The organism is Baekduia sp. Peel2402 (assembly GCF_052567285.1).
Window position 1 is genome coordinate 280,720 of the sequence record NZ_CP199582.1, and the last position, 54,844, is coordinate 335,563.

The 54,844-nt window shown below is 70.4% G+C and carries 60 protein-coding genes and 1 riboswitch (2 of these 61 running past the window's edge); of the genes, 30 read left to right on the forward strand and 30 right to left on the reverse strand.

The window, feature by feature from the left end; genetic code table 11:
* A protein-coding gene (locus tag ACT01A_RS01415) for a sigma-70 family RNA polymerase sigma factor (protein ID WP_445150454.1) crosses the window boundary here: on the reverse strand, positions 1-629 show its 5' portion. The gene continues 430 nt to the left of window position 1, outside the view; the window shows 629 of its 1,059 coding nt (coding positions 1-629); the start codon lies at positions 627-629; its stop codon lies beyond the left edge, outside the window.
* A 42-nt stretch (positions 630-671) separates the two neighbouring features.
* Between ACT01A_RS01415 and ACT01A_RS01420 the strand changes: the two genes are divergently transcribed.
* From ACT01A_RS01420 to ACT01A_RS01435, 4 genes are all read left to right on the forward strand, one after another.
* Positions 672-1,652 carry an ATP-binding cassette domain-containing protein gene (locus tag ACT01A_RS01420; RefSeq protein WP_445150455.1) on the forward strand — a complete coding sequence of 327 codons (981 nt, stop codon included), beginning with the start codon at positions 672-674 and terminating at the stop codon, positions 1,650-1,652.
* On the forward strand, positions 1,653-2,432 hold the full coding sequence (locus ACT01A_RS01425; protein WP_445150456.1) for an ABC transporter permease: 780 nt from the start codon (positions 1,653-1,655) through the stop codon (positions 2,430-2,432).
* On the forward strand, positions 2,429-3,193 hold the full coding sequence (locus ACT01A_RS01430; protein WP_445150457.1) for an ABC transporter permease: 765 nt from the start codon (positions 2,429-2,431) through the stop codon (positions 3,191-3,193). Before ACT01A_RS01425 ends, ACT01A_RS01430 begins: the two co-directional genes overlap by 4 nt.
* Before the next feature lie 75 nt (positions 3,194-3,268).
* A riboswitch (cyclic di-AMP (ydaO/yuaA leader) is annotated at positions 3,269-3,401 on the forward strand.
* A 9-nt stretch (positions 3,402-3,410) separates the two neighbouring features.
* Positions 3,411-4,331 carry an NlpC/P60 family protein gene (locus ACT01A_RS01435; RefSeq protein WP_445150458.1) on the forward strand — a complete coding sequence of 307 codons (921 nt, stop codon included), beginning with the start codon at positions 3,411-3,413 and terminating at the stop codon, positions 4,329-4,331.
* A gap of 12 nt (positions 4,332-4,343) precedes the next feature.
* Here the strand turns inward: ACT01A_RS01435 and ACT01A_RS01440 are convergent, their stop codons facing one another.
* Positions 4,344-5,039, reverse strand: a complete 696-nt coding sequence (locus tag ACT01A_RS01440) for an SDR family NAD(P)-dependent oxidoreductase (protein WP_445150459.1) — start codon at positions 5,037-5,039, stop codon at positions 4,344-4,346.
* A gap of 103 nt (positions 5,040-5,142) precedes the next feature.
* Here ACT01A_RS01440 and ACT01A_RS01445 point away from each other — a divergent pair, with 103 nt between their 5' ends.
* The 3 genes from ACT01A_RS01445 to ACT01A_RS01455 are packed head-to-tail and all read left to right on the forward strand — an operon-like array spanning position 5,143 to position 6,839.
* On the forward strand, positions 5,143-6,033 hold the full coding sequence (locus ACT01A_RS01445) for a helix-turn-helix transcriptional regulator (protein WP_445150460.1): 891 nt from the start codon (positions 5,143-5,145) through the stop codon (positions 6,031-6,033).
* 10 nt (positions 6,034-6,043) lie between these two features.
* Positions 6,044-6,538: a hypothetical protein gene (locus ACT01A_RS01450; RefSeq protein WP_445150461.1), complete on the forward strand. Its 495-nt coding sequence runs from the start codon at positions 6,044-6,046 to the stop codon at positions 6,536-6,538.
* A 16-nt stretch (positions 6,539-6,554) separates the two neighbouring features.
* Entirely contained in the window at positions 6,555-6,839 is a 285-nt protein-coding gene (locus ACT01A_RS01455; RefSeq protein WP_445150462.1) for a DUF2277 domain-containing protein, read from the forward strand.
* A gap of 15 nt (positions 6,840-6,854) precedes the next feature.
* On the opposite strand, the gene ACT01A_RS01460 is transcribed toward ACT01A_RS01455, so the two are convergent.
* A complete protein-coding gene (locus ACT01A_RS01460; RefSeq protein WP_445150463.1) occupies positions 6,855-7,442 on the reverse strand; it encodes a CAP domain-containing protein in 588 nt (195 codons plus the stop codon).
* A gap of 124 nt (positions 7,443-7,566) precedes the next feature.
* Here ACT01A_RS01460 and ACT01A_RS01465 point away from each other — a divergent pair, with 124 nt between their 5' ends.
* Positions 7,567-8,505, forward strand: coding sequence for a hypothetical protein (locus ACT01A_RS01465; RefSeq protein WP_445150464.1), 939 nt, complete (start codon positions 7,567-7,569; stop codon positions 8,503-8,505).
* A 113-nt stretch (positions 8,506-8,618) separates the two neighbouring features.
* Here ACT01A_RS01465 and ACT01A_RS01470 read toward each other — a convergent pair whose 3' ends face one another.
* From ACT01A_RS01470 to ACT01A_RS01495, 6 genes are all read right to left on the reverse strand, one after another.
* A complete protein-coding gene (locus tag ACT01A_RS01470) occupies positions 8,619-9,014 on the reverse strand; it encodes a hypothetical protein (RefSeq protein WP_445150465.1) in 396 nt (131 codons plus the stop codon).
* Positions 9,015-9,146: 132 nt separating this feature from the next.
* A complete protein-coding gene (locus ACT01A_RS01475; RefSeq protein WP_445150466.1) occupies positions 9,147-9,767 on the reverse strand; it encodes a glyoxalase in 621 nt (206 codons plus the stop codon).
* Positions 9,764-11,518 carry an ABC transporter ATP-binding protein gene (locus ACT01A_RS01480; protein WP_445150467.1) on the reverse strand — a complete coding sequence of 585 codons (1,755 nt, stop codon included), beginning with the start codon at positions 11,516-11,518 and terminating at the stop codon, positions 9,764-9,766. Before ACT01A_RS01480 ends, ACT01A_RS01475 begins: the two co-directional genes overlap by 4 nt.
* Positions 11,515-12,849, reverse strand: a complete 1,335-nt coding sequence (locus ACT01A_RS01485; protein ID WP_445150468.1) for a glycosyltransferase family 4 protein — start codon at positions 12,847-12,849, stop codon at positions 11,515-11,517. Before ACT01A_RS01485 ends, ACT01A_RS01480 begins: the two co-directional genes overlap by 4 nt.
* 614 nt (positions 12,850-13,463) lie before the next feature.
* A complete protein-coding gene (locus tag ACT01A_RS01490; RefSeq protein WP_445150469.1) occupies positions 13,464-14,237 on the reverse strand; it encodes a phosphodiester glycosidase family protein in 774 nt (257 codons plus the stop codon).
* 130 nt (positions 14,238-14,367) lie between these two features.
* A complete protein-coding gene (locus ACT01A_RS01495) occupies positions 14,368-14,967 on the reverse strand; it encodes a CGNR zinc finger domain-containing protein (RefSeq protein ID WP_445150470.1) in 600 nt (199 codons plus the stop codon).
* Positions 14,968-15,019: 52 nt separating this feature from the next.
* Here ACT01A_RS01495 and ACT01A_RS01500 point away from each other — a divergent pair, with 52 nt between their 5' ends.
* Positions 15,020-15,814 carry a hypothetical protein gene (locus ACT01A_RS01500; RefSeq protein WP_445150471.1) on the forward strand — a complete coding sequence of 265 codons (795 nt, stop codon included), beginning with the start codon at positions 15,020-15,022 and terminating at the stop codon, positions 15,812-15,814.
* A 2-nt stretch (positions 15,815-15,816) separates the two neighbouring features.
* Here the strand turns inward: ACT01A_RS01500 and ACT01A_RS01505 are convergent, their stop codons facing one another.
* A complete protein-coding gene (locus ACT01A_RS01505) occupies positions 15,817-16,200 on the reverse strand; it encodes a hypothetical protein (protein ID WP_445150472.1) in 384 nt (127 codons plus the stop codon).
* 68 nt (positions 16,201-16,268) lie between these two features.
* On the opposite strand from ACT01A_RS01505, the gene ACT01A_RS01510 reads away from it, so the two are divergent.
* The 9 genes from ACT01A_RS01510 to ACT01A_RS01550 all read left to right on the forward strand — a co-directional run bounded on the left by ACT01A_RS01510 (position 16,269) and on the right by ACT01A_RS01550 (position 25,368).
* Positions 16,269-16,871, forward strand: a complete 603-nt coding sequence (locus tag ACT01A_RS01510) for a hypothetical protein (protein WP_445150473.1) — start codon at positions 16,269-16,271, stop codon at positions 16,869-16,871.
* Positions 16,872-16,877: 6 nt separating this feature from the next.
* On the forward strand, positions 16,878-17,630 hold the full coding sequence (locus ACT01A_RS01515) for an SOS response-associated peptidase (RefSeq protein WP_445150474.1): 753 nt from the start codon (positions 16,878-16,880) through the stop codon (positions 17,628-17,630).
* Between the two features lie 35 nt (positions 17,631-17,665).
* On the forward strand, positions 17,666-18,163 hold the full coding sequence (locus tag ACT01A_RS01520) for a GNAT family N-acetyltransferase (protein ID WP_445150475.1): 498 nt from the start codon (positions 17,666-17,668) through the stop codon (positions 18,161-18,163).
* Between the two features lie 14 nt (positions 18,164-18,177).
* On the forward strand, positions 18,178-18,975 hold the full coding sequence (locus ACT01A_RS01525; protein ID WP_445150476.1) for an HAD-IIA family hydrolase: 798 nt from the start codon (positions 18,178-18,180) through the stop codon (positions 18,973-18,975).
* A 65-nt stretch (positions 18,976-19,040) separates the two neighbouring features.
* Positions 19,041-19,949, forward strand: coding sequence for a diacylglycerol/lipid kinase family protein (locus tag ACT01A_RS01530; RefSeq protein ID WP_445150477.1), 909 nt, complete (start codon positions 19,041-19,043; stop codon positions 19,947-19,949).
* On the forward strand, positions 19,946-21,319 hold the full coding sequence (locus ACT01A_RS01535; protein WP_445150478.1) for a MurT ligase domain-containing protein: 1,374 nt from the start codon (positions 19,946-19,948) through the stop codon (positions 21,317-21,319). Before ACT01A_RS01530 ends, ACT01A_RS01535 begins: the two co-directional genes overlap by 4 nt.
* Positions 21,316-22,035, forward strand: a complete 720-nt coding sequence (locus ACT01A_RS01540) for a class I SAM-dependent methyltransferase (protein WP_445150479.1) — start codon at positions 21,316-21,318, stop codon at positions 22,033-22,035. The genes ACT01A_RS01535 and ACT01A_RS01540 overlap by 4 nt, the downstream gene beginning before the upstream one ends.
* Positions 22,028-22,771, forward strand: coding sequence for a type 1 glutamine amidotransferase (locus tag ACT01A_RS01545; RefSeq protein ID WP_445150480.1), 744 nt, complete (start codon positions 22,028-22,030; stop codon positions 22,769-22,771). Before ACT01A_RS01540 ends, ACT01A_RS01545 begins: the two co-directional genes overlap by 8 nt.
* 26 nt (positions 22,772-22,797) lie before the next feature.
* Positions 22,798-25,368 (forward strand): KAP family P-loop NTPase fold protein, encoded by a 2,571-nt coding sequence (locus ACT01A_RS01550; protein ID WP_445150481.1) that lies wholly within the window; start codon positions 22,798-22,800, stop codon positions 25,366-25,368.
* Here ACT01A_RS01550 and ACT01A_RS01555 read toward each other — a convergent pair.
* Complete coding sequence (locus ACT01A_RS01555; RefSeq protein WP_445150482.1) at positions 25,365-25,796, reverse strand: GFA family protein; 432 nt, start codon at positions 25,794-25,796, stop codon at positions 25,365-25,367. The genes ACT01A_RS01550 and ACT01A_RS01555 overlap by 4 nt on opposite strands.
* Before the next feature lie 219 nt (positions 25,797-26,015).
* On the opposite strand from ACT01A_RS01555, the gene ACT01A_RS01560 reads away from it, so the two are divergent.
* From ACT01A_RS01560 to ACT01A_RS01570, 3 genes are read left to right on the forward strand one after another with little or no spacing between them, the layout of a single operon-like run.
* The gene (locus ACT01A_RS01560; protein ID WP_445150483.1) at positions 26,016-26,813 is read left to right on the forward strand and encodes an ABC transporter ATP-binding protein; all 798 of its coding nucleotides are present in this window, start codon (positions 26,016-26,018) and stop codon (positions 26,811-26,813) included.
* Complete coding sequence (locus tag ACT01A_RS01565) at positions 26,810-27,526, forward strand: ABC transporter permease (protein WP_445150484.1); 717 nt, start codon at positions 26,810-26,812, stop codon at positions 27,524-27,526. Before ACT01A_RS01560 ends, ACT01A_RS01565 begins: the two co-directional genes overlap by 4 nt.
* The gene (locus ACT01A_RS01570) at positions 27,523-29,232 is read left to right on the forward strand and encodes a glycine betaine ABC transporter substrate-binding protein (protein ID WP_445150485.1); all 1,710 of its coding nucleotides are present in this window, start codon (positions 27,523-27,525) and stop codon (positions 29,230-29,232) included. Before ACT01A_RS01565 ends, ACT01A_RS01570 begins: the two co-directional genes overlap by 4 nt.
* Positions 29,233-29,262: 30 nt before the next feature.
* Here the strand turns inward: ACT01A_RS01570 and ACT01A_RS01575 are convergent, their stop codons facing one another.
* Entirely contained in the window at positions 29,263-29,961 is a 699-nt protein-coding gene (locus ACT01A_RS01575) for a DUF4097 family beta strand repeat-containing protein (protein ID WP_445150486.1), read from the reverse strand.
* 170 nt (positions 29,962-30,131) lie between these two features.
* Between ACT01A_RS01575 and ACT01A_RS01580 the strand changes: the two genes are divergently transcribed.
* Positions 30,132-30,548, forward strand: a complete 417-nt coding sequence (locus ACT01A_RS01580) for a VOC family protein (protein ID WP_445150487.1) — start codon at positions 30,132-30,134, stop codon at positions 30,546-30,548.
* A gap of 71 nt (positions 30,549-30,619) precedes the next feature.
* Here the strand turns inward: ACT01A_RS01580 and ACT01A_RS01585 are convergent, their stop codons facing one another.
* The 5 genes from ACT01A_RS01585 to ACT01A_RS01605 all read right to left on the reverse strand — a co-directional run bounded on the left by ACT01A_RS01585 (position 30,620) and on the right by ACT01A_RS01605 (position 35,212).
* On the reverse strand, positions 30,620-31,792 hold the full coding sequence (locus ACT01A_RS01585) for a hypothetical protein (RefSeq protein WP_445150488.1): 1,173 nt from the start codon (positions 31,790-31,792) through the stop codon (positions 30,620-30,622).
* A 122-nt stretch (positions 31,793-31,914) separates the two neighbouring features.
* The gene (locus ACT01A_RS01590) at positions 31,915-32,550 is read right to left on the reverse strand and encodes a hypothetical protein (protein WP_445150489.1); all 636 of its coding nucleotides are present in this window, start codon (positions 32,548-32,550) and stop codon (positions 31,915-31,917) included.
* Positions 32,551-32,790: 240 nt separating this feature from the next.
* Positions 32,791-34,224, reverse strand: coding sequence for a hypothetical protein (locus tag ACT01A_RS01595; protein WP_445150490.1), 1,434 nt, complete (start codon positions 34,222-34,224; stop codon positions 32,791-32,793).
* A 38-nt stretch (positions 34,225-34,262) separates the two neighbouring features.
* Entirely contained in the window at positions 34,263-34,934 is a 672-nt protein-coding gene (locus ACT01A_RS01600; RefSeq protein ID WP_445150491.1) for a hypothetical protein, read from the reverse strand.
* Between the two features lie 5 nt (positions 34,935-34,939).
* Positions 34,940-35,212, reverse strand: coding sequence for a hypothetical protein (locus ACT01A_RS01605; protein WP_445150492.1), 273 nt, complete (start codon positions 35,210-35,212; stop codon positions 34,940-34,942).
* A gap of 234 nt (positions 35,213-35,446) precedes the next feature.
* Between ACT01A_RS01605 and tcmP the strand changes: the two genes are divergently transcribed.
* Positions 35,447-36,532, forward strand: a complete 1,086-nt coding sequence (gene tcmP / locus ACT01A_RS01610; protein WP_445150493.1) for a three-Cys-motif partner protein TcmP — start codon at positions 35,447-35,449, stop codon at positions 36,530-36,532.
* Here tcmP and ACT01A_RS01615 read toward each other — a convergent pair whose 3' ends face one another.
* Both ACT01A_RS01615 and ACT01A_RS01620 read right to left on the reverse strand, forming a co-directional pair.
* A complete protein-coding gene (locus ACT01A_RS01615; RefSeq protein WP_445150494.1) occupies positions 36,533-37,261 on the reverse strand; it encodes a DUF5131 family protein in 729 nt (242 codons plus the stop codon).
* Between the two features lie 126 nt (positions 37,262-37,387).
* On the reverse strand, positions 37,388-38,005 hold the full coding sequence (locus ACT01A_RS01620) for a hypothetical protein (RefSeq protein WP_445150495.1): 618 nt from the start codon (positions 38,003-38,005) through the stop codon (positions 37,388-37,390).
* A 190-nt stretch (positions 38,006-38,195) separates the two neighbouring features.
* On the opposite strand from ACT01A_RS01620, the gene ACT01A_RS01625 reads away from it, so the two are divergent.
* On the forward strand, positions 38,196-39,005 hold the full coding sequence (locus ACT01A_RS01625; protein WP_445150496.1) for a DUF5677 domain-containing protein: 810 nt from the start codon (positions 38,196-38,198) through the stop codon (positions 39,003-39,005).
* A gap of 112 nt (positions 39,006-39,117) precedes the next feature.
* Here ACT01A_RS01625 and ACT01A_RS01630 read toward each other — a convergent pair whose 3' ends face one another.
* Positions 39,118-39,852 carry a hypothetical protein gene (locus ACT01A_RS01630; protein WP_445150497.1) on the reverse strand — a complete coding sequence of 245 codons (735 nt, stop codon included), beginning with the start codon at positions 39,850-39,852 and terminating at the stop codon, positions 39,118-39,120.
* A gap of 623 nt (positions 39,853-40,475) precedes the next feature.
* On the opposite strand from ACT01A_RS01630, the gene ACT01A_RS01635 reads away from it, so the two are divergent.
* Together ACT01A_RS01635 and ACT01A_RS01640 are read left to right on the forward strand one after the other, a co-directional pair.
* A complete protein-coding gene (locus ACT01A_RS01635; RefSeq protein ID WP_445150498.1) occupies positions 40,476-40,745 on the forward strand; it encodes a hypothetical protein in 270 nt (89 codons plus the stop codon).
* Between the two features lie 198 nt (positions 40,746-40,943).
* A complete protein-coding gene (locus tag ACT01A_RS01640; protein ID WP_445150499.1) occupies positions 40,944-41,189 on the forward strand; it encodes a hypothetical protein in 246 nt (81 codons plus the stop codon).
* On the opposite strand, the gene ACT01A_RS01645 is transcribed toward ACT01A_RS01640, so the two are convergent.
* The 4 genes from ACT01A_RS01645 to hflX all read right to left on the reverse strand — a co-directional run bounded on the left by ACT01A_RS01645 (position 41,186) and on the right by hflX (position 45,542).
* Positions 41,186-41,578 carry a hypothetical protein gene (locus ACT01A_RS01645; protein WP_445150500.1) on the reverse strand — a complete coding sequence of 131 codons (393 nt, stop codon included), beginning with the start codon at positions 41,576-41,578 and terminating at the stop codon, positions 41,186-41,188. The genes ACT01A_RS01640 and ACT01A_RS01645 overlap by 4 nt on opposite strands.
* A 567-nt stretch (positions 41,579-42,145) precedes the next feature.
* The gene (locus ACT01A_RS01650; RefSeq protein ID WP_445150501.1) at positions 42,146-42,763 is read right to left on the reverse strand and encodes a hypothetical protein; all 618 of its coding nucleotides are present in this window, start codon (positions 42,761-42,763) and stop codon (positions 42,146-42,148) included.
* A complete protein-coding gene (locus ACT01A_RS01655; RefSeq protein WP_445150502.1) occupies positions 42,760-44,223 on the reverse strand; it encodes a thymidylate synthase in 1,464 nt (487 codons plus the stop codon). The genes ACT01A_RS01650 and ACT01A_RS01655 overlap by 4 nt, the downstream gene beginning before the upstream one ends.
* Positions 44,224-44,234: 11 nt before the next feature.
* On the reverse strand, positions 44,235-45,542 hold the full coding sequence (gene hflX, locus ACT01A_RS01660) for a GTPase HflX (RefSeq protein ID WP_445150503.1): 1,308 nt from the start codon (positions 45,540-45,542) through the stop codon (positions 44,235-44,237).
* A gap of 186 nt (positions 45,543-45,728) precedes the next feature.
* On the opposite strand from hflX, the gene ACT01A_RS01665 reads away from it, so the two are divergent.
* Complete coding sequence (locus ACT01A_RS01665) at positions 45,729-46,130, forward strand: TOBE domain-containing protein (RefSeq protein WP_445150504.1); 402 nt, start codon at positions 45,729-45,731, stop codon at positions 46,128-46,130.
* Here the strand turns inward: ACT01A_RS01665 and ACT01A_RS01670 are convergent.
* A complete protein-coding gene (locus ACT01A_RS01670) occupies positions 46,096-46,932 on the reverse strand; it encodes a DUF429 domain-containing protein (RefSeq protein ID WP_445150505.1) in 837 nt (278 codons plus the stop codon). The genes ACT01A_RS01665 and ACT01A_RS01670 overlap by 35 nt on opposite strands.
* Positions 46,933-46,975: 43 nt before the next feature.
* Here ACT01A_RS01670 and dapE point away from each other — a divergent pair, with 43 nt between their 5' ends.
* Together dapE and ACT01A_RS01680 are read left to right on the forward strand one after the other, a co-directional pair.
* Positions 46,976-48,046, forward strand: a complete 1,071-nt coding sequence (gene dapE, locus ACT01A_RS01675; RefSeq protein ID WP_445150506.1) for a succinyl-diaminopimelate desuccinylase — start codon at positions 46,976-46,978, stop codon at positions 48,044-48,046.
* Positions 48,037-49,167: a pyridoxal phosphate-dependent aminotransferase gene (locus tag ACT01A_RS01680; RefSeq protein WP_445150507.1), complete on the forward strand. Its 1,131-nt coding sequence runs from the start codon at positions 48,037-48,039 to the stop codon at positions 49,165-49,167. The genes dapE and ACT01A_RS01680 overlap by 10 nt, the downstream gene beginning before the upstream one ends.
* A 22-nt stretch (positions 49,168-49,189) precedes the next feature.
* Here ACT01A_RS01680 and dapD read toward each other — a convergent pair whose 3' ends face one another.
* The 3 genes from dapD to miaA are packed head-to-tail and all read right to left on the reverse strand — an operon-like array spanning position 49,190 to position 51,983.
* The gene (dapD, locus tag ACT01A_RS01685; protein WP_445150508.1) at positions 49,190-50,197 is read right to left on the reverse strand and encodes a 2,3,4,5-tetrahydropyridine-2,6-dicarboxylate N-succinyltransferase; all 1,008 of its coding nucleotides are present in this window, start codon (positions 50,195-50,197) and stop codon (positions 49,190-49,192) included.
* A gap of 16 nt (positions 50,198-50,213) precedes the next feature.
* Entirely contained in the window at positions 50,214-51,068 is an 855-nt protein-coding gene (dapF, locus tag ACT01A_RS01690; protein ID WP_445150509.1) for a diaminopimelate epimerase, read from the reverse strand.
* Between the two features lie 12 nt (positions 51,069-51,080).
* Positions 51,081-51,983, reverse strand: a complete 903-nt coding sequence (gene miaA, locus ACT01A_RS01695; protein ID WP_445150510.1) for a tRNA (adenosine(37)-N6)-dimethylallyltransferase MiaA — start codon at positions 51,981-51,983, stop codon at positions 51,081-51,083.
* A 134-nt stretch (positions 51,984-52,117) separates the two neighbouring features.
* On the opposite strand from miaA, the gene ACT01A_RS01700 reads away from it, so the two are divergent.
* Complete coding sequence (locus ACT01A_RS01700; RefSeq protein WP_445150511.1) at positions 52,118-52,909, forward strand: SDR family NAD(P)-dependent oxidoreductase; 792 nt, start codon at positions 52,118-52,120, stop codon at positions 52,907-52,909.
* A gap of 60 nt (positions 52,910-52,969) precedes the next feature.
* On the opposite strand, the gene ACT01A_RS01705 is transcribed toward ACT01A_RS01700, so the two are convergent.
* Together ACT01A_RS01705 and ACT01A_RS01710 are read right to left on the reverse strand one after the other, a co-directional pair.
* Entirely contained in the window at positions 52,970-53,803 is an 834-nt protein-coding gene (locus tag ACT01A_RS01705) for a mechanosensitive ion channel family protein (protein ID WP_445150512.1), read from the reverse strand.
* A gap of 253 nt (positions 53,804-54,056) precedes the next feature.
* A protein-coding gene (locus ACT01A_RS01710) for a hypothetical protein (protein ID WP_445150513.1) crosses the window boundary here: on the reverse strand, positions 54,057-54,844 show its 3' portion. 472 nt of this gene lie beyond the right edge of the window; the window shows 788 of its 1,260 coding nt (coding positions 473-1,260); the start codon falls outside the window, past its right edge; the stop codon is at positions 54,057-54,059.

The following is a 54,844-nucleotide window of genomic DNA, read 5'->3' on the forward strand; positions in this document are numbered from 1 at the left end:
TCCTTCTCGGCACGCGCGGCCTTGCGCTCGCGCTGGAGCACGTTGGTGGGGATGCGGATCGTGCGCTCCTTGTTCTCCATGCCGCGCTGGATCGCCTGGCGGATCCAGTAGGTCGCGTAGGTGGAGAACTTGAAGCCGCGACGCCAGTCGAACTTCTCGGCCGCGCGGATCAGGCCGAAGATGCCCTCTTGGATCAGGTCGAGCAAGGTCATGCCGTCGGTCGGGTAGCGCTTGGCGATCGAGACCACCAACGCCAAGTTGGAGGTGATCATCCGCTCCTTGGCGGCCTCGTCCCCGTTCTCGATCCGCTTGGCGAGGTCGATCTCCTCGGCGGCGGTCAGCAGCGGGTGGCGGCGGACCTCCTGTAGGAACAGCGACAGCGCGTCGGTGGTCGTGCTCGCCAGGTCGCCGTTGAGGTAGTGCGTGGCCGGGATCTCGGCACGCCCGCAGTCGTCGCTGAGCGCGATCCCGCGGCTGCGCGCCTCGTCCTCGATCTGGCCTTGGGCCTCATCGTCGAGGTCCAGTCGGGCCACGGTCTGGGCGATGTCCGCAAAGCACAGCGACCCGGCCTCCTCGGCCTGGTCGAGCAGGGCGGTCACCGCGGTGTGCTGCGTCGCGTCCAGCTGCATTGCCTCAGACCTACCCGTCCAGCCTCGTAGGATGCGCAGCCAATGCCAGGGTCAGCCGTCGAAGTCGTAGGTCTTGAGCGCACGTTCGGCGACTTCCGGGCGGTGGACGGCATCGACCTCGCGGTCGCGCCGGGCGAGGTGTACGGGTTCCTCGGGCCCAACGGCGCCGGCAAGACCACCACCGTGCGCATGTTGGTGACCTTGCTGCGGCCGACCGGCGGCCACGCGCGGATCGCGGGCTTCGATGTCGCTTCGCAGCCCGGCGAGGTGCGCCAGCGAATCGGCGTCGCGCTCCAGGAGGCGGCGCTGGACCTGCTGATGACCGGCCGCGAACTGATGGAGCTCCAGGCGACCCTGCACGGGATCCCGCGCCGCAGCGTGGCCGCGCGCGCCGCGGACCTGATCGATCGCGTCGGGCTCTCGGAGGCGGCCGAGCGCCGCGTCGGCACCTACTCCGGCGGCATGCGGCGCCGGCTGGACCTCGCGATGGCGTTGATCCACGCCCCCGAGGTCCTGTTCCTGGACGAGCCGACGACCGGCCTTGACCCGACGTCGCGCTCGACGCTGTGGGACGAGGTCCGCCGGCTGCGCGACGAGGGCACGACGGTCTTCCTGACCACGCAGTACCTGGAGGAAGCCGATCAGCTCGCCGATCGCGTCGGGATCATCGACCACGGGCGGATCGTGGCCGAGGGCACGCCGGCGGCGCTGAAGGCCGAGGTCGGGCGGCCGCACCTGGACATCACGTTGTCGCGCAACGGCGGCGACATCGAGCCAGACGCGGAGGCCGCGGGGCGCGCCGTGGCGCCCTACGGCGATCTCTGCTCGGCGGCGCCTGGCGTCCACGTGTCGTTGCGCGTCGAGTCCGGCGCTGCGGCGATGGCGCCGGTCGTGCGCGCGCTCGACGAGGCCGGCTTCACGGTCGAGGGCATCGAGCTCGTCCGCCCCACGCTGGACGACGTCTTCGCGGAGAAGACCGGGCACCGGATCGAGGGCGCCGCGCCGGCGCCGGCGGCCGTCTAAGTGCTCACCGGGATCGCCTCTCCGTCGTGGGCGCTCGCGGCGCGGACGCTGCGCAACATCCTGCGCCGCCCGCAGTTCCTGGCGCCGCTGGTGCTGATGCCGACGCTGTTCCTGGCGATCAACACCGGCGGGCTGCACCGGTCGACCGACCTGCCGGGCTTCCCTGAAGTCGACGGCTTCCTGGACTTCCAGCTGGCCGGCGCGATGACCCAGTCGCTGCTGCTCGGCGGCGTCATGCAGGGCATCGGGACCGCGCTGGAGATCGAAGGCGGCTTCTTCGATCGGCTGGTCGCCTCGCCGATCCCGCGCGTGTCCATCGTGCTCGGCCGGATCCTGGCCGGGACCGCGATCGCCGCCGCGCAGGTCGTCTGGTTCCTGATCCTCGGCGCGGTCTTCGGCGTGTCGTTTCACGGCGGCGTGCTCGGCGTCTTGTTGGTGATCTTGATCGGGGCGATCGCCGGGACCGGCTTCGCCGCGCTCGGCGTGCTGATCGCGTTGCGGGCGCGCAACGCCTCGACCGTCCAGGGGATCTTCCCGCTGGTCTTCGTCGTGCTGTTCGTCTCCAGCGCGTTCTTCCCACGCGCGCTGCTGGAGGCGCCGGCCGACTGGTTCGCCGACATCAACCCCTTGTCCTACGTCGCCGACGGGATGCGCGACCCCATCATCTCGGGGATCTCGGCTGCGCCTGTTCTTGAAGGCCTTGCGGCGGCGGTCGGGCTGGTGCTCGTGTTCGCCGCGCTTGCGGTGCTCGCGCTGCGCGGAAGGCTGCGCAACGCATGAGGCGCTCGCTGGCGGTCATCGGCGCGCTCGTGCGGCGGGCGCTGAACGAGCTGACGCGCGTGCCGGGCGCGGCGCTGCCGGGCGTCCTGGCGCCGTCGATCTTCTTGGTGGGGTTGAGCGGCGTGTTCGGCGAGGCGGCCCAGCTGCCGGGCTTCGACGCCACCGACTTCCGCACGTTCATCGTTCCTGTAGGCCTTTTGCAAGGAGCGGCGTTCACGGGCGCGGCGACCGGCGTGAACCTCGCGCGCGACATCGAGCGCGGCTGGTTCGATCGGCTGATGGTCTGCCCCGCGCCGCGCGTGACGATCCTCGCGGGGCTGGTGGCGAGCGCGGCGCTGCGCGCGTTGCTGCCCGCGACGTTCCTGCTGATCGTGGCCTTCGCGCTGGGCGTCGACTGGCCGGGCGCCGGCGCGCTGGCGATCGACGCGCTGCTGGTGATGGGCCTGGCGACCGCGATGGCGCTGTACGCGGTCCTGGTCGCGTTGAAGTTCAAGACCCAGCAGGCGGCACCGCTGATGCAGACCGTCGGCTTCATGGCCGTGCTGTTCACCACCGCCTACGCGCCGATGGACCTGCTGGCCGGCTGGATGCAGGCGATCGCCACCGTCAACCCGGTCACGCAGGTGCTGGATGGCGTCCGGCAGGGCTTCGTCGCGCACGTGACGTGGGCCGAGACGTGGCCGGCGCTGCTGGCCACCGTCGGCCTGGTGGGCGCGCTCGGGGCGCTCGCCGTGCGCTCGATGCGTCGCGTCGGCGTCTAGCACGGCGCTTTGCGGTTATGGATCCTGCAAGGGATCTTGCGCTTTGCAGGGATTTCGACTGGTAGAACGACGGCGTGCCGAGCCGTTCGGAGACGAACGGACGGGGGACCCACTGCGACCGCATCCCGGTCGCCGGGGCGAATCACGGTCCGGATGACCGCGTAGCGCCGTCTGTACGGCGCGAGCCCGACAGCTCACCTCGTAGGCGCAGCCCCCTATGCCTGTTCCCAGATCCCGCCACGCACTGGTCCCGCTCCTCGCGGCGGCCGCCATCTCGCTTCCGGCTGCCTCAGCGGCTGACGCCAAGCCGCTGAAGAAGGGCAGCCACGGCGTGCGCGTCAAGGTCCTGCAGCGCGACCTCGGCCTCTCCCCCGCCGACGGCATCTTCGGCAAGGGCACCTACAAGGCCGTGCGCCGGTTCCAGCGCAAGCACGGGTTGTCGGTCGACGGCATCGTCGGCACGGTCACCTGGCGCTTGGTCCACCAGTCCGGCAAGGCGCGCGCCGCGTCGCGCGCCGGCGGGACGTCGCGCGCTTCGCGTGGCGGCGGGTCGTCCTCCCGTGGCGGCTCGGTGCGGCTCCTGCAGCGCAAGCTCGGCATCGCCGCCGACGGCGTCTTCGGACCCGGCACCGCGAGCGCCGTCAAGACCTTTCAGCGCGCCCACGGGCTGACCGCCGACGGCGTCGTTGGCCCCGGCACATGGTCGGCGCTCGGCGTGACCGGCACGCACCCGGTGCTCAAGCGCTCCGGCATCGGCGGCGTCCGGGTGGTCCCCCGCCACGTGATCCTCCTGCGCCGCGCCGTCGCGGCCGCCAACCGCATCCAGTTCAAGCCCTACATCTACGGCGGCGGCCACGGCTCCTTCACGGCGGCCGGCTACGACTGCTCGGGCACCGTGTCCTACGTCTTGCACGGCATGGGCCGCCTGGGTCGCCCGATGGACTCGGGCGAGTTGATGTCCTACGGCAAGCCGGGTCGTGGCAAGTACGTCACGATCTACGCCAACAGCGGCCACGCGTTCATGGTCATCAACGGCCGCCGCTACGACACCAGCGGCCGCTCCGCCAGCGGCTCGCGCTGGGGCCCGGGGATGCGCTCGACGGCGGGCTACGTCGCGCGGCACCCGTCGGGCCTGTAGGCGCGACGCCCGCTACCAGGGCACCAGCCCGTCGCGGTCCTGGAAGGTCTGCGTCGGGCCGTCCTTGCCGACCTGCGCCATCGCCACGATCGCGTCGGTCCCCTCGGTCACCGTCTGGTGGCCGGAATGGCCGTTGAGGTCGGTGGCGGTGTAGCCGGGGTCGACGACGTTGACGCGGAAGCTCGGCAGCGCGCGAGCGTACATGTCGCTCAGCGCGACGACGGCGGTCTTCGACGTCGGGTAGCCGAGGCTGATGATGGTGTTCTCGACGCGCGACGTGTCGTTGTTGACCGCGAGCGATCCGAGGCCGCTTGCGACGTTGACGATCACAGGGTTCTCCGACTCCTCCAACAACGGCACGAACGCCTGGGTGACGCGCACGACGCCGAAGACGTTGGTCTCGTAGGTCTTGGCGACGTCGTCGGCGGTCGTGTCGCGCAGCGCGGCCATCGGGCCGACGATGCCCGCGTTGTTGATGAGGACGTCGAGGCCGGTGCCCGCGTCGCGGATCGTCTGGACGGCGGCGGCGACCGAGGCGTCGTCGGTGACGTCGAGCTGCACGAAGCGCGCGCCGAGCTTGTCGGCGGCGTCCTGGCCCGCGGTGGCGTCGCGGGCGCCGACCCAGACGTCGTGCCCGGCGTCGATCAGACGGCGGGCGGACTCGTGGCCGAGGCCCTTGTTGGCCCCGGTGATCAAGGTGGTGGTCATGCCTCCAGGGTGCGCCTTGGACCGTCGCGGCAAAAGAGGACGCCGGTTCCCTGGGACTGGCAGGGCGACGATAGGCGCGCCGGAGTGCGCGACAATGGAGCGCATGGAGACGCCTCCGCAGTGCCTGGGAGAACCAGCCGCGCCAGGGGCGCGACCGTGCTCCGAGCTCGCCGCCTGCCTGCGCACATGGCGCGACCGCCTCTCCCCCGCCGACGTCGGGCTGCCGAGCGGCGGCCGGCGCCGCGCGCCCGGGCTGCGGCGCGAGGAGCTGGCGCAGCTGGCGGGCGTGTCGGTGGACTACCTGGCGCGCCTGGAGCAGGGCCGGGCCGCGCACCCGTCGCCGTCCGTGCTGGCGCCGCTGGCCCGTGCGCTGCGGCTCAGCGACGACGAGCGCGCGCACCTCTTCCGCGTCGCTGGGCAGGCCGAGCCGCTGGCCGGGACGATCAACCGCCACCTGACGCCGTCGGTGCAGCGCGTGATCGACCGGCTCGGCGACGTGCCGGTGATGGTCATCGACGCGGCCTACGAGGTGGTGGCCGCCAACGCGCTGGCGATCGCGCTGGTCGGCGACAAGCGCGACCTGGGCCCGCGCGAGCGCAACATCGCCTGGAGCCAGTTCACGGGCGCGACGACGCGGTTCGTGCGCAGCTCGGAGGAGTCCCGCAGCATGGACTGCGAGGTCGTCGCCGATCTGCGCGAGGCGCGCGGGCGCTACCCGGAGGACGTCGTCCTGCGAGAGCTGATCGAGGATCTCCTGAAGGCCTCGCCGAAGTTCGCGGAGCTCTGGGAGCAGGCGCCGGTCGCGCCGCGCACGTCATCGCGCAAGTCGGTCGACCATCCCGAGGTCGGGCGGATCACGATCGACTGCGACATCCTCCAGGTCCGCGGCAGCGATCTGCGGCTGATCGTCTACACCGCGCCTCCGGGCTCGCCCGACGCCCAGGCGCTCCAGCTGCTGGCAGCGATCGGGACGCAGTCGTTCAGCGCCTCGTAGTCTCGGAGGCGTGAGCACCTACCGCGCCGAGGTCGACGCGATCCTGGCGGGCGCGCGGGCTGAGCGGGCCGCGCTGCTGGCGGCGGTCTCCGAGGAGCTGCGCGCGTCGCTGCCGGTCGACGCGACCGGGATCACGCAGGCGATCGAGCACCTGGCGGGCGCCGTGGCGCTGCGCGACGAGCTGGCCGCCGAGCAGGCGCTCGGACACCGCGCGAACCCGGCGGTCCTGCACGGACGCGTCTTCGGCCGGACACCGCTGTCGCCGGACACGGTCCTGGCGGCGTTCGCCGACGGCGCGCGCGTCCGCGAGGGCGTGCTCGCGCACCTGGCCGAGGCGATCGGCGGCGGCGAGCTGGCGCTGCGCGTGCGCGCGGCGCTGGCGTTGCATCCACCGCCCGAGGTCGTGGCCGATGAGGGCGCCACGGCGGCGCTGCGCGAGGCGTATGCGGCTCAGGAGCGGGTGGTCGCCGACCTGGCGACCGAGCTGGACGCCCAGGCGGCGTAGTCCTACGCTTGGGTGCATGTGCCGCAACATCCGCACCCTGTACAACTTCGCGCCGCCGGCGTCCGAGGACGAGGTCCGGGCCGCGGCGCTGCAATACGTGAGGAAGGTCAGCGGCTTCACGAAGCCGTCGCAGGCCAACGAAGAGGCGTTCGACCACGCGGTCGCCGCGATTACGGCGGCCACCGAGGAGCTGCTGGGGTCGTTGGTGACCAACGCGGCGCCGAAGGACCGCGAGGTCGAGGCCGACAAGGCGCGCAAGCGCGCGCAGGCGCGCTACACGCTGGTCGCGAAGGCGAGCTGAGGGCGCGGCGCCGCGCTAGCGGTGCTTCGAGGCGCGGCGGGCGCGCTTGGCGGCGCGCTTCTTGGTGCCGCCGCCGGTGAAGTCGTTGACGTAGGTCCCGGCCTCGCCGCGGATGCCGTCCTGCGGCGCGCCGTCGGCGATCCCGATCCCGATCTGGGTGAACGCGCCGTTGAGGATGTTGGCGCGGTGACCGGGGCTGTGCATCCAGCCGTCGACGATCGACTCCGGCGTGGCCAGCGAGCCCGAGCCCCAGGCGATGTTCTCGCCCGCGGTCCAGGAGCCCGACGGCAGCCAGCCGGCGGCCTTGATGCGGTCCATGAACGTCCCACCGCCCGGCGAGACGTGGTCGAAGAACTCGCGCTCGACCATGTCGGCGGCGAACTTGTCCGCGGCCTTGTCCAGCACCGCCGACCGCGTCAGCGCGCCCAGCCCACGGCTCGTGCGCTCCTTGTTGAGGAGGCAGAGCGTCGCGTCGGCCGCGGCCGGATTGCTGGCCGAGACGTCCGTGTTCGCGCACGCGGCAGCCGATGCGGACGGGACTCCGACCGCCAACGCGGCGGTCAGCGCAACCAGCGGGGCGAGGATGTGACGCAGTCGAGGCACTGCGGTGTCTATCGATCGCCTTTCGGCCGCGCGCGAGCAGAGTGCGCCTCGCATGGACGTCTGTTCGGTCCGGCAAACGACACATCGGCGTGGCGGATCGCGGTCCGGCGTCGTTGGGGAGGCGATGGCCGCCGCCGAGCACCCTGTCGCGCAGGCCCACGCGCCCGGCCCGATTCACTCCTACGGCGGCTGGGCGGCGTGGCAGGACACGACCGCGGACGGCAAGCGCTACGTGATCCGCGTCCGCGCGCCCGGCGGCAGGGTCACCACACGGCCGGAGCGCGCTCGCGTCCAAGAGGGCGACAGCCCGATCCCCGTCGGCATCCCGTTCGACCTCGGCCCCGACGCGGTCGGCCGGCCGTCGATCGTCGTCTCGGTCTGCGAGCCGGCCGGAGCGAAGTGCCGGATCCGGATCGGGCGGCTGCCGTTGATGCCCTCGCGCCTGGTCGGCCAGACGTCGCAGGCCGCGCGTCCTGCGACGTCGGTGACGCTCTGGCGCGGGCGCCTGGCGTGGACCGATCGCGAGGATGACGACGACGCGGTCGCGATGCGCTTCGGCCCCGGGCTGCGCCCGCGGATCCTGCACCCGTGGCGTGGCCGGATCCCAGCGCGGCAGCCCAAGTCCTACCCGAGCATGCGCGAGCTGGAGCTGCGCGGTGCGCGGCTCGTCTCGGTGATCCAGTACGTCGACTCGCGGGTCGGCGGCAACGACGCGCAGAAGGTGGGCGTTCAGAACGTCGCGACCGGGCGGCGGCGGACGCTGGCGACCGTCGGCGCCGGCGAGGGCGGACAGTCGATCCTCGCGCCGCAGTTCTTCGACGGGCGCACGCTGGGCTGGCTGACGACGTGCCTCGGTGACTCGAGCGGCTGCTCCGGGCCGAAGTGGGGCTTCGTCCGACGCGACCTGCGCACGGCCGCGACGCGGATCGTGCCCGACCACCACGCCCACCACGGCTGGGCGCCGATCGGGCCGCGAGCGGTCCTGACGGGCCCGGAGACCTGCGGTGGCGATGTCACCCCGTACTGGGAGTGCGTGATCAAGGAGCGCGCGCTGGGTCTTTAAGGGTGGCGGCGTCCCCGGCTGTGCGGAGCCGGGGACGCACGCCGTTGGCCGCCATTGTCCGGTCCAGCGGAGAGACGGCGACCAAGGTCCGTAAGTACGAAGGTGCTACGTGCTCACCCGATCATGAGCGACGTCCGGTCGCTCGGATCGACACGGACCGGGACCGTCGCGCCAGGCTGGAACGAGGGGATCGCGATCCGGGAGATCGTCTGGCGGTGCGTGACCGCGTAAGGCTCGGTGCCGTTGAGGGAGACCGCCAGGTCGAGCTCCACGGTCGGGTTGTCGTTGATGGTCATGCCCGTGTCGCGGACGGCGGTGATCGTCGCGGAGGCAACCTGGCCGTTGGCCATCAAGTGCTGGGCCTTCTGGCCTTCGGCCTGCATGCTGCCGAGCATCTCGTTGGCCTGCGCGACGCCGTCGCGCATCTGGCGGAAGCCGCCCATCACGCCGCGGTGCTCCGGCGGCGTCATGGCCTCGGCCTGCTTCTGCAGGTTTTTGATGTCCTTCAAGAACCCCATGTTGATCGTAAGCTCCTGGTGTGTCGGGGAGGGAGAGGGTGTCTGCCCTCCCAAACCGCCGTCCGGTGCGGCGCTTACGCGAACCTATGGGGCGATCGGGCGCGCGTCAGTATCGATGCGGTCTCACGCGCGCGGGGTCATCAGCGCGACCCGCGCGCCGAGGCCGGCGGCGCGGTCGAAGACCGCGATCTCCCGGCCTGGCTGGACGGCGGGGCGTGGCGCGGAGAGGTGCGGGCCGAAGGCGGGCGCGCTGAGGTCGGGCGCGACGAGCGTGATGCCCCAGATGGAGGCCGCGCCGCCGTCGGGCGGCGGCTCGGGCGGACCGACGACCTCGAGCACGCACTCCTCGAAGAGGAAGAAGCCCTGGCGCAGGGTGTCGCTGGCGTCGCGGATCCGGCGCAGGGTGAAGCCGGAGGCTTCGAGCGCCTCGAAGGTGCGGGTGGTGTCGGGCGTGGCGAGGACGACGTGGTCGATCGCGGTGACGCCGTTGGCGTGGGTTGCGGCCGCCGCTTGGCCTGGAGGCGCGGCGACCGTCGTGGGCACGCCTTCGAGCGTTCCGTCGCCGTCGGGCACGGCGCCGGAGAGGGTCCAGCTGAAGAAGCCGTCGCCTTCGTCCCGCAGCCGCACCTCGGTCGCGCCGATCCCGACGACGTTCCTCTCACCGATCGCGAACCCGGCCTCGCCCCACGCGACGGGCGAAGCGGCGAGGTCGAGGGCGAGCAGCCGCGGTCGCGCGTCGCTCACGCCCGCGTCTCCTGTGCCTCGTGCAGCGCCGCGTAGCGCCCGCCGCGCTCCAGCAGCTCCTCGTGCGTCCCGGTCTCGACGATCCGGCCGCCGTCGAGCACCACGATCTGGTCGGCGTCGCGCACGGTCGACAGCCTATGGGCGATCGCGATCGTCGTGCGCCCGGCCGCGAGGTGGTCCAGCGCGTCCTGCACGGCGCGCTCGGTCTCGTTGTCCAGCGCGCTGGTCGCCTCGTCCAGAACCAAGATCGGCGGGTTGCGCAGCACGACCCGCGCGATCGCGATCCGCTGCTTCTCGCCGCCGCTGAAGCGGTAGCCGCGCTCGCCGACGGTCGTCTCATAGCCCTCCGGCAGCGACGCGATCAGCTCGTGGATCTGCGCCGCGCGCGCCGCGGCTTCGAGCTCGGCGTCGGTCGCGTTCGGCCGCGCGAAGCGCAGGTTCTCGCGCACGGTCGCGTGGAACAGGTAGGTGTCCTGCGAGACCAACCCCACCGTCTCGGCCAGCGACGCGAACGAGACATCGCGCACGTCGGTGCCGTCGATCGCCACGCGGCCCGCGCCGACGTCGTACAGCCGCGCGACCAAGTACCCCAACGTGGTCTTACCGCTGCCGGTCTCCCCCACGATCGCCGTGAACGACCCGGCCGGGACGGTCAAGTCAATGCCATCAAGTGTCGGCGGCCCATCGGGGTCGTAGCCGAACGTGACGGACTCGAACGCGACCTCCCCGCGGACGTCGTGGAGGGTGCGCGGGTGATCGGCCTCCGCGAGGTCCACCGGCAAGTCGAGGTACTCGAAGATCCGGTGGAAGAGCGCCAGCGAGGACTGAAGGTCGACCGACACCGACAACAACGATCCGATCGGGAACAGCAGCCGCGTCTGGAGCGTTGTAAAGGCCACCAACGTGCCCACCGAGATCGCCGACGTCTGGCCGGCGAACCAGTAGACCAACGCGGGCATGATCGCGAACGACATCTGCACGGACGCCATCCGCCAACGCCCCGCCATGCGCGAGCGCACTTCCAACGTCGCCAGCTCGCGGGACTCGGCGGAGAAGCGGTCGGCCAGCTCCTCCCCGCGGCCCATCGTCCGGCCGAGCAGGATCCCGGAGACGCTCAGCGACTCCTCGACCAAGGACGACATGTCGGCCACGCGCCCCTGCCGCTGGGCGGTGATCTTGCGCCGCTCGCCGCCGACGCGCCGCGTCATCCACACGAAGAACGGCAGGACGGCGAGGCTGAACGCCGCCAGCCGCCAGTCCAGCGCGAACATCGCGGCGATCGTGGCCAGGACCGTCGTGACGTTGGAGACGATCGACGTCGCGGTCGAGGTCACCACCGACTGGATCCCGCCGATGTCCGACGCGATCCGCGACTGGACCTCGCCGGTGCGCGTGCGCGTGAAGAAGGCCAATGACAACCGCTGGAGGTGGCGGTAGACCGCGGCGCGGAGGTCGTGCATGACCTCCTGGCCGACCACGTTGGACAAGAACGTCTGCGCTACGCCGAGCGCGCCGGTGATCACGGCCACCGCGATCATCCCGAGCACGAGCCACGTCAGCAGCCCGGTGTTGTCGTTGGGGATCGCGTCGTCGAGGACCTCGCGCAGCAGGAACGGCGAGATCAGGCTGATGCTGGCGCTGAGCGCGATCAGCGCCAGCACCGAGCCCAGCCTCATCTTGTAGGGCTTGAAGAGGCGCCCGATGCGCCGGAGCTCCGAACGGCGGCTCGCCGTCGTCTCCGGCTCGGTCACGCGGCGGTGCCTGGCGCGGCCAGGCGTCCGTCAGCGACGTCGGCGACCTCGTCGAATACCGACGCCAGCCGGCCGGCGATCGCCGGCCAGGAGAAGCGCTCCTGGGCGGAGCGGCGGGCGCGGCGCCCGCGGCGGCGGCGCTCCTCGTCGTCAGTGAGCGCGGCGGCGATGGCGAGGCTCAACGCGTGCTCGTCGTCGGGTTCCACGAGCCAGCCGGTCTCGCCGTCGTCGATGATCGAGGCTGGGCCGAAGCGGTTGACGGCGACCGCGGGCAGCCCGCAGGCCATGCCCTCGACGAGCACCGACCCGAACTGCTCGCGGACCGAGGCAAGGACGTTGACATCGGCGGCCGAGAGGAAGGACGGGAGCGCGTCGTGGCCGTGCCAGCCCGCGAGGAAGACGCCGCGCGCGCCGGAGGCGGTGATCGCGTCGGCCGGGTGCTCACCCTCCCACTCGCCCGGGTAGCCGCCGAGCAGGACCAGGGACGCGTCGGCCGGCAGCAGCCGCTCGCGCTGCCCGCGCGCCCAGGCGCGGACCAGCAGCCCGAGGCGCTTGACCGCGGTGAAGCGGCTGACGGCGATCGCGACCGGTCCGCCGCCGACCAGCGGCGCGATGTCGGCCGCTGTGTAGTGCGCCGAGCCCTCGTCTTCACCGGGCAGCCAGCCGCGCGGTTCGTCGACCAGGTGGCGGCGGTAGTGGGCGGCGCGGTCGATCGCGATGCGCTCGAAGCAGGTCGGGTCAAAGCCGTTGGGGGTGACCACGCAGCGATCGGCGCCGACGCCGAGCAGTTCCTCGACGCGCGCGATCTGCGACCGCTCCAGGACGAGGATCTTCGCCGAGTCCTGCGCCCAGCGGCGCATCCGGCGGGCCCATGCCTGAGCGTGCGGCCAAGGGGCGCCGTCGGCGATCGCCTCGAGCATCAGCAGCTCGGTCCCGTGCAGGTGGGTGACGACCGGGACGTCCGGCGCGACGCGCGCGGCCGCCTCGTGGATCGGCGTCAGGTGGTGGAGTTGTAGGACGTCGGCGCTGTTGGCGTCGGCGTCTTCAAGCGCGTTGGCCCAGGCGTCGACGTGCTTGTTGTAGGTCTCGTCGTCGACCGCTGCGAAGACCTGGTCCGCTGCGCCCGGCCGGTCCTCGTAGGACGGATGCAGCGGCGCGTCGCCGGCATCGAAGTCCACCGGCCGCACGTCGAGGCCATCGAAGAACGTGCGGGCGTCGCCGAGGCCGGAGGAGCGCGAGCCGGTCACGAGCGTGACGTCCCAGCCGTGGTTTGGCATCTCGGTGGCGAGTGCGCGGGTGACATGCGCTGAGCCACCCCTTGGGAAGAACATCAGAGCGGAGAGCGCATGCACGCTCTCTGTTGTACAGCAGACCGGAAAGGTGACTGTCGTCGGGGATGGTGGTGCGGGCGTTTCGGGAGGTGACTGTCGGAGTGAGTGTCGGCGCGGGCGCTTAAGACGGCGAGGGCGTGAGGCTGTTGGGGCGTGGCGACCGCTTGGGGTGTGGATCGTCGCTGGGGGCGATTCCGGCGGCGGGGATTTACAGCCGCATCAAGACATCAGACTCGGCCTCAAGGGCGGTCCCTCGGCCGCTGGGGTTCGAGGGATCAGGGTTTCGGAGATCCGGGTCGCTGAGAGCTGCATATGCCAGCTCGCAGCGACCCGCACCTCGAAATCGGGATCCGGGTCGTTTTATGGTCGATATACGACGCTAAAACGACCCGGACCCTCAAACGCGCGTCCTTCGAGCCCGAACCCTCAAACCCCAAGGCCAACGGACGCCCCATGAGGCCCGCAATCATGTCTTGATGCGCTGTTCATCCCCGCCGCCGGCGGTGCCCCTGGCGACGATCCACACCAGAGACGGTCGCCACGCCTCAACGGCCTCACGCCCCTTCGCCGCAAACCCCAGCGCCTCGCGCAGCGCCACCAACGCCGCAGGCCCCTCAGCGCCGCCGAAACACCAGCGCCGTCGGCACCGTCCGCCCACCCGGCAGCGCCACCCCGTGCGACTCGCGCGGCACGTTGCGCAGCCGCCCGCCGCAGACCAGCGACGTCGAGCCCCCACCATCCAGGTTCATCGCCTGCACCGCGCCCAGCGCGGCCATCGCCTCGGCGAGCTCGTCGATCCGCAACCCGGCCTCGTCGTCGGCGCGGCCGTCGCAGGCCACCGCCAACAGCTCGCCGCGCCGCGTCACGCCCACCGCGGCGCGTGGGTGGCGGCCGTCGGTGATGTCGGAGTCAAACTGCGAGGCGCCGGCCGAGAAGCCCTCCTCGTCGCCGCGGACGACGGCGCCGCCGCGCACCAGCAGCGGCCCGGCCTGGAGGAGATCGCCGGGCGGCGACGTCGGAAATGCGGCGCGGCGCGCGATCGCCACGCTCGTCCCGTCGACGCTCAGGCACGCGCGCATCCCGTCGAACGGCGCCGTGAACGGCACGTGGCGCCGCGCGACGCCGCCGGTGCGCAACTCGCCGAGCGGGATCAGGTCCGGGCGCTCGTAGAAGCCGCCGACCAGCGCCTCGTCGAAGCCGTTCGCGCGGCAGAACGCCTCCAGCGGCGCGGGCTGCCGCAATCGCACGACACGCAGCTCGAAGCGGCGCAGGTCGTAGCGGGCCACGTAGAGCGTGGTCCGCGCACCGTCGGCCAGGCGCAGCCGTTCGCGGCGCAGGTGGCGGAGCCGCGGCTGCGGTGCACGCAGCGGCGTCAGACGGGAGGACAAAGCAGCCATGGGCGCGGACACAGAGTCGGTCGTGGGGTCGAGCTCGCGGTGAACGAGTGGTGAAGCGTCCGTTCGACGGACCTCCGCGGAGCCCTGCGAAGGCTAGGACTCGCATCGGCGGTTGGTCTGATCAGCGTGAGGACGCGGACGAGCGGCGGCGCGCCCGGAACTCGCGGCCCTTCACCCGGTTGCCGCAGATCTGCATCGAGCACCACTGGCGCGAGCGGTTCTTCGAGCCGTCGAAGAAGACCCAGCCGCAGTGCGGCCCGGGGCACGCCTTCAGACGCGTCCAGGTGCCGTCGGCCATCGCCTCGGCGACGACGGCGACCACCAGCGCGAGCGCGTCGTCGGGCCCGTCACCGACCGGGACGTGGACGGGCGCGTCGCCGGCCACGGAGACCCGCAACGCCGCGCGCGCGGCGGCCTCATCCAGGACGGCGAGCTCCGGCGCGCCCGCCGGCGCTGGCGTCGGATCGTCGTGATGGCGTCGCGCCAGGTCGCGCACCGCCTCGCGTAGAGCAACAGCCCGCAGGCGGTCCGCCTCGCCCACGTCGCCCCCGCCGAACCCGCGCGCCGCCAGCCACGCTGCGTACTCATCTGCATCGCCCCACTCGTCCGCCCCGTCGCGGTCCAGATCCCAGAACGCGTTGGCGAACGCCTGCACGAGCCCGAGCCGCCCCGGCGCGGGCGACCGGCCCGACGGTTGGGGTCCGGGGTCGAAGCGATCCATTGCGCCTTTAGTCTTGCGCACAACCACCAAAGATGTCTACGCTGGTTACGTCGTGCCCGACGAGACGCCCGAGCCTCCCCTGCGCACCTGCCCGCATTGCGGGCTCGAGGGCCGCACGCGGTACGAGCGCTGTCCGCACTGCCAGCGCTCCTACTACACGGCCTCGCGCTCCACGCTCCAGCGGCGCTGGCTGATCGCGGGCGTCATCGGCGTCCTGATCCTCGCCGGCGCCGGCGTCGTCGGCCTGCTCGCGCTGAGCGACCGCGACGATCGCGAGGCACGCCAGAAGGCCGAGCAGACCCGGCGCGTCGAGGCCCTCAAAGCGCGCCTCAAGAAGATCCAAGCTCCCCACCACGGCGCGGCGCCGCGACTCAAGCCCGCGGCCGACGCCACCGACGACCAGCAGCTCGCCGCGCGGCGAGCGCTGGTCGTTGCCGTGGAGGACCGCATCACCGCCGACGCGCAGGCGCGCGAGAAGACCGGTGAGCTCGACGGCCCGATCAAGGACACCGTCTGCGGCCCGATCCTGAAGTCCAAGGAGGCGATCCCCGACGATCGCGTCCTGACCAAGCCCATCGGTCGTTACGACTGCGTGGCGATCAAGAAGCACGTCACGACCGCAGACAACACCAAGGTCGCCGAGCTCGGCCACGCGTTCGTCGCCGCCCTCAACTTCAAGACCTACACCTACACCTGGTGCCGTAACACGCCGGCCCAGGGCGAGGCCGGCAAAGCATTGGTGTTCGTCCGCCTAGAGCGCGCCTGCCTGGCCGCGACCGGCGCCGCGCTCGGCACGGGCTACGTCGCCGAAGACGGCGACATCGGCGAGACCGAGACGTCCCGCTAGCGCTAGCGGTTCTTCTTGCGCGCTTGGCGCGACCGCTTGGCCGCCGCGCGGTTCTTGGCCTTGCGCCGCTTGAGGTCCACTTCCTTGCGCTCACGCGCAGCGTCCTGCTCCTCGGTCTTCTCCTCCGACGGCGCGCGGTTGCGGGCGTCGGTGAGGATCGCCCACGCGATCCCGAGCAGCAGGATCCCGCCACCCGCGAAGATCAGGATCTGCTGCCACGGATCGAGGCCTTCGTCCTCGTCAACCGCGGTCGAGGTCGTGGCGGTTGGCGTCTGCTGCTGTGGAGCGGCCTGCGGCAGGGGCGCGAACGGGGTTGCCTGCCCGTGCGCGGCGACCGGAACGGCGCAGGCGGCCAGGCAGATCAGGAGCGTGAAGCGGCGAAGCATCGCGCGCATCCTGCCACGTCTACGCCCGCGCGGTGATGCGAGCCCACTGCCGATAGGCTGCGTAGGACATGCCGCCCAAGCAGCGCCAGATCCGGATGCAGCAGACCGGCGGGCTCCAAGCCATGCAGCAGCTGGAGACCCGCAGCGACGAGGAGCTCGAGCGCGAGCAGAAGTTCAAGGCCGCCGCGCAGGCGATCTTGGGCGCCCGCGCCGCCGAGCGCTACGACGCCAAGGCCTCCCGCGAGCACTTCCGCAAGGCGCTGGCCTCGGCACGGCCGCAGGAGCGCATGGCGCTGCGCCGCATGGCCGACGCGTCGCTGGCACTCGCCGAGCGCCGGCCGGACGATCTAAAGGCCGCGGTCGAGCGCCTCGGCCAGGAGGCACCGTCCTCGCGCCAGCTCTTCCTGCTGCGCGCCATGGGCCTCGTCGCGCCGCCGAAGTCGGCGGGCACGTTCGCCCGCGTGCGCGGCATCGCGATCATCGTTGGCCTGGTCGTCGCGCTTGTCCTCGTCGGCACGCTGATCGCCAAGCTGATCGCGTGGCCGCTGGGCGGCGTCTCGATCCTCGTCGCGGTGTGGCTCGGGATCCTGATCGTCATCGTCGCGCTCGTCGTGCTGGCCCTGCTGGGCCGGCGTCGCCAGGCGCGCGCGCAGGCCTCTCGCGGGTCCTAGTCCGCCGTGTGCGGCCGCTACTCGCTCGCCACGCCGGCCGGGAACGACCTCCGGTCGCGCTTCATCGGCCTCGGCGAGTCGCTGGAGATCCGTCAGCGGTTCAACGTCGCGCCGGGCGACGACGTCGTCGCGGTCACGACCTCCAAGGAGGGCGAGCCGCGCGGCGAGCTCCTGCGCTGGGGCCTGGTCCCGTTTTGGGCCAAGGACGTCAAGGTCGGCTACAAGATGATCAACGCGCGCTCGGAGACGGTTGCCGAGAAGCCCGCGTTCCGCGACGCGCTGAAGACGCGGCGCTGCCTGATCGTCGCCGACGGGTTCTACGAGTGGCAGGCGCGCGCGGACGGTTCGAAAGGCCGCAAGCGCCCGTTCCACATCACGCGGGCCGACGGCGCGCCGTTCGCCTTCGCGGGGCTCTGGGCGTCCTGGCACGGCGATGGCGCCCCGGACGAGGGGCTGCGGTCGTGCACGATCATCACGACCGAGGCCAACCAGAAGATCGCCGACATCCACGACCGGATGCCGGTGATGCTGCCCGACGCGGCGGCCGAAGAGGCGTGGCTGGACCACGGCACGCCGGCGCCGCTGCTCCAGGAGCTGCTCGCACCGCTGCCGGAAGCGATGACCGCGCGGCGTGCCGTCAGCTATGCGGTCAGCGACGCGCGCCACGACGCGCCGGACTGCCTCGAAGACGCATCGCCGGAGGACGACGCCACGGCCGTCTCCGGCCCCGGCGACGACGCGGCTCCCACGCTCTTCTGAATCGCTCCGCTCCGGCGCGGTAGGGTCGGATCTACGTGACCTTGACGACCGCCCGCCTGCGCTTGCGCCCCCTCGGCCCAGCCGAGATGCAGGCGTTGTTGGAGGGCGTGCCGGTGCCCGGCCTGCGCTGGGCGGAGGACTACCCGCTGGACGGCACGCTGGTCGCGGTCGCGATGCAGGAGGACCTCGTCAAGCGCGGTGTCGATCGCGGCGGCTTCTGCCATTACCAAGTGGTCTTGAAGGACGAGGACGTCGTCATCGGCGACGTCGGCTTCCACGCGCCGCCCGACGAGCTCGGTGAGGTCAGCGTCGGGTTCGGGATCGTGCCCGCCGCGCGACGCCGGGGCTACGCGGTCGAGGCGCTGCGCGCGGTCCTGGAGTGGGCGCTGCAGCAGCCGGAGGTGCGCTGCATCCACGCCGACACCGATCTGGTGAACCTCGCCTCCCAGCGCGTGCTGGCGGCGGCCGGAATGCTCCTGGCCGCCGATGAGGGCGACCGCAAGGTCTTCGAGATCCAGCGCGACGCGGCGTGAGCGGCGCCGCGCGCATGCTGTCCGAGCTGGTCGCGGGCTACGACCACGTCCTGCTCGACCTTGACGGCTGCGTCTACGTCGGCGACGAGGCGACGCCGGGCGCGGTCGAGGCGCTCGCCGCGCTGCGCGCCGCCGGCAAGGGCATCGCGTTCGTGACCAACGAGGGGCGCCGCAGCGGCGAGGAGTTCGTCCGCAAGCTCTGGGGCCTGGGCTTCCGCGCGTCTTTGGAGGAGGTCGTGACGGTCGGCGGCGCGGTCCAGCACGTGCTGGCCGAGCGGCGCGACCGCTGGCGCTCGGCCTTCGTCGCCGGCGCGCCGGTCATCCACCAGCACGTGATCGACGCGGGGCTGAAGGTCGTCAACGGCCGCGACGTCCCCGCCGTGCCGGATGTCGTCGTGATCGCCACCCACGACGGCTTTGACTACGACGAGCTGCGCGAGGCGGTCCAGGCCGTCCTCGGCGGCGCGGCGCTGGTCTGCGCCGGCCGCGACCCGATCTTCCCGATGCCTGACGGCATGTGGCCCGGCACCGGCGCGGTCGTCGCCGCCGTCGAGGCCGCCACCGGCGTGACCGCCGAGAACCTCGGCAAGCCCGCGGCCCAGCCGTTCCTGACGGCGCTGGACCGCCTCGGCCCCGGCCGTGCGCTGGTCGTCGGCGATCGTCTCGACTCCGATCTCGCCGGCGCTGCCGCCGCGGGCCTGGATGCCGCGATCGTCCTGACCGGCGCCACCACCGCCGCCGAGGCGCGCGCAGCGCAGGACCCCGCACCCGTCGCGATCGCTCCGACGCTCGCCGAGCTGATCCTCGGCTGAGTGATCCCAGGCCCGCCCGCCCCGGCGCGCCGCCCCTCGTCCCGATCCGGCAGGATGGACGGCGCATGATGTCCCGCCCGCGGCCCGTCGCCCTGCTCGTCAACCCCTCGGCCGGCGGCGGCCGAGCGCTGAAGGCGCTGCCCGCCGTCGAGGCGGAGCTGACGCGGCTCGGCGTCCCGTTCCGGGTCTTCCAGACCGAGTCGATCCGCCACGCGATCGAGCTGGCCAACGCCGCCGCCGACGCGGGCGAGGTCGCCGTGCCGCTGTCCGGCGACGGTCTGGTCGGCGCGGTCGCCACCGCGCTGCGCGGCCGCGAGGACGCGATCATGGGGATCCTGCCCGGCGGCCGCGGCAACGACTTCGCGCGCGTCATGGGCATCGGCCGGGATCCAGTCGTCGCGTGCGGATTGCTGGCGCACGGCGTGCCGACGCCGATCGACGTCGGCGAGGTCGTCAGCGAGGGCACCAACGAGCCGGCACGCACGTTCGTCGGGATCGCGTCGGTCGGCTTTGACTCGGTCGCCAACAAGATCGCCAACGAGGCGCCGAGCGTCCTCGGGCCGATGGTGTACGCCTACGCCGCGCTGCGCGCGATGGGCAGCTTCAAGCCCGCGACCTTCGACGTGACCGTCGACCGCGAGCGCCGCACCTTCCAGGGCTGGTCGGTCGCGGCCGCGAACGGGAAGGCCTACGGTGGAGGCATGTACGCGGCACCGGAAGCCCGCCTCGACGACGGCGCGCTCGACGCCATCATGTTCTCCCCGTCCTCGCGCCTGCAGTTCATCGCCTGCCTGCGCGATGTGTTTAAGGGCACGCACCTCGAGCGCGAGGCGATCACGATGCGCCGCGGTGCCGAGGTCCGGATCGCCGCCGACCGCCCGTTCACCGTGTACGCCGACGGCGACCCGATCGGCGAGCTGCCCGCGACGATTCGCGCCGTCCCGGGAGCGATCCGGGTCCTGCTGCCCGCATGACGCTGCTGGGGGCCAAGGTCGCCGCCGCGCGCGCCGCCGGCGCGCTGTCCCGTCGCACCGGCCGGGGCGGGACGTCGCTGCCGGGCAAGCTGCTGCTGCGGCTGGAGCCGGATGCGGTGGCGTCGCTGTCTGGCCGCTTGTCGAATGGGTCGGCGGTGATCTCCGCCACCAACGGCAAGACGACGACCGCCGCGATGGTCGCCTCGATCCTGGAGCGCGGCGGGCACACGTTGGTGCACAACCGCGCGGGCGCGAACATGGCCGGCGGGATCGCGGGGACGCTGCTGGAGGCGGCAGGCTCGCGAGGCTCGATCGCGGGCGACACCGGCCTGTTCGAGATCGACGAGTTCTGGCTGGACCGGCTAGTGCCGCAGATCCGGCCGCGCGCGTTGTTGTTGGGGAACCTGTTCCGCGATCAGCTGGACCGCTATGGCGAGTTGGACATCATCGCCGACCGCTGGGCGGGCGTCGTCGCCGAGGCGGCGGACACCACGTTGGTGTTGAACGCGGATGATCCGCTCGTCGCCGACCTCGGCCGCGCTCGCTCGCCGGAGTCGGTCGTCTACTACGGCGTCGAGGACCCGGCGATGGCGCTGGACGGGATGGCGCATGCGGCCGACTCCAAGCACTGCCGCCGCTGTGGCGCGCCCTACCACTACGACTTGATCTTCTTGGGGCACTTGGGGCATTACCACTGCGACGCCTGCGGGGCGACGCGGCCGGCGCCGTCGGTTGCGGCCGAGCAGGTCGTGCTGGACGGGCTGCGGGGCGCGCGGGTGCGCTTGCGCCTCCCTTCGGCCACGGTCGACGTGACGCTCCCGCTGCCCGGCCTCTACAACGTGTACAACGCGTTGGGCGCGGCGGCGCTGACGACCGCGCTGGGCGCGTCGCCGGAGGACATCGTCGCTGGCCTGGCCGCGGTCTCCCCCGCGTTCGGCCGCGCGGAGACCGTGCGGATCGCCGACCGCGACCTGCTGCTGTTGTTGGTGAAGAACCCGGCGGGCGCGAACGAGGTGCTCCGAACCCTGGCCCTTGAACCCGGCGAACACGACCTGCTCGCGGTCCTCAACGACGGGATCGCCGACGGGCGCGACGTCTCCTGGGTCTGGGACGCCGACTTCGAGGTCCTCGCCGGGCGGTTGCGGCGCGTGGTCTGCAGCGGCACGCGCGCGGCCGAGATGGCGGTGCGGTTGAAGTACGCGGGCGTGCCGGAGGAGCGGCTGGTCGTCCAGCCGGCGTTGTCCACCGCCTTGGACTCCGCGGTCGCCGACGGGTCCGGGCGCCTGGTCGCGATCCCGACCTACACCGCGATGCTCGAGCTGCGCCGCGAGCTGGTCGGGCGCGGGATCGCCGGGAGCTCGTTCGGATGACCGACGCCGCGGTGGTCTGGCACGACGTCGAGTGCGGGTCCTACACGGAGGACCTGGAGCTGTGGCGAACGTTGGCTTCCCAAGCCGAAGGTCCCGTGTTGGACGTCGGCGCGGGCACCGGGCGCGTGACGCTCGACCTCGCCGCGCGCGGGATCGACGTGACCGCGCTGGACAGCGAGCCCGCCCTTCTGGCCGCGTTGACCGACCGCGCGACCGCCGCGTCGCTCTCGGTCTTCACGCTCGCCGCCGACGCCCGCGCCTTCGCCACCGACCGCCGCTTCGCGCTGATCATCGTGCCGATGCAGACGATTCAGCTCCTCGGCGGACCCGACGGCCGCGCGGAGTTCTTGCGCGCCGCCCGCGCGCACCTGACCGAGGACGGCGTCGTCGCGGCCGCGCTCGCCGACGCGCTGGACAGCTTCGAGGGCGAGACCGACGGCCTTCCGGAACCCGACGTCACCACGGTCGACGGCATCACCTACACCTCGCTTCCGCTCGCGGTCGTCGACGAGGGCGACCACGCCGCGATCCACCGCCTGCGCCAACGCTCCGACGGGGCACCCGAGGAGCACGACGTCATCCGCCTCGCCCGGCTCTCCCCCGCTGAGCTGGCCGAGGAGGCCGAACCGCTCGGCCTGATCGCCGAAGAGGCGCGGCGGATCCCGGCCACCGACGTCTACGTCGGCTCCACGGTGGTGATCCTGCGCAATGAGTAAGAGCACCCTGCGCGTCTGCGCGCTCTACCCCGACCTGATGAACATCTACGCCGACCGCGGCAACATGCTGCTGTTGGAAAAGCGCTGCGACTGGCGCGGGATCGGCTTCGAGCTGACCGCGGCGACGATCGGCGACGAGGTCGACCCCGACGCGCATGATTTGTTCTACCTCGGCGGCGGTCAGGACCGCGACCAGCAGCTCTGCGCCGAAGACCTGTACACGTTGAAGCGCGAGCCTCTCCACGCCGCGGCCGACCGCGGCGCCATCGTGCTCGGCATCTGCGGCGGGATCCAGCTGCTCGGCGACCACTACGAGCTCGGCACCGAGCGCGTCCCCGGCATCGGCCTCGTCGACCTCGTCACCAAGCGCGCCATCGACGGCTCGCGCCTGATCGGCAACGTCGCGATCGAAGTCGACCTCCCGGGCCTCGACGGCCCCCGCACCCTCGCCGGATTTGAGAACCACGGCGGCCGCACCCACCTCGGTCCTGCCGCTCAGCCCCTCGGCCGCGTCCTCAAGGGCCACGGCAACGACGGCACCTCCGGCTTCGAAGGCGTCAAGAAGAACAACATCATCGGCACCTACCTCCACGGCCCGCTCCTGCCCAAGAACGCTTGGTTCGCCGACTACCTCCTCGCCACGGCGCTGCAGCTCGACCCTTCGTCGCTTCAGCCCCTCGACGATCGCCTCGAAGACGCCGCCCACGCCTCAGCCCGCCGCGCCGCGGGCGTCTGAGCGCTCCGACATACTGCGCGGCCAGCATGGCCGATCGCTCCACGACCGCCGACGCCGCGCTGGAGATCGAGCGCCTCCACGCCGAAGGGTTGGAGGCATACGCGGAGTTCGTGCGCCTCACCAGCGATGTCATGAGGCTCGGCGGCCACGACCTCACGCGTGTGGAGGTGTCCCAGCTTCACTCGCTGCCGAATCCGGTGGCGGAGCTGCCGATCTGCGTGACGGCGAACGTCGCGGCACACGTGGTCGACGGGCTGCTGGCGTTCACCGGGCGACTTCGTGGCCCAGACGATCCCGAGCCCCTTCGCAAGTGGGTCGGCGAGCACCGCGTTCCCCTCGGCCTGCTCTGCCCTGAGACCTTCTTCCAGCCCGAGCGGCGGTGGCTCTGGAAGCCGCCTCCCTCGACGCCCGCGTTCGAGCCTGGGCATCTGACGCTCGCGCAGCTGAGCTACACGGCCGCCGAGCAGCGCAGGCTCCGCTGGGAGAACAGCGCTGACGGCCACGTACTCGCCTTCTGCCTGGTCCGCGACTGGTTCGTCGGGCTGACACCGCTGCTTCGCGCGCTCGATGCGAACGTCGGAGCGCTCTTGGCGTCCGTCGTCGAGGCCGCCGCGGCAGACGTGCCCGGGCCGAGCTTCGACGAGGTGCGGGGCCAACTCGACGTCATCACCCACAGGTTCGACGTCGCCGAGAGCCCGTGGAGCATCTTCCTGGCGCTAGCACGCTCGGAAGCCCTGCCGTCCTACCTCGGCATGGACTCCGAGCGAGTCGACGCCGTCTTTCGCGACCTCGCGGCATCCGGGTCCAAGACGTCCGCCACGGCGCCGGCTCGCGAGCCCCAGTACCGGCCCTCCACCACCATCGCCTCCGACCTTTGGACGACCGACGACGTCCTCGGCTACCGCCCCTATGCGGAGGCGCTCGCGGCGTTCATCTGCGATCCGCGGACGACGACGCCGCTCACCGTCGGCATCAAGGCGCCGTGGGGCGCCGGGAAGACGTCGTTGATGCGGATGGTCGCGCAGGAGCTGGCGCGCGGCGCGCCCGCACCGCCGGCCGCCGCGGCCGCAGATCGGCTCACGACCGGCGATGTGATCGCGCTGGCGGGCAAGCCGCCGGAGGTCGCGGCCCGGGACGTCGGCGGGCGGGCACCGCGGCAGGGCCGCGCGGTCTGGTTCAACGCGTGGAAGTACCAGAGCGGCGAGCAGCTGTGGGCGGGGCTCGCCCACGCGATCGTCGAGCAGGTCACGCGCGACATGTCGGCGATCGAGCGCGAGCGGTTCTGGGCGACGATCAACTTCCGCCGGGTCGACCCCGGCCAGGTCCGCCGCCGGATCCACGAGGCGTTCCTGCAGCGGCTCGCGCGGTGGGCGGTCATCGCTCCGGCGGCGCTCGTGGCGGCGGGCGCCACGGCGCTGCTCGACACCCGCGTCGGCGGCGGGCTCGGCATCGCGGCGGCGCTCGGCGTCGCCGCGGGGATCGGGCGCCAGTGGCAGGGCTTCGTCAAGGAGGAGGCGGTGACAACCGTGCCCGGCCTCGTACGCGACCCCGGCTACGACGGCCGCCTCGGGTTCCTCCACCTCGTCCACGAGGACCTCAAGCGCATCCTCGACCTCGTCGCCACGCCCGAGCGGCCGCTGGTGGTCTTCGTCGACGACCTCGACCGCTGCTCGTACTCGACCGTCGCGCAGGTGATCGAGGCCCTCAACGTCTTCCTCTCCGGCGAGCTCGCGAACTGCGTGTTCATCATCGCCATGGAGCCGGACCTCGTCGCCGCGCAGATCCACGTCGCCTACGAGAAGCTCTTCGACCGCATCGAGGAGCGCGCCGGACCGGTCGAGGCCGCCGACCTCGGCTGGCGCTTCCTAGAGAAGATGGTGCAGCTGCCGCTCGCGCTGCCGCCGCCAGACGCCTCCGCGCTCGACGAGCTCGTCGGCTCGCTGGCCACGCGCGTCGGGCCGGCCGAGCCCGACGCTGCGGACGCCCTCGACACCCCCGGCCGCATGGCGGCGGTTCGCGAGCTGCTGACCCGCCGGCGCGTCGAGTCCGCCCCCGAGGGCGCGCGGCCGTCGCTGGCCGGGCTGGGCGGCGCGCTGGCCGAGGCCTCCGCCTCCGCGCAGCCCGGCGACCGGGAGATCCTCCAGCGCGTGGCGCGCGACGTCTACCAAGAGGAGTTCGATGACCGCAACCCGGAGGTCCAGTCCGTCGTCGCGGAGTTCCGCCCGCACCTGGGCGCCAACCCGCGCGAGATCAAGCGCTTCATCAACGTCTTCCGCTTCTACGCCTACGTGTTGTTCTGGCGCGAGACCGCGGGCGCGCCGTCGGTCGGCCTCCGCGGCGCCGGGAAGCTCGCGACGCTGGCGATCCGCGCCCCGGAGGTCCTCGGCCTCCTCGGCCTGCGCGTCCTCGACGGGGCCGACGCCCGCCGGCCGCTGCTCGCGCTGCTGGAGGACGCCGGCGCCGACGACCCCGTGTGGGACGCGGCCCTCGCCCGCGTCGCGGCGCGCCCGCTCTCCGGCGCCCTGTCGCGCGCCGACCTGCGCGCGCTGATCACCGCCGAGCCCAAGGTCGGTGACATCGCCGGCGGCTTCCTCTAGCGCCGCTGGTGCTGCGGCGCCGGCCCCTCGTAGCGCGGTAGCCCGTCGTCGGGCAGCGCCTCCCACACCGCCGCCGTCTCCACGCGCTGGTGGTACTGCGGCCGGATGCCCGGATCGCCGTCGACGGTGCCCATCCGGATGCTGAACCAGTCCGGGCGGTCCGGGTGCCAGGACCAGAGTGCGCCGCCGCAGTCGACGCAGAAGGACTTCATGAAGCCGCCGTCGCCCGGGTCGTAGTCGCGGACGCTGCGGCCGCCTGAGAGGAGGCGGAAGGCGCCGGGTGCGACGCGGGCTGAGGCCGCCGCCGCGGTCCCGGTCCTGCGCTGGCAGCGCGTGCAGTGGCAGTAGCCCGCGGAGACGAGCGGCTCGGAGATCTCGTACCGGACCGCGCCGCAGAGGCAGCCGCCGGTAAGGGGCAGGTCGGGCATGGGACAAGCATCGCACGGGTAGCGCGGTCACTTCCGCGATCCACCCGATCGAGCGGGCAGACGCCCGACTGCGCCGGGTCCCCCGCACCGGCTACTAGGATCGAGGATTCCGCCCGGCCGCGGCTTCGTCTCTTCTCTGATGACCCCGTTGAACTCCGCCCAATCCGAGGGGCCGTGCCCCTACCGTTACGCATTCTTCACTAGGGTGGTGCACAAGTGATGTCGGGAAACGCCGCCGCCACGGTCGAGTTCGATCGCGCCGCCAAGCAGTACGCCGGAAGCGAGGACTACGCGATCCGCGACCTCTCGCTCACCATTCCGGCGGGCAAGCTGACGATCTTCATCGGGCCGTCGGGCTCCGGCAAGACCACGGCGATGCGGCTCGTCAACCGGATGATCGAGCTGACCGATGGCGACGTGCGCGTCGACGGCGTCTCGGTCAAGGACCGCTCGCCGGCTGAGCTGCGCCGCGGCATCGGCTACGCGATCCAGCAGATCGGCCTCTTCCCGCACCAGACCGTCGCCGAGAACATCGCCACGGTCCCGAAGCTCATCGGCTGGGACGACAAGCGCGTCAAGGCGCGCACGACCGAGCTGCTCGAGCTCATCGGCCTGGAGCCGGAGCTGGCCAAGCGCTACCCGGCGCAGCTCTCCGGCGGCCAGCGCCAGCGCGTCGGCGTCGCCCGCGCGCTCGCGGCCGACCCGCCGCTGCTGCTCATGGACGAGCCGTTCGGCGCGATCGACCCGATCACCCGCGGCCGTCTGCAGGAGGAGTTCCGTCGCCTCCAGACCGAGCTCGGCAAGACCGTCATCTTCGTCACGCACGACATCGACGAGGCGCTGAAGCTCGGCGACCACATCGCGGTCCTGCGCCCCGGTGGCGAGCTCGCCCAGTTCGCCACCGCCGAGGAGCTGGTGCGCGACCCCGCCGACGAGTTCGTCGAGCAGTTCGTCGGCGCCGACCGCATGATCGCGCGGCTGGAGTGGCTCACGCAGGTCCGCGGGGAGCGAACATGAACGTCGTCGCCGTCCTCGCCCAGGTCCAGATCCGCGAGCGCGACAGCGACAACCTCTCCTGCGTCCAGCAGAACGGGATCTGCCCGGACTGGATCTCCCACCACCTCGACGACTACCTGTCGCCGCTGTGGCGCCACGTCGAGCTGACGCTGTCCTCCGTGGTGATCGGCTTCGCGATCGCCTTCGCCCTCGCGCTCCTCGCCCACCGCCGCCGCTGGCTGAACGGCCCGATCGTCGGCGTCACCGGGATCCTCTACACGATCCCCTCGCTGGCGCTGTTCGCGATCCTGATCCCGCTGACCGGCTTCGGGTTCTTCACCGCGTTGATCCCGCTCACCGCCTACACGCTGCTGATCCTCTTCCGCAACATCATGGCCGGCCTGGACAACGTCCCCGCCGAGGCTAAGGACGCCGCGCGCGGCATGGGCCTCACCGACCGGCAGCTGCTGTGGAAGGTCGAGCTGCCACTCGCGCTGCCGGAGATCTTCGCGGGCCTGCGCGTCGCCACGACCACCAACGTCGGCCTCGCCGCGCTGGCCTTCTACGCGGGCGCCGGTGGTCTCGGCCAGCAGATCCTCACCGACATCGCGTTCAAGTCCAACGTGTTGGTCGCCGGCCTGCTGTGCGTGCTGCTGGCCTTCGTCCTGGACCTGATCCTGCTCGGCACGCAGCGCGTGCTGGTCCCCTGGCAACGCGCGAGGGTCGCGACGTGAAGGACGCGATCGACTACCTGCTGCACTCGCGCGAGTCGCTGGGCGGCGGTCTGGAGGTCGGCGGCAGCCACCTCTGGCCGCTGCTGTGGACCCACCTGAAGGTCACCTTCGAGGCGATCCTGATCGCGATCGCGCTGTCGCTCCCGTTGGGCCTCTGGCTCGGCCATCGCGGCAAGGGCCAGCTCGCGGCGACGACCGTCGCCAACATCGGCCGCGCGGTCCCCTCCTTCGCGGTGCTCGTGTTCGCGTCCACCTACCTGGGCCTGAACACCGGCAACCTCGTGTTCGCGATGGTGCTGCTGGCGATCCCGCCGATCTTCACCAACACCTACGTCGGCATCCGCCAGGTCGAGCCTGACATCGTCGACGCCGCCCGCGGCATGGGGCTCACCGAGCGCCAGCTCGCGCTCAAGGTCCAACTTCCGCTGGCGTTGCCGCTGATCTTCGGCGGCATTCGCACCTCGGTCGTCAACGTCCTGGCGACCGCGACGCTCGGCCCGTTCGTCGGCGTCGACACGCTCGGCGTGCCGATCGTCAACGCCAACGTCCACGGCGACGCCGGCCGGCTCGGCACCGCGATCCTGATCGCGCTGCTGGCCATCGCCGCGGAGCTGACGTTCGCTGCGCTCCAGCGCGCCGTCACGCCCCGCGGACTCAAGCTCTCCCAAGATCCCACCACCCCCAGTAGGAGGAACCGACGCATGCGATCCCGCAGCGTTCTCGCCCTGCTCGCGATCGGCCTGACCCTCGGGCTGGCCGCGTGCGGCGACGACGACAGCAGCGACTCCGGGAGCACGAACAGCTCCGGGGCCGCGGCCTCCACCACGACCACCAAGGCCGCCGACTCGAAGGTCATCCAGTCCAACCCCGAGAACGGCAGCAAGCCGACGATCACGATCGGCTCCAAGAACTTCACCGAGAACATCATCCTCGGTGAGATCTACGCGCAGGCGCTGCAGGCGGCCGGCTACAAGGTCAAGAAGCAGCTCAACCTCGGCTCCGAGCAGATCGCGCTGAAGGCGGTCAAGTCGGGCCGCGTGGATGCCTACCCCGAGTACACGGGCACGGTCATCACGAGCTTCTGCAAGGTCAAGGACGCCGACGTCAGCCACGACCCCGACGAGGTCTACACCCAGGGCAAGGACTGCCTGGCCAAGGACGGGATCACCGCGCTGAAGCAGTCGCCGTTCACGAACTCCAACGGCTTCGCCGTCACGCAGGAGAAGGCGGCTGAGCTCGGCAACATCACCAAGCTCAGCGACCTGAAGGGCAAGTCCGAGAAGCTGCGCGTCTCCGGCCCGCCGGAGTGCCAGCAGCGCGAGGACTGCCTGCTCGGCCTCGAGAAGACCTACGGCTTGAAGTTCAAGAAGTTCGTGTCGATCGACATCGCCAAGCGTCACGAGGTCATCAAGAACGGCCAGACCGACGTCGGCGAGGTCTTCACGACCGACGGCCAGATCAAGGCCGACAACCTGGTCCTGCTCCAGGACGACATGCAGCTGTTCCCTCCCTACAACTCGACGCTGCTGGCCAAGACCACGGCCGTCGACGCGGCCGGTGTCGACTTCACCAAGACGGTGGACGCGGTCACGGCAGGCCTCACGACCCCGGTCATGCAGGAGCTCAACTCCCGCGTCGACCTCGACAAGGAGAAGGCCTCCACGGTCGCGGGCGAGTACCTGAAGGAAGCGGGCTACGTCCAGTAGCTCGCGCGGCGCCGCATCGCGGTTCGGGCCCTAGCGGGCTCGGACCGTGATGTCGCCGACCTTGCTCAGGGCGGCGATGCGCTGCGGCGCGAGGTCGTCGCGGATCACGCCCTCGACCTTGACGTTGCCGGCGTCGGCGGTTGCGTCGACGCGGTAGGGCCCGTACGGGACGGTGACGTGGACGTCGCCGCCGTCGCTCTCGGCCTCGGTGCGCGCCGGCTCGCCGAACAGGTCGAGCGAGACGTCCCCGCCCTGGCTGGTCGCGCGGACGACGACCGGCTCTAGGCGCCGGGTGCGGATGTCGCCCTTGTCGGTGCTGACCATCGTGCGCCCGCTGAGGCCGCGCAGGTCGATGTCGCCCTGCTGGACGGCGATGTCGACGTCGACCTCCGGCGGGGCATCGATCATCAGGTCGCTGCGGCAGCGCAGCACCTGCGTGAGGCCGCCGCACGTGGTCTTGATCGTCAGGACGCCGTTGGCGAAGCGCTCGCTGATCGACGGGCGGTCCACCGTCCACGCGTCCTTGCGCTGCATGATCACGTCGCCCGTGAGGCCGGCCCGGACCGTGATGTCGCCGGTGTCGCCCTTGACCACGATCTTGTGGACGGGGCTGGTGATGATCGAGCGCGCCTCCGCGGTGCGATGCAGCGCTTCGGACAGCCCGAACGCGGCCCCGCTCAGCACGAGCAGGCCCAGCGCAGCCAGGATGACGATCCGCACGGTCGACACACGGGCAACGCTAGAGCCGCCGAACGGGGTTCGTGGTACGGCCACCACCCCTTCTCGCATCCCCACTGCAGGGATCCCCCGGTTAGGGGATGGCCTGGAAATGCGATGGTTCTGGGGACGATGCGCACGATGACCGATGAGTTTGCGGCGCGGGCCCGGTCCTGCACGACATGACGATCTCAACGCAGACCGACCGCGCCCTGTTCGTGACCCTGCCCGTGGCCGACGTCGAGCGCAGCAAGGCGTTCTTCGCCCAGCTGGGCTTCGACTTCGATCCCGCGTTCTCGGGCGAGACCGCCGCCTGCATGAAGGTCGGCGAGCACGCCTCCGTCATGCTGGGAGGCCGCGACATGTTCGCGGAGCTCTCGCACCGTCCCGTGGGCGACCCGACCACGCACGCGCTGGCGCTCTTCTGCTTCAGCGTGTCCGAGCGCGACGACGTCGACGCGGTGGCCGAGGCCGCGCTGGCCGCGGGCGCCACCGAGGCCGACGGGCCCGAGGACCACGGCTTCATGTACACCCGCAGCTTCTTCGACCTCGACGGCCACGGCTGGCAGGTCATGTGGATGAACCCCGCCGCGGGCTGACGCGCGCGTCGTCCTCACGATGGCCGTCTCGCTGGACGGCTACGTCACCGGTTGAGCGAGAGCCGGTGCGGTCACCTGCTGCCGTGTCTTTCGGACCCCGTGTCGGCCGAGTCCTTCCGGAGCTCATAGACGCGAATGTCGCTCTTTCCTCGCGTGAAGATGGGACGGGTCACCATCGCAAAGGTCGTGCGGTCGGCTTGGGCGATGCCGTAGTAGATGGGCGCCTTGATCGAGCGGCGAGGGAACAGCGGGCGACCGATCATCGACGCCGTGGATCCGTCGTCCGTCAGCCTCCAAGCGGTGAGCTCACCTTGGACGCCGGACTTCCCACGAGGCTGCGCGAATCGGATGGCGACCGGCCCCTCGGACGTCGAGTAGAGCGTGCCCTGCTCGAGCGCGAGCGGGTCGGTGCCGGCCAGCGGCGTGGACGTCCACGTCCCGTCGTGGAGCCGCATCACGTGCCAGTCGCTGTCGGTCTCGCCGTGCGCCAGGACCCCGGCGAATACCGAAGCGCCGTCGGCGATCGCGTCGTCGAGTTCGATGAACAGCTTGTTCGGGTCGACCTGCGGGCTGGTGAGTGCGGCGCCCAGGTCGCTCCAGCCTTCCCCGCCTGCGCACCGAACCTTCACCGTCGGCGAGGTCGCCGTCGCGCCCGGCGCGATCTGCGGCAGCGCGGTGTAGGCCATGCACGAGCGTCCATCTAGCGCTATGGGATTTGCCCGCGTGTTGCCTGCGGTAGCACCGTCCACCTGGCGCGACGTCACAGGTCGCCACCGCCCCCCTTCGAGCCTGAACAGAGAAGGCACGAGTCGGCCGGCGATTCCGACGCCGCCTTCTGTGAGGTGGCGATCGCGCTGCTCCTCCAGAACGGCCAACAAGCCACCGCGGGAAGCGACGAGCCGAGACAATGCGAAGCGATTGTCGGCGCTGGACCGCGAAGGCAGGCCGGGCCCGCGTTGCCACCGACGATCGCGGAGGCAGGCGAACTCTGGCTCGCCGTGCGCGGTGTACCCCACGCAGAGCGTGCCGCCGAAGCCCGCAGCTTGAAACCCCGACCCTCGATCCACGGTCAAGGCCGGAACGGTCTGCCATCGATCTCCGCGACGGATGAAGGTCAGCAGTCGGCTGGCGTCCTTTGCTTGCGCGGAACGGGTGACTGCGGAGACGTAGAGCGTCCGACCGACGCCGGTGATCGTCGCGCCATCAAGGTCCCGTCGCCCGATGGGCAGGTCGGTGACCGGCACCCACTCTTGAGCAGACGCCTCCCGCACCGCCGTTGCCCGGTTTGAGGGTGACCCGACCGCAAGAACGGCCATGGTCGCCGCCGCAGCAATAGCGGCAGCGACCACGCCGAAGAAGACCCGAGTTACCACGCGGCGTATGACGTGAACCGATCGTTCCATCCGCCGTTGCTCAGATCCCACACCTCGCGGCACTGGTATGACAACCCGTAGTAGTCGCCGCCGCCATTGGCGAGATCGTGCCAGCGCGCCGTCCCGTTGACGCCGTTCCAGTACGAGCTGATGCTGTTGTTGAAGTCCGAGCTGTGGTTGACCCAGTTGCCGTAGCCGGTCGCGTAGAACCAGCCCTGGATGCCGTTCCTGTTCGCGTCGGTCCAGACGAACGTCGGCGTCGCGTTGCAGTTGTCGGCCTTGTGCGCCTTCGGACGGCCCGCCGACTGCGCGGTCGCAGCAGGCGCCAGGGACTGCAGCAACTGAGCCTTGGACTTCTCATCCGGCATCACGGCGAAGCCGGGCGGAAGCGTCGCAGCCTTCAGCGCGTCTGCCACCGCGGCCTGAGCCAAGCGCGGCGTGCTGAAACACGCGATAACCCCGTCGGGAGAAGCGTTCGCTGCACAGCCACCCTTCCCATCTCCCGCGCTCGCGGCGATGGCCGCCGCGCGCTCCGCGGGCTGGCCGTCCAGCGTGTACGTCTCGGCCATCGCCGTGCCAGGCACGACGGCCGCTGCAAGGGTCGTCGCCAATAACATGAATTTGCGCATCGCGTTCCAGTCCTTGTCGATCAGAGTTTCCTGAGCGGCGAGAACCTATGTCTCATGAGCGATCGTCACCAAGAGCTATAGCGGACTCTATACGCCATGTCCGTTTGAAGCTGCGCAATAGCTCCATCGCCTGTCACGCCGACCTCTGGGAGACATCACGTCGGCCTGCGAAGGCTGGCGTGGGCGCCAGGGGTCACTTTTGCCGGGTTGGGGACATCGTTGGGGACACGGACCGCGCCTCTACTTCGCCACCGCACTGGACGTCTTACGCTGCGGTCCGTCGACCGCGCCCGTGAGTTCCGCGACCTGTTGTACCGCGCGGACAAGGTCATTGCTGCCGCGGACTTCGCCATCGCCACGGTGATCGGGCAGCGTCGATAGAAACACGTGGTGACCAAACGCCACACGGAGGCCCAAGCTCATCTGCGGGTTGGCGCCGAGCGACGCGCAAAAATTGTCGATGGCCTTGAGTTGCACATCAAGAACCTTTGCCCAGTCTGCGGAACTACGGTGGCGCGCCGACTCTCGACCGCAATAGGCCGCGAGTCCCGCCAATGGCAACGTCCAAGCGAGCTTCGCCAGCTCTGCCGCTGTGTCGACCTCGAAAGCAAACGCCACTACAACAGCCGCCGCGACCGTCAAGAGGGACAGGCCAATTGTGCTCCGTCGGAGCATGTCGGCCGTCTGGGTCTCACGTTTGCTGAACTCCCCAAACCCGGCGATGAGCTGGCCCACACTCTCCACTCCCGCGCTTTCCCGTGCCCGGTCGAGTGTCTCCTCCGCCTCGGCTCGCGTCTGTCCAAGCTCTGCTCTGAGTTGGGCGAGGGCCAGTTGCTCGCCGAGCGTTCCTAGGTTCCCGTAGGCCTGCTGTGCCATGGCGCGAGCATCGGCGGCTCGCTCAGGGTTACCCGCCGCGAGCACCGCCTCGTCCCGCCACTCGCCAATCGCATCCCCCACGCCACTTCGGAGACGCGTAGCCGCTGTGAGCATCGCCCGCACAGCACTGGGATCTCCACGGCTCCAGAGACTCTTGGTCTGGTCCCAGAAGCCACCCATAAGGTCGGGGTAGTACATCGCCGTGAAGCGGTTCAACTTATAGAAGTCGATCGCCTCCATAACGTCCAAGTAGTTGACCAAGATGCGCGCGATTTCGCGCCCCTCGTCGTATGGCAAGCCTTGCGCACGGGACAGGGCTTCCGCTGCTTGGTCGCGCGCTAGCTCCCATGACATCCCAAACGACGCGTCCTTCCAGAGACTCTCCATCAATGCCGCAAAGCGGGCAAGCTCAGGCACACCGTCGTCTGCCTGGCGTGACAGGTCGCGCGCTAGATCGGCCACCTCGTGGACGACCGAGGTCAGTCCGCCCTGGGCCTCTCGGCTGAACTCAGTGACTCGTTCTTCAGAGAATCCCTTCGAGTCGGGGAACGGCGCCGCAGAAAGCAGCTCACGCAAGCCGTCTACCGTGGCGGACGCCCCAACGGACAACCGGACTCCCGGCTCCTCCAGGCCAGAAAGCTCAGCGCGGATGCTTTCGATGGTGGCCAGACCGACCCGGCCCACGCCGCGGATACCTGGAGGCGTCCAACGCTCTTGAGGGATTCGTGCGAGGCTGCCGAACGCTTCGTGCAGTTCACTCAGCCCGTCATCCTGGGAACTCGCCGCAGCATCGCTCACCGCCGAACCGTATCGACCGGACGCGACGCGACTCCCGCCTAGTCCGACGTCACGGTCACGACGCCCTGCGAACGGCTGAACAGCCATTGCGATTCGGCGTGTGCGATGAACGTGGCGACCTGCTCGTTTAGAGCAATGATGCGGTCGTGGAGTTCCCGCGTCACCGGCAGTTCGGGTTCTTGCTCCTCAAACGGGTGCATGCGGTTGGCCGTCACCAGGTCGGCATAGTCGGCTCGCATCGTGCCGTCGTCGTTGACGAAGTAGACGCCCTCCATGTCCGCCACTTCCTCGATCGCTGCCCGCAGACGTTTCCGCGACGGCTTGTCGCTGGCATAATGGAACGTGTCGTTTCGGACGCGTGCCATGTCTCTCCAGACGACGATCCTCGGACGAAGCGTGAAGTTATCGTTCAACATACGTGCAGCTTCGTCACGGGCGTCACGCCCAGCCTGCGGGAGCTTGGCGACGAAATCCCGCACGTCCTGTCGATCGTCGAAGTCCCGGGCCAACAGCTTCGCTACCTCGCGAAGGTGGGACGCAAAGAGGCGCACGAAGTAGATTCGTTCGTAATCGGGTTGCTCGTCTCGCACCGCGTAATCAGCGACAATCCGCAGATCGCCAAGTGCGATGGACAGGTTCATGACCCAAACGGCGATGTCGTCGTCGGCCGGGAACACGTCGCCCATCCGGAATGTCACGCGGTCCGCCATGTGAACTACGGGATGACCATCTGCATGACGGAATCCCCGCCGACGATGACCCTCAGGTCGGAATCGGCAGCCCGCGCGGCAGGCTGGATCCGCGTCAGCGCATCAGCTTCGATGCTCGCCGAGAAGACGGCGACCGTCACCGAGCGATGGATGACGTCTTCGCCCTGCTCGGTGATTTCGGCCATCACCTGACCGTCAGGACCTAGCTGCTTGGCAACCGTCGCGAGCGCCTTCCGGACCTGATCCGGGGTGCCGCGGAGATCGAGTCGGATATTCATCGGTTCGACCTTGCCGTCTCACCCGGACGGCACCGGTCTACATGCCCCACCGCATCTCGCGACCCTATGCCAACGGACGAGGAGACTCCGAAGCATGCTTTTTGGGACGACACAAGACGAGCGCTGTGGGAGAGCTCCGATCGCGCTCAACTGGGCAGCTCGTGAGCGAGCGCTGTGCGATTCTGCCCGGCCGATGCGCCAAGATGCACAACGATGGCCAAAAACTTAGGGGTCGTGTGGGACCTCGATGATCACACCGAGAAGAAGCACGTCTTACTCGGCAGATACCTAAGTCGCTGGGTGCCGATCTTTCAGCACGGCCACGGCAAGACGGACAACTTGGTGTTCGTTGACGGCTTTGCCGGGCCAGGCATCTACTCCGGTGGCCAGCCTGGCTCGCCCGTCGTAATGCTCAAGACCTACTTGAATGCCCAGCGCCAGCCGGACACCGTGCTGCATTGTTTCTTCGTCGAGCAGAGCCCTAAGCGGCATGAAGAACTGGAACGCCAGATCGAAGGGTTCCGCAGCGACAAGATCAAGATTGAGACGTTCCTAGGCGACTACTCCGAGCACTACGAGACCATCAAGTCGCGGATCGCGACCCTCGGCAAGTCCACGGCCGTCTTCGCGTTTCTGGACCCGTTCGGCGGCGTCGAGGATCCGGACATGGCTGTCGAGATGACGGTCCGCTCACGAAGCGAGGCGCTGGTCTACCTGCCCGTCGGGATGTTCGGAGCGCGGTTCCTCGAGAACCCCAACATGCAACGGACCCTTACCGCAATCTTTGGGGACGAGCGCTGGCGGGTGCTTGTCGGCAAGACGCCGGCCGAGCGGACGCTCGGTTTGATGGACCTGTACGAAGCGCGCCTGAAAGAGGGCGGACCGGGCGCTCCCCGGTTCTACGTGGAGCGGTTCATGATGCGACCAGGCAACCCGGGGGCGAATCGCTACTGCTTGTTCTTCGCGACGAAGCACCGTAGAGCCGTTGAAGCGATGCGCGACGCCATGTGGCACGTCGATCCCGCCAACGGCCGCCAATTCGACCCACGCGAGCCTTCCGACCCGGGTCTAGAACTATGGAAGCCCGAGCTTGCGGCGCGACTGCGCGAACGTTTCCCGAACGGCACGACCTTCGATTTCGATGACGCCTGGCAATACGTTGTTGATGAGGTTCCGCCATTCGACAAGAAGCGGCTGACGGCTGTTCTCAAGCATCTGCGCGACGACACGAAGCAGCTCGTCGCGGTCAGGCGGGCAGACGGCAAGCCTCATCGACGAGGCTTCAACCCCAAGACCACCGATTGCAAGATGGTGGCCTAGCTAGGCCGTCGCCAGCGCGCCGGTACGCGGGAAGCCGTCGTACTCCTGTCCGTCAAGGGTTCTACCCCCGCTCTTCGGTCGTGCCCCGCCCCACTGCTTGAAGAAGAAAGCCACATCTTCGTCGTCGCAGCGGTCACGGAGGTCACGCAACCACTCCACCTTGACCGGACGATGGCGCGGACCGGACTCGCCACCGGCGATTAGCCAGTCGATCCCGCTCAAGTCGAGCCCCTCCAACGGACCGAGCAGTGGCTCGGCGCTGATGAACCGGACCGCCGCTGGCACACGGCGAAGACAATCCGCGCGGTGGACGAAGCGCCGATTCTCGATCGTCACGCCCATCCAGACGTTCGGGGGCCAGTCAAGCTCCGATGCCAGCTCGGCGAGACGATCGTGTCGCTTGGTGAGGATCTGGAAGGTGTGCCAGTCCGCTCGGCGCATCACGTCGAACACCGCATGGACGAACTCAACGGGAATGTCCTCATGGAACAGATCGCTCATCGAGTTCACGAAGATCATCCGAGGACGCTTCCAACGAAGAGGCACGTCGAGCCGTTGCGGCCAGATGCGAAGGTCGAAACCTTGCTCGTAGGGATGGCCGGGAATTCCGCGCCAGCGCTCGGCGAACGTTTCCGCGTAGCAATGTGCACATCCCGGTGAAACTTTGCTGCAGCCCGTAACCGGGTTCCAGGTCGCTTCGGTCCATTCAATGGCGCTGTTGTCAGCCACGGCGCACCCCTTCAGTAGATCCTCGATTGCGAACATATGTTCGCACCACGACCGGACGTCCCTGCCCATAGGGCTCTAGCACGAATACGTCGTCGCACTCATCGTTCCTCTGCCCTTGCAGACGAACTAGTAGTCCGGCATTGCATCGATCATCGCTGAGATAGCTGTGTGGCTTGCGTCCAGATAGGCAATGACCTTGCCCACCATCGTCCTGATATGGCTCAGGTCCACTCGCATGAAGGCTTCCGGCACCTCGCGCGAGCGCCCCTGACGATCTCGGTCGTACCGGAAGATCTCTGACTCAGGATCCACAGTGGCAAGCTCCGCCACGAGGCGAGCGACGTGCTCATGTACTGGATCCGTGTCCTCAAACGCTGACTCCACGACGACCGAAGCGCGCTTCCACAGCTCGTCGAGCCTGTGGGTGTGGATCACCTCCGGCGGTCCTCCCCGTTCGCGCTGCCCTAGATAGATGATGTCCTTCAGGGCAAGCTCGATAGCGTGGCGGTAGCAGTAAAGAACCGGGAACGCGACGAAGTCCTGCTGGCGTCGCTCTAGTGCCCGCGCCACTAGGGCATTGCCCGCGGTCTGAAAGCTCATCGCGTAGGGCATCCCCCAGGTCGTCGTGCTCAGCTGCAGGGCGTGGCGCTGCCAGTCTGGCCCGAGCGCGAAAAGACTGTCGTCTGGTCCTAGCTCGAAGTCCGACAGGGGCACGTCCTCGAACGGTCCGAGATCATCCGTCACTTCGCTTCTCCGGCTTTGCTTTGTCGTCGGTCGTGGAGCCAGTGTGCCAGCGGCCGTTAGACGGAGCGACAGTCGGCGGATCGCGGGTTCGACGTCTTGGGACTCTTCAACGACTCCTGACCAGCCTCGGGCCTGACCATGATCGCCGCAACTTGCTCACGCCTCGTCGCGATGCTTCAACCTTCGCGGCGTGTCCGTCGAGTTCAGTCCCGACGACGAGAAGCTCATCGCCGTCTGCGAAACCATCGTTGCCCTGACGCCAGAGACCTTGCGCGTTCGGACTGAGAAGCTGCCCGCAGCACTCATAGTCGTAGCGTTGATGCACCGCGGCGCGAAGACAGCGACGGGCGCAAATCTATTGTGCCGGGCTGGCCATGGTGAGCAGGCGCTCATCCTTGGGCGCTCCCTGTTTGAGGACATGATCGACGCCCACTGGGTGACGGCTCATCCCGACAAAGCGGTCACCCGCTTCGATGATGCCGCGCTCGTCACGAAGCAGTTGACGCAGGACCGAATTGAGCCGTATCGCGCGTATGTCGCGGACCTGATCACCGATCAACTGTCCCAGCCGGCTATGACAGATGAAGAGGCCGCCCGGGCGCAAACGCTCGTCAAGGGCTACCGGCATGGATCGTGGACCAAAATGGGACTAAGACGCCGGATCAACGACGTCGCGCACATGTTCGGCGAGGGGGTAGACCGCGAGCTGCTCGCGATGTTCTCTGACCTCGGCGAAGGCTTAGCTAGCGACTTCGTGCACGGCTCGGTCCTGTCTGTCTACAGTCAGCTTGACTTGGAGGCCGCCCGAGCGAACAAGGGCATCAACTTCCACGTAGGACCGTCGTCGCGATACGTACGGTCGGCGGCGCTGCTGTGCGGCTGGTCATTTGCACATCTACTCTCGACCGTGCTCGACGAGCCCGAGACCGAGAGCCGCGCCCAGCTCGACGCAGCCTACTTCGCACTTCTAGAGCTAATCAGCACGCGTCCGCCGGACTGAGTCTCGGCGTCTTGCGCGCCGTCAGGTCAGCGAGCGCAGCCAGTGCCACACGGCGCACACGATCACGGAGTTCTGTGTTCAACCCGGCGTGAGCCAAGCGATATGAGAAGCCTTACTGCGCCTGACCGCGGAGAGCTGCGGCGATTTCTTCTTCTGTCAGCGAGAGCGACGCGTAATAGTGCCTGGCCCAGCCATGAGCGTTCCGGGGACGTCGCTCCCAGTCGCTCCATTTATCGGGTGCTTCTGTGCGCCAGTCCTCCACCGCGATGGCGGCCCATGTGGGCCTCGAGATTCGGCGCCCTAGCTCCTCGTTGAGTTCCCGCACAAGGAAGGTCGTGACAGCGAGCGTCGCTCGGACCTCTTCCGGTCCTAACGGAAATCGCTTGCCCAGCTCCATCACTGGCGTACGCCCCGCGGCATCCGTCCAGATGGCCCTCTGGGCGTCTGAAAGCTCGCCCCATTTCATCGTGATGCCCTGCCTCACGATGGCGCCGTCATGGACGATCGAATTGCGAAGCTTTTGAACGAAGTTCATTACGGCTTCGTAGTCGCTTGAAGCCGTGATGTCGGCACCTTCCAAGGCCTCTCGCAACTGACCGAGCATCAACCGGCTCGGCTCTTTTCGCGTCTCCGCTTGCCCGTCGCGTTGAAGCAGCTCAAGTGCCATGACCAAGTACTCGTTAAACACAGCGACGTGAAACGGGATCGCCATCGCAGCGTGAACGCTCTCTGCGTCCCGCAGCTTCTGAATGACGTCGTTGCCCGGCAAGTTCAACCGGACGGCGTCAGCCACGTCGACCAGTTCGGGCAGCCGCTCGCGACGAAGGATCGGCGGGAGGGCGCTCAAGTGAGCGTCGCCAAGCCGCAACCCAAGTCCTATCGCGACACCGGCGTCGTTCGTTTCGACCCGCCACTTTCGAAAGCCCGATACCCGGGATGGAGAAGCGCCACCAGGACACTGTAGGCATGGGCAGGCAACCCGGCCGGCGGTCCAACGCAAAGTGGCCGAGCTGAGTCAATGGTCGTCGTCTCCGCGACCGGCTATCGCTTCTCGGCGAGAGCAGAACCCCGAACGATCCCGAGTGGCGCCCAGTTCGCGCGCGATGGTGGTGCGACGCGCTGGAGAGGGCACCGAGGGGAGGAAGAGCGGCTGGTGCCGCGACCGCTGGCGCCGTGCCTCGGCCCCGTGTCGGGACTCGTGTCTCCGTGACATGGATTGGGCTGCCGCCCGGCATGGGGTTGGTGGGTTGGGGCGCCTCGGGCGTGCTTGACCACCCGCTCACACCATGTACTTCGTAGCGATGGCGAGAGCGGGTGGTCAAGCCCGTCCGAGGCTGAGGTAGTTGGTGGGGTTGCCGGGCGGCAGCCCGGTGGGATCTTCGGGTGCCGGAAGGTGGCGGGAGTTGCGCCTTGGTGGTCATGGAGCCTGGGGAGTTGGTGTGGAGGGCGCGGCGTGGGTCGCGGGAGGCCGTGCGGGACCGGGAGTTCGTGGAGTGGATCGATCGGTTCCGGTACACGAACGTGGAGCTGCTGGCGATGCGGTTCGGCGTCGCGATGCAGAACGTGCGGGTGCGGCTGAAGCGGTTGGAGGCCGGTGGGTTGGTGCGGCTGGAGCGGCGGTCGGTGGTGGAGCCGTGGATCGTGTCGTTGACGCCGGCGGGTGCGAAGGCGATCGGGCATCGGCCGAGGCGGGCGCCGAGGGCGGAGCTGCACCAGGCGCACGAGCTGGCGATCGGGTAGCTGTGCGCGTACGTCGAGGCGAACCCGAGGTACGCCGGCGCGCGGGTGCTCACGGAGCGGGAAGCGCGGATGCTGGACGGCGAGCGGCAGCGGCGGGGTGAGGCGCCGAGGTTCAGCGTGCGACTCGACGGGGCGCCGCGGGGACAGCAGACGCGGTGGCCAGATCTCCTCTTGAAGCGCGGCGGGAAGGTGTCGGCCTTGGAGATCGAGTTCACGCAGAAGACGGACGATCGCCTACAGCGGATCATCGACGCCTACGCCTACAGCGACTTCGCGCTCGTGACCTACCTCACGGCTGACCCGCGCTTGGCGGCGAAGCTGACCAAGATGATTGGGTACGCGCGCGTCACGGAGGTTCGCGTGCGGCCGTGGCTGCGGCTTGATGACACGGGCCGGGCGAAGGTGCAGGCGGCCGTGGAGGCCGCCCGCACGTCCTTCGTCTAGACCGACGCGAGGAGGCGATCGAGGGTGATGGCGGCGTCGCGGTCGCGGTCGACGACCGCCTGATCCCAGCTCTCCTGCGACACGCGGTCGATGTTGGTGTGGCCGAGGTCGTAGCGCCGACGGTGGAGCTGCTCGATGAAGCCGGCGGTGAACGGGACGTCGACGGTCACCGGTTCTTCGGGGCGGCGCCAGCCGATCGCGTCCAGGACGGCGAAGGCGTCGCGGTAGATGACCGAGAGCGCGTGCTGGGCCTCGGGGCCGAATTCGAGGATCTCCTCGAAGTAGTAGTGGTTGGCCTCCAGGACCACGAGGGTCTGGTGGCGGAGGACGTCGGCCGTGGACGGGTCGACGGAAACCACGCAGGCGCTAATACGCTGCTGGGTGCTCATGGAGTTCACGCTCCTGGGCCATGCCCCCGGCCGTGACAGCGGCGCGGGGGCGATTTTGTTAAGGATGTTGCTCTAGGGGTTGAGAGTACCGCCACGTCCGGCGGACTGGCAAGCCGTCAGCCACGCCGCGAGGGCGCTGCGGTGGAAGCGACGGTGCCGGCCGACGGGGATAGACGGCAGCGGGTGTGCTGGCGCCGGGTGTTACTCGCAGACGCTCGATCGCGGGATCGAGAGCAGCTCGGCGACGTCGTCGGCCGTGAGGAGCGGCTCGGCGAGGGCAACGCTGACAGCTGCGGTCATGGGAGGTAGGGCGCGAGTGGCGTTGTGGTCCGGCACGGTGCTAGCTCTCTTGCTAGCCAGCTGGCGAGGAAGCTCGCCGTCTTCGACCTCGCGGAATCCATGCATCGCGCGCGCTCCTTGGGACATATCTGGGACATGAACTACTCCTCCAGAGGGCGCGACCAAACCGAAAGTCCAGCAACTCCAGGGACTTTCGGAAGCGGGCGCCGGGGGCGAACCCGCGACCTTCGGCTTGGGACCGCGTGGCCGCGGTACCCGCGTGGTGCGCTAGGCCCTCAGGTGCGTCGGGTTGGAGCGCTTGCGCTGCTCCTGCACGCCCGGGAAGAGCTCGTTGTACTGGCGAAACAGCGACTTGTAGTTGTCGGGGTTCCGGTAGGTCTTCTTCTGGAAGCCGTCGGGCAGCTCGGTGAGCTCGGTGACGCCGGACCAGCCGTCGGGGAGCGCGAGCGCGTAGTAGGGGTACTCGCGTGGGAGGTTCCGGGCGAGGATCACCGTGATCGGGAGGCCGAGGGTGCGGGCCGCGTAGACGCGGTGCAGGCCGTCGGCGATGACGTCGGTCACGCGCCCGTCGGGCTCGTGGGACTCCTCGACGATCGGCGGGATGACCGGGATGCGGTCGCCGTCGACGGTGATGAAGGCGCCGCCGGAGAGCGCGAGCGGGTCGAGGCCGTGCGGCGCGAGTGCGACACGGAGGTCGCGCATCGTCTGCACCCCTTCGGCCAGGACGTAGCGCTGGGGCGGCGCGAGGGCGTCGGGATCGACGGAGCGCAGCTCGAGCTGCGCATCGGCGTAGGGCCGGACGTCTGGGAAGCCGCGCAGCCGGACCGCGCGCAGGCGGTCGAGCAGCTCGTCCGCGGAGAAGGGCTCGACGGCGGTGACGTTCACGCCTCGTGCCGCCGCAGCTCGCCGCCCAGCCAGAGCGCGTGTGAGATCAGGCTCACGGCCTGGTCGGCGGCGACCTCGTGCATGATCGTGTCGGCCCGTTGTGCGCGGTAGGTCTTCACCAGGAGTCCCTCGTAGCGGTGCTCGGCGATCAGGTCGGAGCCGTCGCTCGAGACCACGAAGTAGCCGTTCGGATCCTCGCGCATGGAGGACTTGCCCGCGGCGCGGTCGACGTCGTCATCCCGCATCCACCGGGATTCGACGTCGCGCGCCAGCGCGAAGCGACTGCTCGCCGGGTTGATCCCGAGCGCGTGGCTGATCACGGTCAGCGGTCCGGCGGTCAGGCCGAGCGCGTCGGCCACGCGGCGCTGCACCGCCATCAACCCGTACACGTTGAGCAGCCACGCGGTCAGCAGGTTGTGCGCGCGGTAGGTCGCGGTCAGGGTGAGCCGGTCGTCGGCGATCCGGAACCAGACCGTCGTCAGGCACGGCGTCGCGGCGCCGTCCTCGGCGTGCAGGTCGATCGTGTTGTCCCACAACGCGACGTAGGCGCGGCGTGACGCGGGCTCGCGGCGCAGCAGCCCGATCACCTCGGCGAGCGTGTCGCCCGTGTGCGTGCGCAGGCGGTGCCCGTAGGTGTAGGCGACACCGTCGGGCGGTGCGCCGTCGAGGATCCGCTCGGCGTAGGCGCGCAGGTCCTCCTCGCGAATCCCGAAGGCGGCGAGCGCGCTCGGCTCGTCGGCGACCGGCTCGCGCACGATCGCCTTGACGTTGAGCAGCTCGATCCGCTCACCGTCGCCGACGGAGACGGTCCGTCCAAAGCGCAGCGTGCGGACGACCAGCTCCTCCCAGACGTCCAGCGGGCGGCGCCGCGCCACGGTGTGGCCGAGGACGTCGCTCGGCTGCTGCCGCCGGGTGTCGTCGTCGCGCTCCAACGCGACGGAGATCCGCGGCGGCAAGGTCGATGGGTCGGCGTGCGGCAGGTCGGCGAGCAGCGAGCGCAGTCCGTCCGGCAAGGCAGGGTCCGAGAGCCGCCCGAGGTGATGGAAGCCCACGCCCGCTCGCAGCCGGTCGACGTCGAACGTGTCGTCGTGCGGGAACACGCGGCCGGTCCCGGGCACGCGCCGCACCCGACGCCCGAGCAGCTCGTCCTCCTCGACGCCGCGGGCGAAGAAGAGCTCCAGGTCGTCCGTGGTCGACGGCCCCGCCTGCGTCCCCAGCGCGATCAAGTGCGACACCTGCGGGTTGTGCAACAGGTTGCAGAGCATGGCGTACATGCCGTCGCCGTAGAGCGAGCCGATCGCGGCCACGCGACTGCGCGCCGGATCCAGGATCGCCTCATCTACCTCGCGGAGCTTGCGCTCCACCGCCTCCCACGGCGACCACAGCGTCACCAGCCCGACGTCGCCCTCCGGGTTGACGACGCGCAACCGGTCGGCGAAGTGGAGCGCCTCGAACCTCACCCCGCGCGAGCCTAGACGCTGAACCGCGCGTACCGCTCCGCCACGGCGGCGGGCAGGCGCGCGACGACGTGGACGCCCTCGGCGGTGTCCTCGCGGTGCAGGTCCCCGGCGACGTCGTGCAGCTCGGCCAGCCGGCCGCCCTCGGAGTAGGGCAGCAGCAGCTCGACGGACTGCAACGAGCGCGCGAAGGCCTGCTCGATCGCGCTTTGGAGGTCATCGAAGCCCGTCTGGGTGATCGCGCTGACCTGGATCGCGTCCGGGTGGCGGTGACGCAGGCCGGTGCGCTGCTCGTCGTCGAGCTGGTCGACCTTGTTGAGCACCAACAGCCGGGGCCGCTCGCCGGCGCCGATCTCCTCCAGCGTGTCCTCGACCGAGCGCAGCATGCCGAGGCGGTCCTCTTCCTCGGCGGACGCGTCCAGCACGTGCAGGATGAGGTCCGCGCGGGTCGTCTCCTCCAACGTCGCGCCGAAGGCATCGACCAGCTGGTGGGGCAGCTTGCGGATGAACCCGACCGTGTCGGTCAGCAGGTACGGGCGGCCGTCGATCGACAGCTGGCGCGTCGTCGGATCCAAGGTGTGGAACAACCGGTTGCGGACCCCGACCTCGGCGCCGGTCATCGCGTTCAACAACGTGGACTTGCCCGCGTTCGTGTAGCCGGCGAGCGCGATCTGCGGCAGGTGCGCGCGCTCGCGCTCGGCCCGCTGAACGGCGCGCGTGGACTTCACGTGCTCCAGCCGGCGGCGCAGCGCCGCGATCCGGTCGCGCGCCAGGCGGCGGTCGGTCTCGATCTGCGACTCGCCTGGACCACGCGTCGCGAAGCCGCCGCTCGACACGCCGCCGAGGCGCTCGAGGTGCGTCCACAGGCCGCGCATGCGGGCCAGGTTGTACTCCAACTGCGCGAGCTCGACCTGCAGCTTGCCTTCGGCCGTGTTGGCGTGCGCGGCGAAGATGTCCAAGATGGTCGCGGTCCGGTCGACCACGCTGATCCCCAGCTCTTTCTCCAGGTTGCGCTCCTGGCGCGGGGATAGCTCATCGTCGCAGACGACCACGTTCGCATCAGCGGCCTTGGCCGCGTCCTTGACCTCGAGCAGCTTGCCCGGGCCGAGATAGGTGTTGGGGTGCGGCTTCTCGCGGTGCTGGACGGCCTGGCCGACGACGGCGACGCCCGCGGTGCGCAGCAGCTCGCGCAACTCGGAGAGGTCATCCCCGGTCTCGAGGGCGGCGATCAGGTAGGCGCGCTGCTTGGCGCGCCCGGTTGTGCCGGCGGCCGGCGCGCCGTTGCGCGTCGGCGTCGTGCGTCCGTTGCGACTGCGTTCCATGTGTTATCTGAGTCTAGGTGGTAAAGATGCGGAGCGGGCGCGTTCCTGTTGCGGATAACGCACTAATTTCCGGCCGACCCTACCGTCGTTATAGCTAGTCACTTCTGGGCAGTTCACTGGACGGATGATGCAGGTTTCCTGGGCAGCTCAGGAGTAGCGTCATGGGACCTAGGAGGGAGGTCCTGGATGTCGGTGTCGGAAGTGACCGGACGACCAGAGGATTGGATCCGCATTGGCGCGGCAGCCGCAGCATTGGGCGTCAGCGTCGACACCCTGCGGCGTTGGGAACGGGACGGGCGGATCGCTTTCGAGCGCCGCGGGCAGCAGCGGTATCTGCGTGCCGACAACCTCGCCAACTTGCTGCGCGAACGCGCTCGTGAGGGGCGATCCAGCGCGCGCAATCGCTTGCAGGGGATCGTGCTCGGCGTACGGCGCGACGGGGTGATGGCGCAGATCGACATGGCCTGCGGGCCGTACCGGATCGTGTCGCTGATGTCGCGCGAGGCGGCCGACGACCTCGGGATCAAGCCCGGGGATCAGGCCGTCGCGCTGATCAAGTCGACGACGGTGGTCGTGGAGAAGCGCTGAGCAGCGTTGCGCGGCGCGGCGCGGGCGGCTTGACGTAGCGCTCTTCGAGGTAGGGGACCGGCAGGACGATCACGCCCTCGCGCGGGTCCCCCACCCACCCGCCGTGTCCTGACGCGAGCGTGTAGGCGGCATAGGCGGCAGCGGTCGCGTCCAGCTCATCGAGCGTGCGCTGCCAAAGGCCTCCGTCGTCGTCCACGACGCCTTTGAGCCGGAGCGCGGCGATCCGTTGTTGAAGGCCATGAGGTGTGCGCTTGGCTGGCGGCCGGTGGCCGAGCAGCGCGCAGAAGACCGCGTCGGGGTAGGTCTCTGCGACGCGGCCGAGCCGCAGCGCGCCGTCACCGACCGGTCCCTCGTAGGTGGTGGTGTTGGCCGTGAGGGCGGCGTCCGGGCGAAACAGGTCCAGCTCGTCGAGCTGGGCGAAGAGGTCGAAGCCGTGCTGCATCCAGCCCTGCCAGCGCGTCAGCGCCTGGTCGGCGGCCGGGACCGGGTAGAGCGGCAGGCGACGGCGGTAGAGGATCGCGTCGCAGACGCGCATCGTTTCGTAGCGGCCTTCGGGGAGGCCGAGGGTGGCGCGCAGCGGCGCGCCGGCGGCGAGCAGATCGAGCCGTGGGCCGGACGGTGCGTCGATCGCGACGACCGCCTCGCGGCCGAACGAGCGGACGGTCTGGGCGACGTCGGCGACGGTCCCGGGCACGTAGAACGTGGCGACCAGCTCGGGGCCGTCGGGGCCGCGGCGCTCGTGGAGCGTGACGAGCTGCTGGTTGCCGGGCTTGGCGGAGACATCTATGCCGCAATACCTCACGGCGCAGCAGGCTAGTCGTGGCGGGCGATAGCGTGGCGGCTCCATGTCACCGGACCTCGCCGAACGCCTCGCCCAACGCGTCCTGGAGCTGGTCGACGTGCCGTCCGAGTCGCGCTCGGAGGACGCGGCGGTGACCTACGTCTTGGACGCGGTCCCGGGCGCGCGCGACGCGGGCGACACGTGTGTCTTGGCCGGCGTGACGGAGCGCTCTGCGGATCGGCCCCTGGTGCTCTTCGCCGGCCACCTCGACACCGTGCCCGCGCAGGGGAACTTCCCGGGGCGGTTGAGCGACGACGGCGCGGTCGTGCACGGGCTGGGCAGCGCGGACATGAAGGCGGGCGTCGGGGTGATGGTCGAGCTGGCGCGCGCGCCGTGGCTCGCCGACGCGTCGGTCGACGTCGGCTTCGTCTTCTTCGGCCGCGAGGAGCTGCCGTTCGGGGACTCCGCGCTCACCCCGTTGCTCGAGCGCGAGCCCGGCCTGCGCACCGCCGACTTGGCGATCGTGATGGAGCCGACGACCAATGCGATCCACGCCGGGTGCGTCGGGAACATCAACGCGACGTGGACGTTCCGCGGCGTCGCCGGCCACAGCGCGCGGCCGTGGCTGGCCGACAACGCGATCCACCGCGCGGGCCGGGGCATCAGCGCGCTCGCCGAGCTGGAGCCGGTCGACCACGTCTTCGCGGGGCTCACCTTCCGCGAGGTGATCAGTGCCGTGACGGTCCGCGGCGGCATCGCGCGCAACGTGGTCCCGGACGAGTGCGTCGTTGAGATCAACATGCGCTACGCGCCAGGGACGTCTGCCGAGGACGCCGAGGCGAAGCTGCGCGCGCTGTGCGAGCCGCACGGCGAGCTGGTGATCGACGGCAACGCGCCGTCGGGCGCGGTCCCCGCGGAAGGCAATGCCCTTGTGTCGAAGCTCGTGGCGGCGGGCGGGATGAGCGTCGAGCCCAAGCAGGCGTGGACGCCGGTCGCCGAGCTGGCGGGCGTGGGCGTCGACGCGGTGAACTTCGGACCGGGCGAGCCGCGGTTCGCGCACCGGCGCGACGAGCAGGTCGCGGTCGCCAACCTGGTCGAGTCCTACACCGTGCTGGAGCGCTTCCTGTGCGGCTGAACCCGGTCCTGGAGGCGCTCGGCACCTATCCGTTCGTGCGCCTGGACGAGGCGAAGGCCGCGGCGGTCGCGCGCGGGATCGAGTTGATCGACTTCGGGATCGGCGAGCCGCGCGAGGAGACCCCGGCGTTCATCCGCACCGCGCTGCGCGAGGCGTTGCCGGAGGTATCGACGTACCCGAAGGCGGACGGGCTGCCGGTGCTGCGCGAGGCGATCGCGCGCTGGGTCGCACGCCGCTTCGGCGCGTCGCTGGACCCCGCGACCCAGGTCGTCCCCACGCTGGGCTCCAAGGAGGCCGTGTTCCACATGGCCGAGCTGGTCGGCGGCGAGGCGGTCGCGGTGACGACGCCGGGCTATCCCGTCGGCGCGCGCGGGGCGCTGTTCTCGGGCCGCGAGGTCGTTGAGCTGCCGCTGGACGCGGCTGGCGGCTGGCTGCCGGGCCTCGGCGCGATCCCGGCCTCGACCCTCTCCCGCCTCGGCCTGCTCTGGCTCAACTTCCCCAACAACCCGACGGGCGCGGTCGCGCCGCTGGAGCTGTTGGAGCAGGCCGCGGCGCTGGCGCGTGAACACGACTTCGTCCTGGCCTGCGACGAGGCCTACAGCGAGATCTGGCTCGCCGGCGACGCGCCGGTCAGCGGGCTGCAGTTGAGCGACATCACCAACGTGGTGGTGTTGAACACGCTCTCCAAGCGCTCCTCGATGCCGGGCTACCGCAGCGGCTTCATCGCCGGCGACCCGCGCCTGATCGCCGCGCTGAAGAAGTACCGCCCCAACGTCGGCGTCGCGCCGCAGGAGTTCGTCCAGCTCGCGTCGGTCGCCGCCTGGGACGACGAGGCCCACGTCGACGAGGTCCGCGCCCGCTATCGAGAGAAGCGCGATCTCCTCTGGCCGGCGCTCCAGGACGCGGGCTTCGCCAACGCCGGCGGCGACGGCACGTTCTTCCTGTGGTGCCAGACGCCGGACGGCGAGGACGAGGAGGCCTGCGCCGTGCGCCTCCTGGAGCACGGCATCGTCTGCTCGCCGGGTTCGTTCTTCGGCCCGGGTGGTGCCGGCCACGTCCGCTTCGCGCTCGTCCCGACGCCCGAGGCCTGCGCGGCCGCGGCGCGCCGCCTCAAGCCCTAGGCGTCGCCGAGCAACGCTGGGGCTAGGCGTTGCTGTGCAGGGCGGCGTTGAGGCCGCCCCACGTGCCGGTGCGCGGCAGGACCTCGACGGCGCCGGTCGTGGAGTTGCGGCGGAACAGCAGGTCGTCGGAGCCGCTCAGCTCACGGGCCTTCACGGTCTCGCCGTCGGGCGTCGTAACGACCGTGCCGCCGGTGACGTAGAGGCCGGCCTCGACCACGCAGCCGTCGCCGAGCGAGATCCCGAGGCCGGCGTTGGCGCCGAGCAGGCACCCGCTGCCGATCGAGATGATGTCCTTGCCGCCGCCGCTCAGCGTGCCCATGATCGAGGCGCCGCCGCCCACGTCGCTGCCGTCGCCGACGACGACGCCCTGGCTGATGCGGCCCTCGACCATCGAGTGGCCGAGCGTGCCGGCGTTGTAGTTCACGAAGCCTTCGTGCATGACCGTCGTGCCGTCGGCGAGGTGCGCGCCGAGGCGGACGCGACGGGCGTCGGCGATCCGGACGCCGGACGGCGCCACGTAGTCGGTCATCTGCGGGAACTTGTCCACCGACGTGACGTGCAGGACGCGGTCCAGCGCGCGCGCACGGAGGCGGACGCCGGGCAGGTCGGCGGGGTCGACGGGGCCGCGGTTGGTCCAGGCGACGTTGGGCAGGACGCCGAAGATCCCGTCCAGGTTGATGGTGTTGGGCGCGACGAGCCGGTGGGAGAGCAGGTGCAGGCGCAGGTAGGCGTCGTGCGTGTCCTGCGGGGGCGCGGCAAGGTCGCCGATGACGGTGAGCACCGGGACGGTGGTGACGCCGCGCAGCTCGTCCGGCCCGACCGCGCCGGTGAAGGCGCCGCCGCCGAGGTCGGTCGCCTCGGCCGCGCCCTTCAGCGGGCGGGTGCCGTTCTCGGGGGCGTTCTGCGGGACGCCGTCGAGGCCGAGGTGCGGCTCCAAGTAATAGGTGTCGAGGACCTTGCCGCCGGGGACGGTCGTCGTGGCCAGGCCGACGGCCCACGCCGGGCCGGAGATCTTGGTCGTCTGCGTCATCGGGCTGGACGATAGGTCACGCGAGCGCTTCGAGGTCGGCTAGGAACGCTGGGCTCGCCTCGCCGGCGTAGACCGGGACGGCCCAACCGGTGAGCGTGAAGAGCAAGGACTCGTCGACGTCGACCGTGAGCTCGCCGCCGTCCAAGACGACCGTGACCGGCGAGTCGCCGCCGCGCAACACGTGGGCGATGGCGGCGCCGGACGCGCCGGTCCCGGAGGCGCTCGTCTCCCCCACGCCGCGCTCGAAGATCCGGGCGCGGATGCGGTCCGGCGCCAGCGCGCGGAAGAACGACACGTTGGTGCGGTTGGGAAAGGCGGGGTGATGCTCGATCCCTGGTCCCACCTCGGCCAACCGCAACTCCTCCAACTCGTCCGCATCGGGCACGTGGATCGCGCACTGCGGGTTGCCGACCTGCACGTGCTGGAAGCGCCACGTGCGGCCGTCCGCGGTCTCGATCTCCCCGAGCCCGTCGTCCGCGCCGCCCGGGTAGTCGCCGGACGCCAGGCGGGCGCGGCCCATGTCCAGCGTGCAGGTGCGCTCGTCGTGGATCGTCGGGCGGATCTCGCCGGCGGCGGTCTGGATCGAGAACTGGCGCTGGTCGGTCCAGCCGGCCGACTTGAGGTACATGACGGCCTCGCGCGCGCCGTTGCCCGACAGCTCGGCCTCGGAGCCGTCGGGGTTGTAGATGCGCAGCCGGGCGACAAAGCCGGGCTCGTCGGCCGGCTCGAGGTGCAGGATGCCGTCGCCCCCGATCCCCAGGTGAGGGTCGCAGATGCGTTGGACGCGGGCGGGCGTGAGAACGAACGGAAGTGCGTCCCGCTCGATGATGATGTAGTCGTTGCCGAGGGCCTGCCACTTCTCAAAGCGCATCGCGTGGCGACCTTATCCGCCGAGGATCTCGGCCGCGACGTCGTCGGCGCCGCGTCCCGTGATGTCGATCGTCTCGACCGGCGGCGAGGGCAGCTTGCGCAGCCAGGTGAGCTGGCGGCGGGCGTACTGGCGGGTGCGGGTCTTCATCGCGTCGACGTCGCCGGCGAGCAGCTCCGCGAAGCCGAGCGCCTTGCGCGCGGTCTCGCTGGCGCCGTGCGCGTTCGCCCGCCGCACCTCGTCGGCCGCGCCCGCTTCCACCATCGCGTCAACGCGCTCGCCGATCCGCCGCTTGAGCGCCTCGCGGTCCATGGTGAGCGCGATCAGACGCGTCGGGTGGCGGGTGTCGGAGGTCCAGAGCTGGCTCGTCGTCGGCGGCACCGCGTCGAGCGCGCCCTGGGCGTGGAGCTCCAGCGCGCGGACGATGCGATGGCGGTCGCCTTGGTCGATCACCTTCGCGATCTCCGGCGCGCGGTCTGCCAGCCGCGCGTGCATCACGCTCGCGCCTTGCATCTCCAGCTCGGTCATCAGCGCCTCGCGCACACCGGGCGCGGGCGGCGGCTTGAGGTCGAGCTCCGCCAGCGCCGCGCGCAGGTAGAGGCCGGTGCCGCCGACGACGATCGGCGTCCCGCCGCCTTCGAGGATCCCGTCGATCTCCTCGTGCGCGAGCCGCGCGTACTCCGCGACCGAGAACCGCTCGGCGACGTCGAGGATCGACACCATCCGGTGCTCCAGCACGCTGCGCTCCGCGCTGTCCGCGGCGCCGGTGAGGACCTCCAGGCCGCGATAGACCTGCAACGCATCGGCCGACACCGCCACCGGCGTCTCGCCCCGCGCCTGCAGGCGCTGGGCGACCGCGATCGCGACGGCGGTCTTCCCGACGCCGGTCGGGCCGAAGAGGGCGAGGATCTGAGGCACGCGGTGGACAGTGTCACGAACGCGCGCCGCCCTGTGTCGTCCGCGCCGCCCGGCGTCGCGCCACCCCACCGCTTCGTCCTACAAGCGCCTCCCTTTCGCCCCATGTGTGCCTCCGGCGTGAAAGAGTCCCGGCCATGGAGCTCAACGGGTCGTCAGTCCTGCTCACCGGTGCCACAGGCGGCATCGGCCACGCAATCGCGCGGGCGCTTCGCGCGGAGGGTGCGTCGCTGCTGCTCACCGGGCGGCGGACGGACGTGCTGGAGCCGCTGGCCGCGGAGGTCGGTGGCACGGCGACGGCGGTCGACCTCAGCGATCGCGCCGCGGTCGAGGCGCTGATCGAGCAGGCGGGCGACGTCGACGTGCTGGTCGCCAACGCGGCGCTGCCGGCGTCGGGCGACGCGCTGTCGTTCAGCGTGGACGAGATCGACCGGGCGCTGGAGGTCAACCTGCGCGCGCCGATCATCATGTCGCGCGTGCTCGGCGAGCGGATGGCCGCGCGCGGGCGCGGGCACATCGTCCTGATCTCGTCGCTGAGCGGCAAGTCCGGCCAGGCGGCGTCGTCGATCTACTCGGCCACGAAGTTCGGCCTGCGCGGCTTCGGCCAGGGCCTGCGCGGGGACCTCGCGCCGCGCGGCGTCGGCGTGAGCGTCGTCTTTCCCGGCTTCATTCGCGACGCCGGCATGTTCCACGAGTCGGGCGCGAAGCTGCCCAAGGGCGTCGGCACGTCGACGCCGGAGCAGGTCGCCGCGGGCGTCCTGAAGGCGATCCGCCAGGACAAGGGCGAGGTCGACGTCGCGCCCGTCGGCATCCGCGCGGGGACGGCCTTCGCGCAGCTCGCCCCCACGACGTCCGCGAAGGTGGCAAAGCTCATGGGCGGCGACAAGGTCGCCCAGCAGCTGGCCAGCGGGCAGGCGGGGAAGCGCTAGCGCGGCTCGCCCGCGTGCCCTACGCCGTCTCGGCGGCGAGGGTGGCCCTCGCCTACCTCCCTACGCCGCCTCGGCGCGGCGCGTCTCGGCGGCGAGGGCGTGCAGGACCTCCGAGGAGAGCCGTGCGCCCTCGGTCGGGTCCATTGGCGAGACGCCGATGCGGACGACGGTCTCGTCGCCGTCGATCTCCTCCAGCGCGACGCGCGGCTTGTCGCGCATCGGCGTGTCGATCGTCTCGCGCAGGAGCGTCTCGATGTCCACCGGCGTGACGCCGGGGCGCAGCCGCGCGCGGAGATCGACGCCCGCGGGCTCGTGCAGCGGGATGACCGCGACGGAGAGCACCACGTTGTTGGGCACCATGATCTGGTTCTCGCCGTCGGAGAAGGTGGTGTACAAGAGGCCGAGCGACGAGACGACGCCGACGATCTCGCCGGCAAGTCCACCACCTTGGAGCCGGACGCGGTCGCCAACACGGAAGGGACGCGCGCTGAGCAGGACGAGGCCGGCGAAGAGATTGCCGAACGTCTGCTGGGCGGCGAGACCGAGGATGACCGCGGTGAACGCACCGCCGACGGCGAGCGTGCGCGGGTCGAGGCCCGCGACCCGGAGCGCGACGAGCACCGCGAGGATGATCGTGAAGAACCGCACCAAGAACCCGACGGTGCCGGCGGTGCCGGGGTCGAGCCGCCGGAAGAGCGTGGGCCCGGCGGCGCGGCCGAGGTCACGCGCGAACTGCCAACCGAGCGCGACGAGCGCGGCGACGGTCGCGATCCGGACCGGCTCGTCGACGCCGAAGATCTCCTGGCGATACGAGTAGACGGTCAGGACGCCGGCGATCATGGGCAGCAGCAGGAGCGTCTGGATACGCGCGCGTTTGACGGCGCGAGAGCTCAACTGCCGGGCAAGTCCGGCTTCTCTCCAGGAATGGCTGCGGGTCTCCATCAAGCGCTTCATAGGCTCCTTGGGTCGGGGGCGGAGCACGTCCTTCGTTCGTCCTTCCCACTCTCGGACGAATCGCGCTGGGCTGTGTGATGCCCCTCACACGAGCCGGAAAACGGCTGCATGCGGACATGTTCGTTCGCTGCCGAGCCAGCACAGCGGCGAGGACGTCGCGACGCGATCGGCCGCGGCGCCCTCGTCGGCGCGCTCAGCCGCGGCGGTTCGTCCGCGCGACCTGCGCGCCCATGCCCGCGAGGGCGAGCAGGAGCAGGAGGCGCTCGCCATAGACGACGGCTCGCGCGCCCGGGCCGAAGCGGAGGCCCGGCGCGGCGCCGAGGCTGACCGCCGCCGAAAGCGGCTGCCCGACCGTCGGCGAGCGGCTGCCGCTCGTGCTGCCGCGCAGGTCGCCGTCGCGCGCGCAGATCGCGTAGGCGGATGCGAAGGCGAGCACGACCGCGAGCGTCACGGTCCCCGCGACTGCGGTCCGCGCCACGAATCCCCGCGCGACGGGACGCAGCGCAACTGCGCCCGTGATCAGCGCTGCGGCGACGAGGGCAAGCAGGACGATCGCCGCCGTCGAGACGCCGAGCCGCCACGGCGCGATCACGGCGAAGAGCGCGACGGCGAACAGCCCGAGCGCCTGACGTTCGGTGGTGCCCGGTGCCCGCGGTGACGCGACGGGCGGCGTCGCCGTGAGCAGCCGCACGAGCTCCCGCCGCCGGATGATCGCCGCGTGCTCCTCGTGGTGCAGGACCGGCCGGCTCACGGACGGAAGCAGCGCGAACGCCGCCGCCGGCTCGTCGTCACGATCGGAGGCGACGACGTCGCGCGGTGACGCGAAGGGACTCTGCTGTGCGCGCGGAGCGAGCGACGGTTGGTCGGCCTCCTCGGCCGCAGAGAAGGGATCGGCCTCGGTGATCGGCAGCGGGGCCAGATGGTCAGGGATGGTGAGAGGTCGGAAGGATTGGTCGGCGGCGGGTGAGTCTCCGAGCTTGT

Bases quoted from the DNA above. Each gene is read 5' to 3' on its own strand.
- ACT01A_RS01420 (WP_445150455.1), top strand. From the start codon at position 672: ATGCCAGGGTCAGCCGTCGAAGTCGTAGGTCTTGAGCGCACGTTCGGC.
- ACT01A_RS01430 (WP_445150457.1), top strand. From the start codon at position 2,429: ATGAGGCGCTCGCTGGCGGTCATCGGCGCGCTCGTGCGGCGGGCGCTG.
- ACT01A_RS01435 (WP_445150458.1), top strand. From the start codon at position 3,411: ATGCCTGTTCCCAGATCCCGCCACGCACTGGTCCCGCTCCTCGCGGCG.
- ACT01A_RS01440 (WP_445150459.1), bottom strand. From the start codon at position 5,039: ATGACCACCACCTTGATCACCGGGGCCAACAAGGGCCTCGGCCACGAG.
- ACT01A_RS01445 (WP_445150460.1), top strand. From the start codon at position 5,143: ATGGAGACGCCTCCGCAGTGCCTGGGAGAACCAGCCGCGCCAGGGGCG.
- ACT01A_RS01455 (WP_445150462.1), top strand. From the start codon at position 6,555: ATGTGCCGCAACATCCGCACCCTGTACAACTTCGCGCCGCCGGCGTCC.
- ACT01A_RS01465 (WP_445150464.1), top strand. From the start codon at position 7,567: ATGGCCGCCGCCGAGCACCCTGTCGCGCAGGCCCACGCGCCCGGCCCG.
- ACT01A_RS01485 (WP_445150468.1), bottom strand. From the start codon at position 12,849: ATGTTCTTCCCAAGGGGTGGCTCAGCGCATGTCACCCGCGCACTCGCC.
- ACT01A_RS01495 (WP_445150470.1), bottom strand. From the start codon at position 14,967: ATGGATCGCTTCGACCCCGGACCCCAACCGTCGGGCCGGTCGCCCGCG.
- ACT01A_RS01505 (WP_445150472.1), bottom strand. From the start codon at position 16,200: ATGCTTCGCCGCTTCACGCTCCTGATCTGCCTGGCCGCCTGCGCCGTT.
- ACT01A_RS01510 (WP_445150473.1), top strand. From the start codon at position 16,269: ATGCCGCCCAAGCAGCGCCAGATCCGGATGCAGCAGACCGGCGGGCTC.
- ACT01A_RS01525 (WP_445150476.1), top strand. From the start codon at position 18,178: ATGCTGTCCGAGCTGGTCGCGGGCTACGACCACGTCCTGCTCGACCTT.
- ACT01A_RS01530 (WP_445150477.1), top strand. From the start codon at position 19,041: ATGATGTCCCGCCCGCGGCCCGTCGCCCTGCTCGTCAACCCCTCGGCC.
- ACT01A_RS01535 (WP_445150478.1), top strand. From the start codon at position 19,946: ATGACGCTGCTGGGGGCCAAGGTCGCCGCCGCGCGCGCCGCCGGCGCG.
- ACT01A_RS01540 (WP_445150479.1), top strand. From the start codon at position 21,316: ATGACCGACGCCGCGGTGGTCTGGCACGACGTCGAGTGCGGGTCCTAC.
- ACT01A_RS01545 (WP_445150480.1), top strand. From the start codon at position 22,028: ATGAGTAAGAGCACCCTGCGCGTCTGCGCGCTCTACCCCGACCTGATG.
- ACT01A_RS01550 (WP_445150481.1), top strand. From the start codon at position 22,798: ATGGCCGATCGCTCCACGACCGCCGACGCCGCGCTGGAGATCGAGCGC.
- ACT01A_RS01555 (WP_445150482.1), bottom strand. From the start codon at position 25,796: ATGCCCGACCTGCCCCTTACCGGCGGCTGCCTCTGCGGCGCGGTCCGG.
- ACT01A_RS01560 (WP_445150483.1), top strand. From the start codon at position 26,016: ATGTCGGGAAACGCCGCCGCCACGGTCGAGTTCGATCGCGCCGCCAAG.
- ACT01A_RS01565 (WP_445150484.1), top strand. From the start codon at position 26,810: ATGAACGTCGTCGCCGTCCTCGCCCAGGTCCAGATCCGCGAGCGCGAC.
- ACT01A_RS01580 (WP_445150487.1), top strand. From the start codon at position 30,132: ATGACGATCTCAACGCAGACCGACCGCGCCCTGTTCGTGACCCTGCCC.
- ACT01A_RS01590 (WP_445150489.1), bottom strand. From the start codon at position 32,550: ATGCGCAAATTCATGTTATTGGCGACGACCCTTGCAGCGGCCGTCGTG.
- ACT01A_RS01600 (WP_445150491.1), bottom strand. From the start codon at position 34,934: ATGGCGGACCGCGTGACATTCCGGATGGGCGACGTGTTCCCGGCCGAC.
- ACT01A_RS01605 (WP_445150492.1), bottom strand. From the start codon at position 35,212: ATGAATATCCGACTCGATCTCCGCGGCACCCCGGATCAGGTCCGGAAG.
- ACT01A_RS01645 (WP_445150500.1), bottom strand. From the start codon at position 41,578: ATGAGCACCCAGCAGCGTATTAGCGCCTGCGTGGTTTCCGTCGACCCG.
- hflX (WP_445150503.1), bottom strand. From the start codon at position 45,542: ATGGAACGCAGTCGCAACGGACGCACGACGCCGACGCGCAACGGCGCG.
- ACT01A_RS01665 (WP_445150504.1), top strand. From the start codon at position 45,729: ATGTCGGTGTCGGAAGTGACCGGACGACCAGAGGATTGGATCCGCATT.
- dapE (WP_445150506.1), top strand. From the start codon at position 46,976: ATGTCACCGGACCTCGCCGAACGCCTCGCCCAACGCGTCCTGGAGCTG.
- dapD (WP_445150508.1), bottom strand. From the start codon at position 50,197: ATGACGCAGACGACCAAGATCTCCGGCCCGGCGTGGGCCGTCGGCCTG.
- dapF (WP_445150509.1), bottom strand. From the start codon at position 51,068: ATGCGCTTTGAGAAGTGGCAGGCCCTCGGCAACGACTACATCATCATC.
- ACT01A_RS01700 (WP_445150511.1), top strand. From the start codon at position 52,118: ATGGAGCTCAACGGGTCGTCAGTCCTGCTCACCGGTGCCACAGGCGGC.